Genomic DNA, 53278 nt, shown 5'->3' with positions numbered 1-53278 from the left:
AAAAAAGCCCCGAAAACCTTATAATCACTGTGAAACGTAGTGTTTATAAGGCTTTCAGGGCCTTTAAATACTTAAATTCAGACTTATTAAAATAATAGAAAGAAAACTTAAGTTAATGGATTATTTACCCATCTGCTTTGCGAAGTATTTGTGAACAGGCTTTATTTATATGGATTTGCGCGGTTCTGCCCATAAAGCTTACGCAAATTTGACGCAACTTACTGAATAAACTGGGGGTTCTGAACTTATTCTAATTCGGAATGGATCCGGCTCTTTTTTTCATGCCTACCAGCCAAACGCATCACGAATCAGTGCCCCCGTTTCCCCGTCTATGTAAAACAGTTCCTGTTCGTCCGGGGAATCTTTCCACTGGTAAGGGCAGCGAAAGCTCCAGACAGGTCTGTATGTGATTCCGTCTGCGGTTTCATCAATATAGTATTCCAAACATATTTTTGTAACTGGAATCGTGGTGGATTCTGTTTCCTCCGCAGTGTCCTGTTCCGTGAAGAGACCAATTTGGCCTTCTTTTACATATTGTTCCACTGACTTCATAATTTCTTCCATTGGAAGCATAGTAACTGTTTCTTCCACTTTCAACTGAAGCGGAATCGGTATGTTGAAATAACAGTCTTCAGGCGCAGGGCCAAAGCCTGCAGTTTCCAGATAACCATGCTGAGAAAGCCCGCCCACCGGGATCCCATTCAACAGAATCTCTGTATCGTAATAATCATATCCCTCCGTCATGTTGCTGATTGATTTTCTTACATACTGCTGTTTCCGGATCATATTTCTCATTCGCTCCCGTAGCATCTGAAGGATTTTCTGAGTCTGTTGTTTCCTGTGTACTCTCTTCCGTAGAATCCGAAATGGGTTCTACACCAGTATCTTCCGCCTGCATCTTTCCTTCTTTTCTGTATTTTTCTATAATATCCCGTACTTCATCATTTAACGGAAGGGTTACTGTAAGGGTCTGCGGCGTATATCCTCTGTAAGCATCCTCCGCAGGCAGTGCATAAGCCAGCATTCCTTCTGAATCTGTAAAAGAACCAGTTTTAAAAATCTTTCTGAAAGCTTCATCATCTTTCCAGGTGTAATAGATCCTGCCGTTATAATCCGGATATGCCTGAATGGTCATGGAAACCTCTACCTGGGAATCTTCATTTAATATTTTCTCTGTCAAAGCATCATCATACAGGGTAATATGTCCATAATAGAGATCTTCCCCGTCTATCTTATTCAAAGTTGCAAGTGCATCTTCTCCATTCACTGTCGCATGGTCACGGCAGCTGAGCGTATAATTCTCCACCGCCCCGGAAGGATCTCCAAGAAAGCTGAAACCGCTGCCATCAAAATACGCTTCTGTAACAGACAGCATAGACTGGTTCCAATCCCTCTCCTTTGGCGTTATATGATAAGAAGTCACATCTTCCACATTTTCTGCAGTTGAATCAGGTTCTGTGACAACCATTTGAACAGCTTCCTGTTCTGTAACCCCCTGCTGCTCCAGTTCTTTGTGAAGCCATCCAAGTTTTGTTGCAAGTACGCCGGTGCTGACGCCTAATACAGCAGCCACAGGAAGAAGAATCCGGATTATTTTTTTCTTATTCCCTGAATTTTTTGATCTTCCTTTATCTGATTTTACAATTAGATTCTTCGTGCTGCTCATTCTCTCATCTGGAGAATCCAAAATTCCCTTCAGAACATCTTCCATAGCTTTATCAATATTGTCCGGTATCACAGTTTCTTCTTTTAAAATTTTTCTGATTTCTTTTTCATCCATAGTCTTCACCTCCTGATCACCTTTTTTAATTTTGCTCTTGCCCGGGAAAGTTTGGTTGATACGGTGTTGTTGTTCATTTCAAGAAGATTACCAATTTCCTTTACGGAAAATTCATCAAAATAATAGAGTTCCACGATTTTCCGGCTTTCTTCATCCAGACATAAAAGCAATTGTTTCCATTCGCAGAGATCCAGATCTTCACACTGTACACCTTCTGAGAAATTATCCAGTTCCGCGTCATGGTTCTTTTGACGGAGAATGTCTTTGCATTCATTTATCAGAATCCGCATCAGCCAGGTTTTAAAATATTTCACTTCCCTTAATCCCTGTATCTTTTCATAACAGGACAGGATCGTATTTTGCAGTGCATCTGCAATGTCCTGTTCGTTCCGAAGATAAACCCAGGCAGCTTTATACATGCTCTGCTTATTTATCCGGATCAGCTGAACGAACGCTTCTTTATCTCCATTTTTAGCAGCTGTTACCAAAGCCTCCATTTTATTCCCCCTTTTTGTTTTTATAACTATTAGACTTAAAATATGGGAATTTGCTTTCAAAAATTTTTTATTTTTACAAAACAAGACACAGGCAATCGAAACTTGACTGTCTGTGTCCTTTTTATATCTGACTATCATTCTTAAATGTTATTTTGTACAGCAGTTCAACCCTTTCGTTTACATCTGCCTTCCCTGATATTGCACTGTCAATACAAATACTTTTTTCTTGTTTTCATCAACTTTAAAAATAGCAATATAATTGTCAATGATCAGCTGTTTATATTCTTTTCCGGCATAGCGGCCTACCAGACGGTCCTGGTGCGATTTTGGAAACAGTTCCAGCTTTTTTATTGCCTGCCAAATCCGATCCGTCTGTTCTTTTGCAGTTTCAGGTGACAATCTTTCAAGTGCAATATAAGCATAAATATCATGAATATCCCGGTACGCTCTTGGATACAGCATTACCTCATATTTATCCATAATATTTCTTGTTGAGCTGTTCCATTGCACTTTCTAATGAAATCGGCTCTGCTCCTTCTGTGACTTCCTGTTCTGCTTCATAAATTGCCTGATCGATCTTGTTTGTCTGGGCAAAACGTTCATACAGCTCTGAACTCATTACAACTAAGTCACTATATCCATTTTTCGTAATAAATATTGGTTCCTGCTTTTTATGTGCCAGTTCCGATATTTCACTGGTTTTTCTTAAATCTCTAATCGGCATAATTGTTGGCATAATGAACACCTCTCTTTCTTGTGCTATAATTGTATCATAATTATGAGTCGGTGTAAATTCTTATTCTAGAATTTTTGAAAATTATGTATGAACTTCCAGAAATTTTCCGCCTAAAACTCGCACCACAGCCGCAGCTGTGGTGCATTCTTGTCTATTATTTTTTATAACCTTACGACAACTAAAATCTATTCTTAGATCTCGAAATTTTAATTTTTCCGTTTTAGTATTCTGAATCTGAAAAGACTTTACACCTATGCCTAAACATGACACAATCCAGTCAATCATGTTCTCTTCATAATCCTCAAATGTCAAAATCAACATTTTCCCAATATGCTTCACCTCGCAAACGTTTATATCTAATTTCTAATTCAAATGCGCTATACGTGCCATAACTTCTTCCATTGTAATCTGTCTCACAGTTTTAATCCTGCCATCATCTTCCCGTTTCACTATCAGATATATCTTATTATCTTTTGCCTCCTTGCTTCCATTCTGGTAAAAACTTCCATCCTCGTCCATTAGTAAATGAACTTCTTTTCCATGCCACATCCAGCTACCTGTCGCAGAATCGAGGTCTATGCCATTCTGCTTATATTCCTGAATCTTTATTTCTGAATTAAGATTATCTCCTACTACACAGGTACCCTCTGCTGTTTCCACTGCATTTTCAACTGTATCCTTCTGTTCCGCATAATTTGACACCACATCTTCTGTCACTACTGCTGTTTCCGTCGCTGACCCATCATTGGCTTCCGTTACTGTTTCCTCATCGTAAGCAAACATATGAATACTACTTCCCGTTTCTGTATCCACAGCTTCTTGTACATAAGATGATTCTTTTCCAGCCGCTGCTTCCATTTCCTTTGTCCGCTGGTCATATTCTTCCTGTGTAGCAATCCGAACGCCCGTTAATCTGTAATCGTCTTCCCTTACCGTATAGACATCAATTTCACCTTCCGGCATCTGGATCGACTTATAAGTATCCTCAAGCTGTCGGTCAATCAGCCATCTTACGGTTTTCCCCTGATAATACAGTGTATCACTGTCTGCATCATAAGTAACACCGTAGCATTCAAGATAAGCAAGTTCATTACGCATTTCTTCCTTATGCCAGTCGGATAATTTTTCCTTTTCTTCCTCTGTCAGATTGGAAGATGAAGAATCTTCGGAGATAAATACCTTTCCTCCCATATCATATCCGTAAGTCATTGCCTGCACACTGTAGCCGCATACTGCCACAGATAAGGTAGTTCCCATTAATAAAGCTGCAATTTTTCTTTTCATTGTACATCCAACTCCTTTACATTTTTTATTATGTCCATACCATACCATTGAATTTTGTAATGTAATTGGAGTTTATATGTGATTCGTGTGTGATTTATAGAGAAAAGGAAAAACAAACCCCATCACATGTATTACCCATACGATAGCTTGCTCCATGCTGGTCCAAGATCATTTTTACAATATAAAGACCCAATCCGCTTCCACCGGTCTGGCGGTTACGGGACTGTTCCATACGATAAAATGCTTCAAACAAATGGACTAATGCTTCTTCCGGAATAAACACCCCGGTATTTTCAATCTGGCAATATACCGTCTCGGTATCTGTTCCCGGTTTCAGCAAAACTCTGATATGATTTCCTTTTTCTTCCGGCGTATAACGGATGGCATTAAGCAGAAGGTTAGAAAAAACTTTGTCCATCATCACCGGATTCACATCTGCATACAAATGTTCTGGGATCTCCACTTGCAGTTCCAGTTTTTTATTTTCTATCAGTTCAGCCATATCAGCAATCTGCAAGCGGAGCTGTTCTGCTATATCGGTCTTTTGTGTAATAAATTTGTTATTCTCGATCCGTGAAACAGTCAGAAGTTCCTTTACCATGTCTTCCATTTTTTCTGTGGTTTCCAGTGACCGCTGCAAATAGTAATTTCTGTCCCTGTATTCCCCTACTCCCTGCAGCATTCCGGACAAGTGCCCTTTCAATATTGTAATCGGTGTTTTCAGTTCATGGGACACTGCTGAAAAAAATGCAATTCTCTTTTTCTCTATCTTGCGTTCCATTTCGATATCTGACTTAAGCTTTTCATTTGCACTCTTCAGTTCTTCCAATGCTCGTGAGAGGTTTTTGGAAAGCTCATTCAAGCTTTCCCCTAATACTCCTACTTCATCTGTTCTTTTCCCCTGATAGGAACTGTCAAAATCAAGCGCAGCCATATTTTGAGCCAGTTGACTTAACCTAACGATCGGAAATGTCAAATAAAGGGATGCCCCCAGTGCAAACAATATGGAAACTACAATAGCGATTCCAAGGATATACGGCAGTATCTGATATAATATTTCAAGAGCCTGATTGACTGGCTGCATTCCCCCAGAAACAATCATTGTATATGTTTCTCCACCCACTGTAACGCTGTACCGTTTCACTGCTGAATTATCTCCGACTTCTGCAATTCCATCAGCCTGTTGGACGACATCCTCTGTTACGACGTCCGCCTGGCCGATTACTCCCTCTTCATAGGCCGCATTTTCTTCCTGTACGATAGTGGTTTGCTCTGCGCTATTTTCGTGTGTCAATATCATATCACCCATATAACCCTGCTCTACCACACCATTATCCAATACATCTTCTGTCACGGCTGTACTCTCAGCCGGCCATATCCTATTTCCCTGTTCATCCAAAATCACGACTGAAACTTTCGAACCTGCTTCAAACAATTCAATGGCATAAGAAGCTTCATTAATCGTTTCATAAGAATGAATGGTTTCAATCATTTCCTGTGAAACCGAATCAATATCCTTCTGTAGCTGTTTACTATAATAGGTTGGAAGGAATCCTACAATTACCGCATATGTAATTCCACTGGATACTGCCAGTAAGACAGCAATCAGTGTGCAAATTTTTATGGTCAGACTGTTTTTAATTCTCTTTATCAATCCGGTATCCCACCCCTCTTATTGTACTAATCAGATTTACTCCCAGCTTTTTGCGGATATTCTTAATATGTGTATCCACAATTCGCTCTTCCCCATAATAATCTTCTCCCCATACCATATTTAGAAGTTTCTGGCGTGTCAAAACGATTCCTTTGTTAATCAGCAGAACATATAGCATTTCAAATTCTTTCTGTGTTAATTCAACCTCTATCTGTTCTCCCTTTTCTGCTTTACTAATATAAACATGATGCCCCTTCACATCCACGCTTAACGTTTTATAAGAAATCACCTGCAATTCATCTTCTCTTTGTGTCCTTCTCAAGATTGCTGCAATTTTTCTCAATAAAATGGGTATAGAAAACGGCTTGGTGACATAATCATCTGCATTCATATCAAAGCCTTTGATCTGATACGCTTCTTCATCTAATGCCGTAAGCATGATAATTGGTACATTCGATTCTCTACGGATTAATTCACATACTCCAAAACCGTCTATCTTTGGCATCATAACATCCAACAGCACAAGATCAAACTCGCCATTGTGAAATTTTGCAATCCCATCCACACCATCATACGCCAGTGTAACTGCATATCCTTGATCTATCAAATAGTTTTCTAATATTTTCTGAATGTCATCCTCATCTTCAACAACCAATATTCGATACATAAAATCACTCCCCACAATTTCTTTTTAATATTTCCTGTAATTATACATTAGATATATGGAGTTACGATGGAGTTAATAAAAAATATAGAATTATTTTCACACATAAAATCTATATCATTATAATAAAACCATTTTCTTTTCATGGCAATGCGTTTTAATCATTCCGATGTTACAACATAATTGGCTAAGTAATCGGAACACTACTCCAAGATTGATAGTGGTAGTGGTCTTTCCTCCACCTTCCTGCAGACATTCTGGCTTCACACTGCCATTTTTAAAATCATAAATTTTGTTAACGTGTTTTCGTGTATCTCTGTCAATTCCAAGACAATATACCAATGCTTCATGATATACGTCTTTCCATCTGCATTTAGGCAGATATTCCAAATAGAATTCCTTATGTTCTTTGCTCATAAAAGTTATTGTGCGAGCATCCTCGCCAGCTGCGCCTATCGCTGTACTTGCCATATTGATTTCCTCCTTATGCAATTAGTTTTTAAGTTTATAATTTGATTTTTGAAAATTATGGCGATCTGATGAAACCGCTGATAATTTGAGTAACTTCGCTGAAGATTGCAAGCCTTTGCTTTTACTCAGTTTTTCCTTACTCAATACTCAATTTTTGGAGATTCTTGGTGATTTCCAGCGATGCTTGGCGGTATTTAGGACTTTTTTAGAAAAATATAGAAAAAAGCCCCGAAAACCTTATAATCACTGTGAAACGTAGTGTTTATAAGGCTTTCAGGGCCTTTAAATACTTAAATTCAGACTTATTAAAATAATAGAAAGAAAACTTAAGTTAATGGATTATTTACCCATCTGCTTTGCAACTTCCTCAGCAAAGTTCTCTTCTTTCTTCTCGATTCCGTCTCCGGTCTCGTAACGAACGAAGCCTTTGATTGTGATCTTAGCGCCGTTTTCTTTAGCAACCTGTGCTACGTAGTTTCCAACGGACTGTTTTCCGTCTTCTGCTTTTACGTAAATCTGGTCAAGAAGGCAGATCTCTTTAAGCTCTTTCTTGATACGTCCTGTGATCATTCCCTGAATAACCTTCTCCGGTTTCTGGGATTCCTTAGGATCGTTCTGGATCTGAGCCATAAGGATTTCTTTCTCATGCTCGATATACTCAGCACTTACTTCGCTGTCGCTTGTGTAAAGAGGTTTCAGAGCTGCAACCTGCATTGCAACGTTCTTAGCCATCTCTTTAACAGCGTCGTTTACAACATCTGTCTCAACGTCAACAAGAACGCCGATCTTTCCGCCCATATGTGTGTAGGAAGCAACGAAACCGTTCTCCTCTTTCATCTGAGCGAATCTACGGATGTTCATGTTCTCACCGATAACTGCGATCTGAGCTGCAAGAGCTTCTTTAACAGTCTTAGTGGTATCAAGTGCCCATGCCTCTGCAAGGAAAGCATCGATATCAGCTGCTGTAGTTGTCAGAGCCTGAGCTGCAACATCTGCAACATACTGCTGGAATTTCTCGTTCTTAGCAACGAAGTCTGTCTCGGAGTTAACCTCAACAACAACTGCGTTCTTAGCATCGTCAGCAACAAGTGTCTTGCAAAGACCCTCTGCTGCAACACGGTTTGCTTTCTTCTGAGCGGTAGCAAGACCTTTCTCGCGAAGGAACTCTACTGCTTTATCCATATCGCCTTCTGTAGCTGTAAGAGCTTTCTTACAGTCCATCATACCAGCGCCGGTCATCTCTCTTAACTCTTTTACCTGTGCTGCTGTAATAGCCATTTTCATTTCCTCCTGATTGATAGTGTGTTGTAAGGACCTGTCCGTCAGCTGTGGATATGCCTATGCAGGCATAGCTCATTCACAGCTGACGTCCAGAATTTTCACAAATTATTCCTCTGTAGCGAACTCTTCAGACTCAGCCTGGATTTCTCCCTCAGCGTCTGTCTGTCCCTGGTTTGCTTCGATAACTGCGTCAGCCATCTTGGAAACGATCAGTTTTACAGCACGGATAGCGTCATCGTTACCCGGGATTACGTAATCCAGTTCTTCTGGGTCACAGTTAGTATCGCAGATTCCGATAAGCGGAATTCCCAGTGTATGAGCTTCCTGAATGCAGATTTTTTCCTTCTTAGGATCTACTACGAAGATAGCATCTGGAAGTCTCTTCATTTCTTTGATACCGCCAAGGTTCTTCTGAAGTTTATCTAATTCTTTTCTTAAAGCGATAACTTCTTTCTTAGGCAGAACATCGAATGTTCCATCAGACTCCATGGTCTCGATCTCTTTCAGTTTCGCAATACGGCTCTGGATAGTCTTGAAGTTGGTAAGCATACCGCCTAACCATCTCTCATTTACATAGAACTGTCCGCAACGCTCAGCCTCTGTCTTGATAGCGTCCTGAGCCTGTTTCTTAGTACCAACGAAAAGGATATTTCCGCCGTTAGCTACGATATCAGCGATTGCATTATAAGCATCGTCAACCATTCCTACAGACTGCTGTAAGTCGATGATGTAGATACCATTTCTCTCTGTGTAGATGTATGGAGCCATTTTAGGGTTCCATCTTCTTGTCTGATGTCCGAAATGAACACCTGCCTCTAAAAGCTGTTTCATTGAAATAACGCTCATGTCTTTTTCTCCTTTTGGTTAAATTCTTCCGCATGGATCCTTTTCCTCTCGGACCCAGCCTCACACCGCAGGGCACCATCCTGGGAATCTCCATGCGTGTTTGATGGTTTACAACTTTTGCATTATAACATGACAAAACCCTCCGTGTAAAGAGGGTTTTTGCAAATTTTTCCGCTAATTTTTCCGCTATTTTACAGTGAAAGTCCCAGACGACAGCCATGAATGAGCCGGGCTTGCATGAGCGAATTCATGGATATCGGGCGGACTATACCGTATGAGTAAGTAGGACGATAGCCCGAATTACGAATACGGTCGGCAGCTGCAAAGCAGCTGACTTTCATATTCAACAATATCTGCGTAAACAGACATATCCTTTTAGGAGTTTTAGCATTTCAGAGCCGACAGTTCATCAGGCGTCAGTTCCCTGGCCTGGCCTTTCAGCAGGTCATCTGGCAAAGTCAGCGACCCCATAGAAATCCGTTTCAGATAAATTACTTTCTTTCCAACAGCTTCCATCATTCGCTTCACCTGATGAAAACGACCCTCGTGGATTGTCAGAAGAATTTCAGAACACCAGATGCTGCCCTCCGGATCTGCCTTATGTCCTGCAGCATTTGAATTGGCTATCACTGCTCCTGATTCACCTTCGATATTTTTACGGTCAACATTCTCTTCCCATGTTCTGAGAATCTCCAACTTCCCCGGCAAGGTCGGCTCCTCATCTCCAATATCCACACCTAACCGTATCTTCTCTATATCCTCCGGCACCACTTTTCCTTCTGTCACCGCGAAATACGTCTTATCCACATGTTTCTTCGGAGAAAGCAGCTGGTGGGCCAGCTGGCCGTCATCTGTAATAAGAAGCAGGCCTTCCGTATCCTTATCCAGACGTCCTACAGGAAAAAGATTCCGCCTGCCATCCTTTGGCACCAGTTCCAGAACTGTCTTTTCCCTGGTATCTTCTGTGGCACTTACATATCCGGCAGGCTTGTGCAAAAGATAGTACACAAACTCTGCCCTTGCTCCAATATGCTCTCCGCCAAATTCTACCACGTCCGTCTCCGGATCTATTTTCAGTTCCGGTTTTTTCGCTTTCTCACCATTTACCTGAACCATTCCTTTCTGGATCAGCTTCTTCACTTCCGTTCTCGTACCTGCTCCTGAATCCGCCAGAAATCTGTCCAGTCTCACTGCTTTTCCCATTCTTTATAGTAGCTCTCCTTCTTTATTCCTTTTCAAAAACCTCAAAGGATAATGCCCGCTGTGAATCCTCTTTCATAAATTCCGGAACATCCTTCGCCATTATGGACCACGCTGCCTCTGATTCCACTCCGTCAATCACAACCTTCAGGCTGGCCCATTTATCAGCTTCCCTTTTTTCCCAGAATGGCACCATCTGGTAACATCTCAGAACCTTTTTCAGTTCTTCCAGCTGTTCCGGTTGATCGTAAACTACAGGAGAAGAATATTCATTGTGCTCCTCATTCATATAATATTCCACTTCCACAGCGCTCAGCTTCACATCCTCCATAGAGACAGGATACCCTGTTTCCTTCAAAATTCCAACTGTCCTTTTGAACTGCGGGAATACATAAAAGCATGCGGAAAAATAATAGTCTCCGGTTCTGCCAGGCACCATGGCATCAACTGATTCTGCAGATGGTACTCCGGAATACTCAATGTTCAGGCTTGCACATGGCTCTCCGGTCAGCACTTCCGGATCCGCCTCCTCTACATCCTGACGAAATGCATCCACCAACAGCTGTCTCTTTGCCTTATTGTCCTGGAAAAGGGAAATAGATTCTCCTGTAATAAAATCACAGCGCACCTCATCCACATATTTATCATCCAGCTTTAAAATGGAATAGCGCTCAGACTTTAAGGTTCCCTCCGCATATCCCTCTTTATACAAGTTCTTCTGATTCTCTGTGCTGACCATATAAGAGCGATAAACAGTTTTTCCGGATTTCAGGTCATAACGCATCTGAAGTCTTGATGTATCGTTAGAAGAATCCCATATATCGCCGTTCCACAGCGCTCTGTTGTCACTATCTTCTGAAAGGGATCGGCATATAACCTTGTTTTCCTTCACAATCTGCTCCACACATGCATAAATATCAGGACTAATGCCCAGATTATTGCCCAGAAGATCTCCATTCCTATAATATCCGGAATCCTGTGTGGAAATCTTGCCATCTTCATTTATTTCAACGCTATAAGTATTCTCCCATCCACCGCCATCCGTAAATTCAGCTGCAATATTTTCGATTTTATCATAAGAAGGGATATAGTTGTCGTATCCAGTCAGGTCAAATAAGAACATACAGGCCACAAATGCTACACAGGCCCCGCTTACCACAAACTGTATTTTATTGGAGAAAAATTTCCGGAAATCCCTGTAATAAATAATTCCCATTATCCCACCTGAAAAAAGGGTTCCAAAAATCAATCCGAAAATCCACCATACAATTCTGGAATTGTCACTTGGAAGCATATAGAAAATAAGTCCGATTCCAAGTCCTCCGGGAACCACAATCATAAATCTTATGATTGTGCCAACCCATGGAAAAACAAAGGCCATACCGGTTCTTTCGGATTTTCTGTTTACAAATGCATAATATCCAAGAACGCCAAAAGCGATTGTCACCAGAAGCACAATTCCCAGAATGCCACCATAATTTCCTTCTGCATATTTTCCCACAAAGGTGTAGGCAAGGATGACTGGTGACGCCATTTCTCTCAAGCCTTTTATAAAGCCATAGACACCTACACTGCTGGTATAATAAAAGACTTTTTCGTAAAACTGCAGAGTAACAGAAAGCACCGGTCCATAAGCAGCCACTGCAATAAGCAGAAGAGCTCCCATAAGCAGATGGCCGGTAATGCAGATTACAAACACAACCGAAAAATACAAAAGCAGATATAAAAGCAAATGAAATACCATCATCAAAAATGCCAGTTTCATAAGATGAAGGCTGAAAAATCCCCTCATTGCCCCGATGCAGACGGAGAAAAATTCCATTGCCAGATATGGAAGCAAATAATACAAAAGGGACTGCAAAGTCTTATGCCAGAACATTCTGCTTCGTTTCACCGGAAGACTGTGATAGAAATCAATTTTCCGCGGTGAATAAAGATACCAGAACTGGCTGATTCCGTTAAACAATGCTGCAGTTGCCGCAACTGCAAGTCCGGTGAGCATAAATCCATCCTGCCACAGATTTGCATAAAGTGCATTGATCTCACTGGTGGTGTATCCCATTCCAAACCAGTTTCCCAGCATGATCAGCTCTGCCACCGGAAATGCCAGAAGAAATCCGATGGTCACAAAAGCCGGAATCCACATCATGCCTTTTGATGACACCTTCATATATCTGCTAGAATAAATTTTTGATTTCATAGCCTGCCACCTCCGTTTCACTGATAAAAATTTCCTCCAGGGTCAGAGGAAGCACCTCCATAAAGAGAGGATTTTTGGCCTGGATCTTCTCTATGATCTCACTTCTGGTTCCCCGGGCTGTTATCATAAGAAGAGACCCCTGATGCTGCACCTTCAAAACCTGAAGTTCCTTTTCCAGTTCTTTTTCCTGCTGTCTTCCGCTAAGCACACACTGTATCTTGTGAATGTGAAATTTCATGTCTTCCAGATCTTTGGAAAGAAGAATCCCCCCTTTATGCAAAAGCCCGACATGGTCGCAGATATCCTCCAGTTCGCGCAGATTGTGAGACGCGATCACAGGAGTAAATTCCCGGTTCATAATCTCCGACGCAAACAGGCTCTTTACTGCCTGACGCATTACCGGATCAAGTCCATCAAAGGTCTCATCGCAAAACAGATATTTCGTTGCCGCGCACACACCGATGATTACCAGAACCTGTTTTTTCATACCTTTGGAAAAAGTTGCAATTCTGCGATTTTCTTCCAGATGGAATTGTTCCATCAGTTCATGAAAAAACCTGGTTCGAAACTGAGGATAGAAGTTCCGGTAAAAGCGCACCAGATCCATTGCTGTATAATTTGCCGGAAAATAACTGTCATCTGAGATATAGAAAAACAGTTTCTTTGCTTCTTCATTTTCATACACTGGCATACCGTCAATCTGGATTTCCCCTTCATCTGGCCTTATAATTCCAGCCATCATCCGAAGCAGGGTGCTTTTCCCGGCGCCGTTACTGCCCACAAGACCAAACACTTCCCGCACCCCAACATCCAGAGTTGCTTTATTGACCGCTTTGACAGTGCCAAACGCCTTACTGCATTCTTTGACTTCTATCATGGCTTCTCCTCCTTGTAACACTCCCCGATAATATAGATCAGCTCTTCCTCATTCATTCCCATAGCCTTTCCCTTCTGAATCATGGCTTTTAGTTCTTTTGTATAGGAAGCTTTGCTAAGCTTACGCACTTCTTCACTGTCTGCGATAAAATTTCCTGTTCCTTTAACCGGGTAGATCAGTCCCTCCTGTTCAAGCTGCATGTAGGCTCGCTGGATGGTGTTGGGGTTGATCGATAATTCCATGGCCAGCTGCCGCACAGAGGGCATTCTGGAGCCTGGCTCCAGTACTCCCTTCAGGATCAGGTTCCGGAATTTCTCCTCCACCTGCTCGTACAGTGGCCTTCTGTCCTGATAATCTAAAACGATCATAGACAGGCCTCCTCCTTTCTAAGTGTATTAATACGTTTAATACACTTAAGATAGCATATGTGTACTTTAAATTCAAGACGGGAAATTCTTAAATATTTATAAAGTGGAATGCGCCAACAAAAAACCTTCTCACAATCTCCCCTGTTTTTCCAGGATTTTGTAAGAAGGTCTTCTATTTTTCTTAATATATTTGCGATTATATTTTATATCAGCCTCGTACACCCTCGTTTCTGGTAATTCTTATAGCATCTCCAGATACCATAAGTTCCTGCAAAAACAAGAAACAGATTCAGTGCAATTACGGATGTGGCTCCTGTATGATCCAGCATGTACAGCATCACATCACTGACCAGCAGGCTCCAGATATTTGCCCCCATATGAAGAAATACACTGGCAAACAGATTTCCTCTCCATTCCAGGATCAATGCGAAAAGCAATCCCATAATAGTTGCATACACTCCCTGGAGCAGATTCATATGGTAAATTCCAAATGTCAGTCCTGAAAACAGTGCAGCTGTGATCACGCGCATATTATCTCTCATACGAAGAAATACCAGCCAGCGGAAAATAACCTCTTCTGCAAAAGGTGCTGCAATCCCCATCCAGAAAATCAGGCTCCAGATACTTTTCCCCTCGGAAATCAGGGACTGGGTTTCCTGATAAGCTTCCGGATTCAAATATTGCTGAAAAAGACCTACCAGAATGTTTCCATATTGACCAAGAAATGCGCCAATTACAAGAAACCCCAGGATTTCAGGAACAGGAAGGTGACGATCAGCTGCAGGATATAATATCCCGGTTTCTTTTCTTCTTGAAAAATCGCCCCGATACAACAATATGCAGGGAACTGCAGCCAGAATCCCTGTCAGACCAGTCAGCATAAGCACATGCTGGTAATATGCACTCATATCTTCGCCAGTCCGCTGCACTAGAAAATATAGTCCCAGATAGGAGACAAGCTGGGAAAGCACAAAATGGATTCCCACCGGATACAGACACTTCCATGCCAAAACCGGCATTTTCTGTTTTCTTCTGGGGCTCAGGCGAAAAAATCCAGTATTTCCTCTGCCGAATTCACAATTTTAAAAGGATGGGCATTTTTCAGTTCTTCTTCGGTTCCGTACCCATAGGAAACTGCAATGCATTCCAATCCGGCGCGTCTTGCCCCAAATACATCATGCTCTTTATCACCCACCATGATCACCTGGTCACGGTGTTCAGAAAGTCCCAGCCGCTTCAGAGTTTCCTCGATCACCTCTGTCTTATTGGTTCGTCTACCCTCAGGCTCACTTCCAACCATCTCGTCAAAATAAGAATCAATATGGAAATATTCCGCAACAAGCTTCACAAAATTCTCTGGTTTGGAAGATGCAATGGCAAGTTTGTATCCTCTTTGTTTCAGTCCGGATAACATTTCCGGAATGCCGGGATACAGTTCATTCTCATAAATTCCCACCGGCGCATATCGTTCTCTGTAAATCTCAACTGCCTTTCTTGCCGTTTCTTCGTCAATTCCCGCATATTCCTGAAACTGCTCCAAAAGGGGCGGTCCCACAAAAACGCGCAGCTTCTGAAGATCTGGTTCTGGTTTTCCTACCTTCTCCAGAGCATATTGTACGGATTTGGTAATTCCCTCCCCGGAATCGGTGAGAGTTCCGTCCAGATCAAATAAAATAGCTTTGTACATCTGTGTTTTGCCTCCTGTACCGTCATGTAATTTTTGTCATTGATTTTTCAAGTCTTTCGCTATATGGGTGTTAATTATAACATCATTTCTTTATAACGTCCAGATGGCAAAATCTTAGTTAATGGTTACCATTCACTCCATGACCAGTAACAATTGATGCACACTTTCAAAACTCCCATATAGGCATATGCACAATTCTTCTCCCATCTATTACAGCAATCACCTTCACAGTATTTTCCTTCGCTGTAATCGGCTGGTCAAATATAAGGGTATCCCCCTTCTGGTGCCAGAAAATCTCATCACCATTTAGGTTCAAAGACAGAATTGTAACATCCTGCTCACCGGTAGTTCTTATAACTTGTATTTCAGGATATTCATTTACAGGGACTGTTTCTTCGTGTACAAAACGTATTGTGCCATTTTCATTATCATTTATGTTATTGTTTTTATTTATGTTTTCATTTTTTTCTCTATTTTCATCATTTCTGTTATAGAATCCAAGTCCATGAGATGTCTTTGCCATTCCGACTGCTGTAAAAACCGTGCCGGCCCCCGTGAGCTTCAAGTACTCACTGGTATTTTCTTTTTTGGAACTTTCCGTAATTTTTGCTTTGGCCCTATTCTCTTTTTTCCGATCAGTATTCTTTGTTTCTCTGGCAGTAATCCTGCTTTCACTTATATTTTCATCTGCTGCGGTATCTTCTGACTTTTCTTCTTTGCTTTTTGCTCTATTCTTCTCTACACGGGGAGTCTTTTTTGTAGTATTGCTTTTAGACTCAGTTCCATTGTCAATGTTGTCTGCATTTATATTCGTTTTCTTATTCTCTGCGTTTTTGTTTGCCGGTGAGGCTGCCGTGACACTGTTTTCTTTCTTTATTTCTTTCTTGTTTTCTTTTGGTCTTCTCTCAGCACCCGCAGCTTGAGGTTTTTCCCAGCCCTCCTCATCACCTGTGTTGTCACCGTTCTCTGTTTTCGACAAGCCAGCTCCTGCGTTGCTATTATTATTGTTATTATTCCCGCTGTTGTTATCGTTACTGCTGCCGCTATTATGACTGTTATTATTACCGTCATTTTCTATGTCATTACTGCTAGTACCGCCATTCGCGCTGTCACTATTGCGGTTGTTATTACTCTCATTACCATTACTGCCCCCATTTTCTTTCTGCTCTGGCTCCGTAGTTTCCTGATTTCCTTCAGCCTCCTCCCAATTATCAAATATACCTTCATCAGCACCAATATCGATATCAAATCCTCCAAATTCCCCACCATAAGTGTAAAGTATACCAACTTTGGTAATAAGTAAAATCACTGTCACCATCAGATAAATTCCAGGTTTCCGAAAGTTATTCCAGATGCTGTGCGAATATATACCTCTTCGATTTGAATTTTTCGCAATTTTTCTCCTTATGCTTCTCCATCTTTTCATTTTCCCTCACCTGTTTCACTTTCCATCTGTTTTTCCCAGATTTCAACGCTCTTACAATCCGTCCCATCTGCCTTACTGCTTCTGTATAAAACATAAAGTCTCCTGCTGGAATTCTTCTGACCTCTTCGCAAAAGGAACAGTCCATATTTCCCATACCCTTCTGCAAATTCCGGCGCATACAAAAGCAGCTGCTCATAATACACGGCGGCCCGTTCCCACTCTTTCTGAAGTTCCGCATTTACCGCCAATAATAAAAGCAATTTTCTCTGCTCTTCATCTTTCGTATATTCTTTTTGCAGTTTTTGCAAAGCACTTTCTGCATGCTCGCATTTTTTAAGAAGAAATTTATCTGCTTCTTTGTCTGTACTTTTTTTATCCGCTTCTGCTGCAAATTTCTTTGACAACGAAGAAGACTCATTTTCCTCTATCTCGTAATATCCTTTCGTTACTTCTGCCAATGCACTTTCGAAAGCTGCCTGCTGCTCTGATCCTGCAAGAAATACACCTGCAGCCAGCAAAATCCCCGTAGTTCCAATCACCACCGCTGCATTTTTTCTGGCAAGCCCTTTTCTTTTTCCTATACCAGAAAGCATTTTTCTTGCCTGTGCCGCATTATCAAATCGTCTTTTCCCCTGAGGCCGGGTACATTTATAGAGAAACAAAGCAAATCCCGGAACTTTCCACAAAACAGATAACCAGTTTTTTCCTGCCAGCGCCTGTAATGTTTTTCCCAAAGCATAAAGATCACTGGAGCTGTTTACTTTTCCCTCATATTGTTCTGGAGCTGCAAAGCCTTCTGTTCCCATACAGATCCGCTGATTTTCTCCAAATCCAAACACCGCGCTCCCAAAATCCACCAGATACAATTTGCCCGAATCTGAAAGCATAAGATTATCCGGTTTCAAGTCCCCATAATATACCGGCGGCTTTTGCCCATGAAGATATTCCAGAACTGCAAGCACAGTGTCTCCGTAGGAAAGAAGCTCATCCGCTGCAAAAACATGTCCCTCCTTTAACATCTGTCCAAGGGACTTTCCACGAATATATTCCATGATCAGATAACAGTGATTTCCATTTTCCACATAATCTACCATCCGTGGAATGGATGGATGTTCCAGAAGCCGCAGCAGTCTGGCTTCACGCTTTTTCTCAAGGGGAAGTTCTTTTACTGCCCAGTAATTTCCAAGCTCCATATCCCTGGCAAGGTACAAATGCCCCTCCCCGCCTGCGCCCACCTGCTCCAGGATACAGTAACGCATTTTCAAGATCATACCTGTAAGATTGATGATAATCACCTCTTTTTCATAAAAACATGTAACTATTTTCAATAACAAAAATGAGACAAAACACGCTTCAAGGTCTGACGCAAGCACAGGCTTTAGAGCGTGTTTGAAAAAGGCTTTCTGCAAGATGTGCGTCACAATTTGTGGGAGATTTCGCCCGGATGAGGGCGCCGTAGTGGGCTACGGCAACTGAATTCGGGTGAAATCTCCCGCAAAGTGGGGCGTGCAGATTGCGGGAATGATTTTTCAAACAGGCTCTAGCTCGTTGTCTGCATAAATTAAGTGAATACTGTCGGCGATCTCCGGCAAATGATAAATATAAATAAGATAAAAAATTAGTGATTATGAAATGTCCGCTATTCCGAAACGCGATTGAAAAAGCTTCGAATCAGACATTTAAGAATGTAATTAGAATTATAACATTTAAAGTCCACTGTGAAAAGCACTTTATAAAAATTTTATAAGTGCTTTTCACAATCTCAGATTAAATCTGAATCGTCCTTCCCAGTTCTGCGGACGTTCTGTGTGAAATGGAAATAACGGTACGATCCTTTGCCACACGTTTCAATGCGGCCAGAACAGCTTTCTCTGTCTCCGCATCCAGGTTTGCAGTGATTTCATCCAGAAGAAGCATTTGGGGCTCTGCCACTGCAGCCCTGGCGATGGATAACAACTGCCACTGTCCCTGGGAAAAAATCTCCGGGGTGCAATAAGTATCGTAACCATTTTCCAGACTCTCAATCGCCTCTTTTAAACCTGTAAGCTCTGCAACAGCCTTTACCTGACGATCCGAGATCCGGTCATCATATAATGTAATCTGGTCGCGCACCGTTCCAGGTACCATGTGAAAGGTCTGCTCTACATAACCGAAAAGTTTACGTCTGTCTCCTGCTTTCACAGCGGTTGCCAGAATGCCGTGGATCAGCACATGTCCCTGATCAGGTTCATAAAGCCCAAGAAGGAGTTTTAATATAGTACTTTTTCCTGCACCAGTTCGTCCAAGAAGAGTTACCTGGTCGGTATCCATCACCTTGAAATTCAGATTTTCCAGCACCACATGCTCATCATAGCCGAAGGTTACATTCTGGAATTCTACAAACGGCAAACTATTACTGTCAGAAGCTCCCAGTCTGTGCCTTTCTTCCATATCAGCCATCGCTTCCTTTCGGCTAATCTTTTCATTTCTGTTTTCTTCTATTTTTGTTGCCGGATTATTCCAGGTTTTCTCGGTATCTCCATTCTCCTGTGCGCCATTTTCTTTCTCCTCCAGCCCAAAGAATTCATTAATCCTATGGATTCCAGCTACCGCGGACTGGATGGTCTGAATCTCCATTCCAAGACTTTCCACCGGCGAAAAAATCTGTGAAATATAGTTGATCACAGCCACTGCAGTTCCCGCAGACATTCCAAAAAACGTGAGCACCATCTTATTTCCAGATGCTGAAAGCAGCATCACAGCTGCAACCACGACTGCATTTAAAATCAAGATCACCGGTGAATATACTGCATCATAAAAATTGGTTCTCTCCATTGCCTGGTAACTTTCACCGATGTAAGTGTCGTAACGCTCTTCCATATATTTTTCCCTGCCAAGGCAATGGATGGTACGGATATTATGAAGGGTTTCCGGCACATGTCCAGAGGCTCTTCCCACAGCCTTACGGTTTTCGATCTGGGCTGCCAGCATGTTTTTCTGCACATGTCTGGTAAACCAGAAAAGAAATGGCAGTATTACAAGAAGCACCACAGCGAGACCCTTATTTTCAAACCAGATCACCACCAGAATACTGATAATCTTGCAGGCGTCAGCAAACATACTGATGATCCCTGAGGTAAAAAGATTTTCCACAGTATCTACATCACCAACAAAGCGTGAAGCCAGAGTTCCAGGTTCCAGCCCTGTCAGTTTGTCAGAAGTAAGGCATATGAATTTTTCCATAAGGCTGCTTCTAAGTGCATGTGTGATTTTCTGCCCAAATACGGTAAGCAGACCTTCCCTGGCAGATTCCATGAATCCGGTAAGTGCAAGCATTGCAAAATAAAGGAAAATCACCCAGAATGTCACGGCTTTTCCCGTTGTGACTGTATCTACGATTTTTGCCAGGATCAGCGGCGGGATAAGAGCCGTTACCACTGCGCCTGCTACAGCAAAGACAATACCCATAGACAGCCATTTCTGCTGCAGAACTGTTTTCCAGATCACACCTTTTACCTGTCTTTTTTTCGCTTTTGCAATTTTCCCTTTTCCCTTGTTTTCTACCGGAAAAACATTTGCATCTGACCTTCTGCTCTTTTCCAAAATCATATTTTCTTCTGATTTCACGTTGTTCTTATTTCTGTCTGTCTTCACTCTCTGCACCTCCTTCCTCAGTAAATAATTTCTTATACTCCGGTACCTTCACAAGTAATTCTTCATGCGTACCCACCACTGTTTTTCCATCTTCCATCCAGATGATCTGATTCATCTGCGGAAACAGATACAGACGGTGGGAAATCAGCAGCACAATATTCTCTTTCGCCTGTGCTTTCAAATTGGCAAAAATCTGTCTCTCGGTGCTCTTATCCAAAGCCGAAAAAGGATCATCCAGAACCAGAACTGGCTTTTTGTGGCAAAGAGTTCTTGCAAGAGCCAGACGTTTTCCCTGTCCGCCCGAAAGACGTACGCCACCATTTCCTACCAGAGTCTGTAAACCATCATCCATCTCATTTACTTCTTCTGCCATGCAAACCATTTTCAGGAAATCCTCTGTCTTTTTCTGTTCACCCATAAGCACATTGTTTTCCACGCTGTCGTTAAACAGCTCCGGATCATGACCAAGATAGCCTATGATATTCGTCTGCCAGGATTGGGGCATATTCTGAAGCTCTTTGCCATCCACAAGAATCTGACCTTCATATGGATACTCGCACAAAAATACTTTTCCCAAAGTAGACTTTCCGCAGGCCACTGGTCCGGTAATTCCGATTATCTGCCCTTTTTCAGCCTTGAAGGAAATATCCTTCAGAATCTGTTTCCCATCCGGATAAGCAAAATTCAGATGACGGACCTGCAATTGTTTTACGTTCCTGTAACGAATTTCTGACTGGGCTATCTCTAGCTGAGATAGTTCCTTCTGCGACAATGTTTCTTCTGCATGTTTAGCAGACACATTTTCGATCTTTTCCACTTTCCCATTTTCCAGAATTCCAGACACATTTTTCTCACTCTTTGGAATTTCTTCCTGCTTTGTCAAAAGCGGCTTAATACGCTTCCAGGAAACCTGCGCCTTGTGCACCGCATTAAACAGCTTCGCTGCACTGGAAGATTTTACTGACAGCTTCACAAAGCATGCCAGGAAAGTGGTAAAAGATGCAATGTTCCATGTGCTCCAGCCAGTTCCCAGAACATTTTTCTGCCCAAAATACAGGATAAACAGCACACCAGCCATGGAGATGATCCGGTACAGCGGAGGCATGATGGAATTCCAGATATTCGCCTTTATGGCTGACTTTTCGTAGGAAGTAAGATTCTCTTCATATACCTTTCGGCGCTCCTCTTCACATCCAAAAACACGGTATGTAATAGCATTTTCTGCCCGTTCCAGAATAGCTGTACTTAAATATCCTGACTGCTCTTTGTATGCAGCACCAGTTCTCTGGATCATCTTTTTCATCTTCTCCGCCGTCATATAGGAAATCGGCGGAAAGATCATGCAAAGCAGGGCAAGCCTGAAATCATACCACAAAAGCATTCCGGCATAAGCAGCCAGGGCAACCCCTGTATCAAAAATCTCCGTAGTGAATTTGCGCATTCCCTCTACGCAGTCATCCACATCCAGGATTGCCTTGGTCATAATGCTTCCCTCGCCCTCTTCCCGAAGGCTTGCACGACTTTTCCGCACCAGACTGGCGTACAGGATTTCTTTCATTCTTCGATTTACATTGTTGGCAAAACGCCGCACATAAAACCGCTTGATATATCTGGCAGTCTGGACAATTGCAATGGCGGTCACATAGCCCAGTACCAGAACCAGCATATCCGAAAACTGGTCAGCCCCTTTCAGGATATCCACCAGGCAGCCGGTCATTTTCCCCTCAAACCAGGGACCTGCCAGAAGGCCGATATTATAAATCAAACCGGAGATAGTCACTGCCAGAAGCACTTTCCATTCTTTCAGAAAATAGGAAAACACCCTGTCCGGCTGAAAATTTGTATGATGTTTCGCTTTCATCTGACATTTCCTTTCTGCCTTAGAGCGTGTTTGAAAAAGCATAACGATACAAAAAAGGAGCCGCTCACTTCCAGCTTTTCCAGAAAGTGCCGCAGCTCCATACCACAGACTATAGCATATTTCAAACACGCTCTAGCCCCTCATAATCTGCTTATTATTTTATTACATCTTATCCGGTGCCTCGAATCCAAGCAGATCAATACTTGTCTCAAGCACTCTCTTGGTCAGCTGCAGAAGACGGATATAGGATTCCTTCTGCGCCTGATTCTCTTCGCTGAGGATCTTGGTCTCATGATAAAAGCTGTTGAATGCATTGGAAACCTCATAAATATATGCACAGATTTTATGCGGAGCTTTTTCCTCAAATGCACTCTCGATCATGCTTCCAAATCCACTGAGCTGAAGCATCAGGTTTTTCTCACTGCTGTTAGATGCCGGAAGTATCTCACCTGCTTCAAGGTTTCCGCCTGCTTCCACATAACGGTTCAGGATGGATTTGATACGAACGATTGTATAAAGGATGTACGGACCTGTATTTCCCTCGAAAGAGGTGAAGCGGTCTACATCAAAAATATAATCCTTGGTAGCCTGATTGGAAAGATCGCCATATTTAATCGCTGCCAGACCTACAATCTTAGCAGTATCTCTTGCATCTTTATCACGGACACTTCTGTTCTCTACGATCTTTGTGAACATTTCCTCATCAATATCGGCAATCAGGTTCTCAAGGCGCATAACACCGCCCTCTCTTGTTTTGAACGGTTTGCCATCTTTTCCATTCATAGTACCGAAGCCAAGGAAGGAAAGCCTTGTGTCTTCTTTCACAAGACCGGTCTTTCTTGCGCAGCGGAAGACCTGAATAAAATGAAGCTCCTGACGTTTGTCAACAACGTAAAGGATCTCATCTGGCTGGAACAGCTTCATACGCTCTACAATTGTGGCAAGGTCTGTAGTAGTATAAAGAGATGCTCCATCTGATTTCAGAAGCATACATGGCGGGATTTCCTTGGTATCGGTCTCTTCTTTAACGTCTACAACAAGCGCTCCCTGATCCTCATATGCAAAGCCTTTTTCCTTCATCATCTCTACCATGTCCGGAATGTAAGGCTGCGCATCAGACTCTTTTTTCCACAGATCAAAGGATACGTTCAGATTCGCATAGTTTCTCTTAAGGTCTGTAACAGAAACACTCATAATGTGGTTCCAGAGAGCCATGTACCCCGGCTTACCCTGCTGAAGAAGATGAGTTGCCTCCAGTGCTTCCTGACGGTATGCCTCATCCTCCTTGGATTTGCCGCTTGCACATGGATAAATCTCCTCAAGCTCACTGATAGTAAAAGGTGCCTCTGCAGGATATTCACCTGTATAGCTGTCATCAAAATATACAAGCTCCGGCTGTCTGTGCTTCAGCTCTGTAATGATCAGTCCCATCTGAAGTCCCCAGTCACCAAGATGAACATCACCAATCACCTTATGGCCTACGAAACGACCGATTCTCTTAATACTTTCACCAATAATTGCAGAACGGAGATGACCTACATGAAGCGGTTTGGCAACATTCGGTCCGCCGTAATCGATTACGATGGTCTTCGGCTCTTGGGCTGTGTCTGCACCAAGCTTCTCATCCTTCTCCATCTCTTTCAGATAATCTGCAAGAAACTCTTCGCTGACTTTCAGGTTGATAAATCCGGGCTTTACCATTTCTTTCATGGAAAATACTTTGGAATCTGCCAGATTGCCCACTACGTCATCTGCGATCATAAATGGTGCTTTCTTATAAGCCTTAGCTCCCGCCATGGCACCATTGCACTGGTATTCGCAAAGATCAGGACGGTTGGAAACGCCTACTTTACCGTAGGATGAATCGTATCCTGCTTTTTCAAATGCTGCAGAAAGCTCTTCTGCCATGTAGTCTGTAAGTTTTTTCATAAATCCTCCTAAATTTTCTTCTCAGAGAGAATACTTCTGTTTTCTTCTGAATTCGTTCCGAAAATATATATTCTATTTCGGAATCTTTTCTAAAAAAATCAATTCTTTTCAATTACTATCTATATGTGACATCCAAAACTAATGTTTATAAACTATAGCCATTTCTTAGCTTCTATGCAGTCACTTTCTTAGAACATGCGATTGCAAGAGAACCATATCCAATATGGCATGCCACACTAAGTGACAGCGGATCCATATGGATTTCCATACCAGGAAAGGTTTCCTGCATCTCCTGCTTCCACTCTTCTGCCTCTTCCGGATTACCTGTGTAAGCAGCCTGAAGACACATTTCTCCATTCTGGACAAACGGTGCAAAGCGTCCCTCAAAATCTGCCTTCATAGCCTTCAGCATAGTACGTCTGGCCTGCTTCTTGCCTCTTACCTTGGCAAAAGCATCCAGCTTCTCACCCTGGAGCTGCAGCACCGGCTTCAGATTCAAAACGGTACCGATTGCAGCTGCAGCAGGTGTGATCCTGCCGCCCTTTTTCAGATATTTCAGGGTTTCCAAGGTAATATAAATACTGGAATTAAATTTCTCTTCTTCCAGGATCTTCTTAATTTCAGCTCCGCTTTTACCTGCATCCCGAAGGGCAATCGCGTCCACCACAGATTGACGCTGGGTTACGGAAATTCTCTGATTATCTACCACGTACACTCTGCCCTCATACTCCTGGGCAAGTCCCATTGCAGTAGCACAGGTAGCGCTGAGACCACTTGACATGGGGATCTGTACAATCTCATCATACTCTTTCAGAAGGTTGTCCCATAATCCCATAGTCTCTCCCGGGCTTGGCTGGGAAGTGGAAATAGAAGCATCCGACTTCAGCCACTGATAAAATTCATCCTGGCTCAGGGTAATTCCCTCCAGGTACATTTTCTCATTAATAAAAAAAGGCATAGGAATAACAGACACTCCAAGTCTGCGTCCTTCCTCCTGTGTAATGCCGCTGTTACTGTCCGTTACAATGGCAATCTTACTCATTCAATCTCTCCTTATCTCATAAAAACTCATGTTCCTGTTCACTTCGTTCACAGCAACAGGCTTCGCGAACCTTACCAATGAACAGTAACAAACTTGCCGCCGTCCTGCCTTTTCTTCTGGCAGCTGGTTCTTTTTTTCCCAGTAAACAGCGACTGTAAATCTTCTTTCCCTATTCAGGGTCTTAAAGTCTATTATAATACCTGCGCTCCAGTCTGGCAAACACTTTAAAGAAAAGTCTCGAAAAAAATGTACCAAAATATTTCTTCATCTATAAAATTCTTTTGGCAAAAAAGAAAAAAAGACAGCCTACACCGCCCCTATAAGCAGTGCTGCTGCCCCACATTTTATAATACAGCCAATTCCGCTCATCAGCCGCTCCGCCTGCGCCATAGTTTTCGGGAACATGATGTACCAGCGGAAAGCTTCCATTGTTTTCCGGATCTTCGCAGGCCAGAAAGAAAAATCTGACCATTTGTCCGGCAGCCAGCTCTGGGGAATATGGGATAAAAGCCTTACGCAAAAAAAAAGGCCGATTCCCCACAGTAAAATTCTAATAACAAAGCAACTGCATTTTCTAAAATCAATTTTCTTTTCTCTATTTCTTTGAATTCCATTTTCCCAGATTTCGTGCTCCATCTCATACAGCCACCTGGAAACAGTTATTATAAGCATTACAAGAAAAGCCACTGGAAACCAGGGCAAAATCACTTCCAGCCAGCTGTCATCCACTAATATTCCGGATAGTCCGTTTCCCACGAGAAAATCAGATGCAGCACCCTCCAGATTCTGACCTTTTTTCCCTCTGATCAGAACCTGAGTACAAACCTGATTTTTTTGTGACGGACGGATAAGCATCGTATGCTGATTCCAGGATACCACACCCCGCACTTCGTAAATCTGCTCTCCCACAGTCAACTGACTTCCCGCACAATTTTCACTGCCGAAAAGCTCCAGGGCTGTATCTTTATCGATCACGCATCCGGTTTCATCATTCTCTTCTAATAAAGCAGCCTGTCGGTCATACAAAGCAGCCATTCCCACAATGCCTGTCACCCGGGCATTTGTCTGTCTGAAATCCTCTGGATTCGTAACCACCTGAACGCCTCCATTCCACACAAAACAAAAATCTGTAATCTCATCACTACTTTGATAATTTTCCCAGATCTGCTTCGCCAGGTTTACTGCAGGATAATCTCCATACAGTTCAACCACCGCTGTGTCTGTTTTTCCCACCTTCACATAATCTTTCATTCCAGAATAAAATAAAAAGGAGGCCAGCAATGCTGTCATAATTATTCTCATATATTTTAAAAAATAATTCTTCTTTTTACTTTCCATGCTAATTTTCAGAAATCCTCACCCTGCTTCCATCCTTCAGTTCCCTGTCTGCCTGGACGATCACAGCCTGATCCGTAGAAAGGCTTCCCTCACCCAATGCAGCAGTTGTCTGGTTTTTATCCTGCACAGTAACTTCCACTTTTCTTGCAACCATTACCGTTCCAAGCACTGTATTTTCTGTGTCTGTAACATACACATAGACCTTCCCATTCTCCTGGTACAGCGCTGAAAGCGGAACGCAGCAGGAATAAGGCCCAGCATCTTTTGATATGGAAAAATCTCCGCTCTGACCGATGGACAGACTGTCCGCCGGTATTATGATGGACAGGTCGCGAATATCATTATCCTCCTTATTTTCTGTTATATTTTCCACTGTTGCACCAGAAATATCATTATTGTTATTGTCTGTGATTTTCACGTCTGCACCGGCAGACACATATTTTATATCTTCTTTTGAGATGGTACCAGTCATTCGAAGAGCACCATCGGCTGAATATAAAACTACTGCTGCAGTCTGTCCTGTAAGGTCTCCGGTTTGCACGGACAGACTTTTGATCACACCGTCAGAAGGAGACGAAATCACTCCCTCTGTACTTTGAAGCACTGTAACCTTTTCCATATCTGCTCTGGCATTTTCCAATTCTCTTTGTACGTTCTCCAAAGTACTGTCTGAAGCCTCCGGCGTACTGGCATCGGACACCGCTTTTCCGGCACTTGCCAGAGTCTGGTTTCTTCCCGCGATCACTTCATTTAATGCTTCCTGTCTGGCTCGCAGATCATCCTGAAGGGCAGTTTCTGTGGCGGAATCATCCTCCTGTGTTACAGTGATCTCACCATCATTAAACCCTTCCTCTCCATCTGTGAAGCCACTTAAATCATCCCCGGAAGTCTTTGCTTCCTTTTCCCTGTAAAATTCGTCAAGCCGCTGTTGGGCTATCTGAACTTCCGCCCTTGCATTATCCACGGAAACATTTCCGCTTTGCACAGCCAGATCATAAGAATTTCCAGCCCATGCCTGTTCCGCTGCACGCTTCTGGCTGTTCACCTTTTTCTGGCTTTCCAGATCCTTTGCCTGCCCTTCCAGAGTTTTTATTTTATCGTCCAGATTCTTCAAAGCCGCCTGAATGCTGTTCTGGAATAGCTTCAATAAAATATCCCCTTTTTTCACAGTCTGCCCTGCATGTACCATCACCTGCTCCACCTGCAGATTTTCCAGTACAAACACCGCCACTTCCTGACTGCCCTCCACTTTTCCAGAACCTTTCACCTCATGAGTGATCATCTGATTTGCCGGGTTCTTAGTCTGGATCTGTATCACATTTACAGAATCCGAAACTCTTGACAATATGGTAAAAATCAGCATCATTACAAAAAACAGGCAAGTTGCCTGAATTAATTTTTTCTTCATGTCAAACTCCCATTCTGTTCCTGAACATATTTGTAAAACACTCTACATTCTAACTATTTCTTTTAAATTCCATTGACAATATATTTTATCAAACTGTCGTTTTTTATCGTCACTTTCCAGTTGTTTCTCTTTTTATTCCTTTACCGCCGTAGAGACAATTCCCTGCTCCAGGTAGTCCTGTCCGGACAAAAATACCAGAACTGCCGGGGCCAGCGCCACCACAGAGGCCGCAAATGCAAACCCTGCCTGCTCCAACTCAATATTAGGCAGGTACAAAGACAACGGCCACAATTCTTTTGTTTTCAAAAATGCCATCGGCTGTTCGATCAGATTCCAGTATTCCAGAAAGCCCAGAACAATGGCAGAAATGACGCCAGGTGAGCCCAAGGGGATGGCAACTATAAAAAACAGTTTAAGCTCACCTGCACCGTCAAGTCTTGCCGCTTCCAGAAACGCCAGAGGAATCCCTTTGAAAAAGCGGTACATAATAAATATGGGGAATGTAGAAAAAAACGCCGGGAAAATAATCCCCAAAAGCGAGTCAAGAAGCCCAATTTTATCCAACACCAGATAATTGCCAAGAAGCATAACCTGAAACGGCATCATCATCAGTGCAATATACAAAGTAAACAATATATTTTTCCCTGGAAAATCAAATTTGGCAAATCCCCATGCAGCAGGCATTCCAACCAGAAGCCCGCCAGCGAGGGCACCAGCCGTAATCTTCACCGAGTTCCAGAACATTACGAAAAATTCCGGTGAATCCAGCAGTACTTCCACATAATGTTTCAGAGTCGGATATTCCGGAAACAGCTTCCAGGAAGCATATCCTTTCGCCCCCTCCTGCAGCACTGGAAACAGCAGATCTGTAAGCTCATTTTTTCCCATAAGAGAACCAACTACCAGAAATAAAACAGGAAATATAAAGACCAAAGCTAAAAGTACAAGAAAAAAACAAGTTATCTTTTTCACATCTTAATCCTCTCTTTCCCATGCTTTTTGCAGTAAAAGTACCAGAACCATGATCGCAATTCCAGTAACAACTGCCGCAGCCGCCATCTTATCCATGGCCAGGTCTCTGTACCAGTTATTGAACAGATGCTGCAGAAGATACATGTTCTCCTGTGGATAATCTCCTGCGACCAGATAAGCCTCCCGGAATACTTTAAAGCCGTTCAGCAGCGACAGAACTACAATGGTAAAAAGAGAGGGTAAAAGATTGGGACAGGTAATCCTGGTAAAGCATTTCCAGGCACCTGCTCCATCCACCTTTGCTGCCTCATAAAGAGATTCCGGAATTGTGGAAAGGCCTGCCAGCCACAGTACAATGTCATACCCTAAATTTCGCCAAATATAACTGATCACCAGCACCCAGAAGGTAGCCTTTGTATTCAACCAGTCTATACTTTTCAACGACAACATTTCCAGAAAATGGTTCAAAAGCCCCTGTCCATTAAAGAGTACTTTCCATAAAATTGCCACAGAAGCAACTGGAATGGCCATTGGAAGCAGAAATGCGGTTTTCATCAGCTGCTTCTGATTTTTCCCAAGTCCATTTAGCAGGACAGCAGCTGCCAGTGACAAAACCACCAGTAACGGAATACAGATTCCGAAAAACCGCAAGGTATTTTTCCCGGCAAGAAGAAATGCCTGATTGGAAAATATCATCTGATAATTCATAAATCCAGTAAACACTCCATTTACAGCTCCCAAAAAAGATCTGCGGATCACATCCACATAAGGAAGCAGCCAGAATACACAGACTCCTGCAAAGCTAGGGAGAATAAATAAAATCCCTTTCAGGGCATGTTTTCTTTTCAAAAAATTTCCTCTTTTCTATCTTTCATTCAGCATTATAAAAATAGCAAAGAAATCTCTATTCTTTCTCTAAAGCGTGTTTGAAAAAGGCTTTCTGCAAGATGTGCGCCACAATTTGTGGGAGATTTTGTCCGGTTTTCAAACAGGCTTTAAAATTAATTAGAGAAATTTTAGAGATTTGCGTATATAATGGATAACAGATTATAAGAAGAGGAGTTTCTTATGAGAATCTTAATAATAGAAGATGACAAAGATCTGGCGCAGCTTACAAAGCTTGCACTTGAAAAAGAAAATTTCACGGTAGATATATGTCTGGATGGTGCGGAAGGTCTTTACTATATGCAGGAAAATATGTATGATCTGGTACTTCTGGACCGCATGCTTCCTTCCATGGATGGAACCCAGGTTTTGAAAGAAGCCAGACAGTCCAACATCTCAACCCCTGTTATTTTCCTTACGGCACTTGGCGAATTACAGGACAAAGTCAACGGATTGAACTGCGGAGCAGATGATTACATGGTAAAGCCCTTCGCCTTTGAAGAGCTTCTTACAAGAATCCACAGCATTATGCGCCGTCCCGGAAAATGGGGTGACTTAAATCTTCTGAAGCTGGGAGATATTGCTTTTGATCCTGAATGCGGGCGCCTTACCAAGGGTGCAAAAGAATGCACTCTTTCCGGCCGCGAAAGTGCTCTTCTGGAAGTATTTCTCCGAAATCCCGGTCAGGTTCTTCCCAGAAACCTTCTTCTCTCCCGCGTATGGGGCATGGAATCCGACGTAGAAGAAGGAAATCTTGACAACTACATACATTTTCTCCGTCGCCGCCTGAAATCTGTGGAAAGCACACTGGTTCTCAAAACCATACGCGGGATAGGTTATCAGTTGGAGGTCTGCCAGTAAACAGAAATCTCATTTTATTTCGGTAATCTTATCACAAATGTACTTCCGCCACCCGGAGTATCCAGAATACGGATACTCCCTTTATGTAACGTCACAATTTCCCTGGCAATGCAAAGTCCAAGTCCAAAATGCTGTTTCTCCTTTCTGTCCGGATCAGCCCTGTAAAATCTTCGGAATACAGCCTCCTTATTCTCATCCGAAATTCCCGGACCATTATCCTGTACATAAAGCTGAAAATATTTTTCATTTTCTTTTACTCCCATTTCCATCCTGCCACCGACCGACACATAGCTTGCCCCGTTATCCAAAAGGATTTCCAGTACCTGACTGATTCTGGCACTGTCACACTTACAGATAGAAAGAGGCTCCTCTGGCAGAACTACTTTCAGGGAAATCTTTTTCCCATGCAGAATAGGCTGGTATTTCTCATATGTATCCAGAAGCAAGGTATCAAGCTCACAATCTGTCTTCATAATACTCCAGGATTTATTGTCAGCATTTGCAAGAGAAAGCATATCCCCGATAAGCCGGGACATCCTGTCTCCCTCACTTTTTATGGTTTTCAAAAATCTGCCGGCATTTTCCCAGTCAGATTCCATTGCCTGTACACTTGACAATATCACAGCCAGCGGAGATCTCAGTTCATGGGATGCCGAAGCAATAAACTGGGTTTGTTTCCTTTGATTCTCTTCCAGAGGGCGAAGCATTTTTCCTGTAAAAAACCAGGAAAATGTAACCAAAGCCAGAACTGCAAGCAGCACCATACCTCCAAACCAGACTCTTTGATGAAAGATCTGTGTTTTCAACCCATCAAGAGGATATACCAACACCAGGCTTAACACGCCGCTTCCCTTAGGAATCAAGGCTGTACAGGCATAAAAATCTGAAGTTTCAAAATAAACCGTTTTGGAAAGAGAGAGGCTTCCCATATAGTCCACATCAAGCCCCTGCTCTTCCCGGGAAATTCTGGCAGCCTCTGTCAGCATATTTTCTACAGAGCTCAGATCCTCTTCCTTTTTATCCTGATTTTGGCTTTCTGTATCCAGCTTATCAAAATACAGCTTTTTTCCGTTATTCCGAATGCGAAATTCCACTTTGTATTCCTGCTTTGCTTCCAGTATCCACTTGTGAGAAAGCACAGTCTGATTTTCCAGATAAGCCACACAGGAATTTCCATTATTTAAAAATCTCTCGTAAGTATTATGGGTAAGCCCCCTCTCGGAGATCACAAGACAGGAAACTGCCATCAAGATCAGTATTCCGCTTGTGATCAGTGATGCAAATATGGTCATTTGCCTGTGAAGCTTTTTAAACATCTCTTACTCCTTCTATTCTGCCAGATACAGGTTCACCTGCTGCATGACTGCATTTACCGCCTCATCAAGGCTGATTTCCCCATTCAGGTAACGCACTCCGTTTTCACAGACAGCACTGGTAATGATTGTATTATCCAAAACCGGAGTTGTAAGCATTTTTCCAAGCTGTTTTAATTCATTCACCTTATCAGCGGACGGAACTTTTATACTGTATACTAATTCCTGACCGTTCTCGCTGTTACTGCTTCCGCCAGTAACTAACACGTTTCCAGCCTCTCCCTGATTCCAGTAGTCCTCTCCATTGTAAACAGCTTCCACTACAGGGAAACCATCTTCTCTGGAAAGCATCTGTCCTTCCTCAGAAAATAAATATTCCACGAATTTCTCAGCAGCAGCTTTCTGGGAAGCTCTGGAACTGATTCCGATTCGGCTGACCGGAATGAAACAATTTGCCATCTGCCCATTCCAAAGTGCATAGGACAAGGAAGTATCTATCTCTTCCATAGAATTTACAAATGCAAAATCCAAAGGCGAAAAAATATCACCCAACGCAAATATACAGTTATGGGAAAGCAGCACAGCAGTTTCTCCAGAAATACTGCCTGCTCTTTCATATACTGGCTGTCCACTGTCATCAAAAGCCTGTGGATACGCAGCCTTTAATTCATCCATAGCATCCTTTCCAGCCTGATAAATCCTTTCGGACTGTTCCAGAAATACCTTTATCTTTTCTTCATCCAGAGTTCCATCCTTTTTCATCCATGCTGCGGAACTGTTGTCTGCCAGTTTTTCCAGAAGTGCCTGTGGATACATGGAATAAAGTAAGGGCAGCTTATAGATGCTTTCCGAGGTCAGTCCATATTCATCCTTGTGCTTCGTGAGCACATCAGCAAGAGAAGCCAGGTCTGTCACTTCCTGCACATCCTCCTTGTTTCCCTCTATCATGGGAATTCCAAATTTCACTGGCATCTCATAGATACTTCCATCCTCTTTTGTATAAGCACTTTCTATGTTGTCCAGTAATCCTGCCTCTTTCAGAATTCCACTTAAATCCTCCAGCATTCCCTGTTCTGCATAGGTTTCGGAAGAAATTCCGTCCAGAATCAGAATATCCGGTCCTTTTCCTGCCATAATCTCCGTATTCAGTGTTTTTAACGCATCCGTGCGTGTTACACCATCGTTTCCGGACATTCCGGTTTCCAGTGTGAGATAAATATCCGGATATTTCTTCTGAAACATAACAACTGCCTGTCGAATACCGGAATTCTCTTCCAGGGAATATATGGTGAGCTCTGTATCCGGTACAGTTGGAGTATCTGCAGAATACTTATAAGAAACCAGCCTTCCGCAATTTAAACCGGAATTGTAATCAATTTCCCCAATGTAAAACACTCCTTCCGAATCCATTGCCATACAGTTAAATGCCTTATTTGAAGAGCTTATGGAATTCAGGCTTCCATCAATTACCTGCTCAATTACATTGCCGCCAAATGCATAGCGGTATAAACCAGTCTGATCCACATAGAATACGGTGTTTTTCTCATCGCCATCCAAAAACAGCAAAGCAGTACCGGAGGAATTTCCAAATTCCAGATTTGCAGGAGTCTTTTTCAGCTGGGCAGTCAGTGCATCACCTCCATCGGCAGGCTTACCTGAAGCCACATCATAATAATGCACATCTCCATCTGTAATCACGATCAGATACTCAGAAGTCACACACATATAATCTGTGGTTTTTCCCTTCTCATACTCATGAACCACTGCCCCGTCAACAGGATTGATTTCCCTGATTCCATTTCCTGAAATCTGCAAAAACAGATTGCCATTTTCCCCGATATCTATACTCCAGGCCATGGTTTCATCCAAAGCTTCTCCAATTTCAATCTTCTTTCCTTTACCGTCAGCTGGACAATAATAATAGTCCATACTTCCCACGCTGTTCTCATCTTCAGATTCTATATACACGCCAATCAGAATACTTCCGTCTCTCCCAAGCGCTGCTTTATAAATGGATTCCCCTTCCACCTCGAAAAAATCGGCAACCTCCTTCCCATCCTCCCAGGTCTTGCCCTTGTCAGAGGACTGGTAGAGCATCAATTCGTAATCACTGTTTCTTGCAAGCATTTTCAGGCTTCCCTCTTTCATAACCTGCAAATCCACAATCTCCATACAGCCTTCCGGCACGGCCAGTTCATTCTCCAGATACCGTCCCATTGCTTTGGATTCCACAGAATCTGCCTTGTCCTTCCCTCTGTCAGTACTGCCGCAGCCCATCAGGCTTCCTGTTCCCGCAATGCTCAGACATACTGCTGTAGAAACAGACAGAACTTGTTTCCATTTTTTATATTTTTGCATATTAAAAATCTCCTTCCAGTGGTATGCAATAATCCTACCAAAGGAATCTCTATGTAATCTCTAAACAAGTATATCATGTTTCCCCTTATATTTTGCAAAATTATAACCGACGAAACATAACATTGTCTATAGCCTGTCCTAAAAGCATTTCCACAATCTGCACACTCCACTTTACCCAAATAACAAAAAACATACTTGGACACATGAATTGACTCATAAAAAGAACGGCCGTTAGCACAAATCATCTAATTTATGCTTTCAGCCGTTCGTTTTTATAACAATATTAACATTTATTGCAAAATATTAACCATTACTCACTTCTAAGTGCATCAATCGGATTCAGGTTGGCCGCCTTAACAGAAGGAAGCAGACCAAAGATGATACCGATCAGCATAGAGAATACTACAGAGCCTATAATCGCCGGAACGCTGATGGCTGTAGGTGAGCCTGCCACCTTGGATACTACTTTTGAAAGTCCGATTCCAAGAACAACTCCGATAATACCTCCAACACTGGTAAGTACTGCTGCCTCCGTCAGGAACTGTCCCAGAATCACCTTCTTTCTGGCACCAATTGCCTTCTTCAGACCAATCTCCTTGGTACGCTCGGTTACAGATACCAGCATGATATTCATAACACCAATACCTCCAACCAGAAGAGAAATACTTGCGATCCAGATCAGCTGGGAGTTGGTGCTCTCACTTAAATCCTGAAGATCCTTTACCCGCTGCATAACATCATCAGCTTTGTACTTGAAGCCGCTGCTTCCACTGCCAGTGCTGCTGATAGATTTATTCAGGATTTTCGCCACAGCTGAACCTGTTTCACTCATGTTGTCCGTGCTGTCTACTTTGACGATCGCATTCTCAGGCTCATCAAATTTGTAAGAAATCGGCCAGCATTTATTTGGAATCATTACGGTTCCAATTACATTTTCATAATAGCTGTCGAAATCACTCGGTGTATCCATGTTGGGCAGGCTGTCAGCCGACTGGCGTACAACTCCTACAACTGTATAGGGTTCAGAACCGATCTCAATGATTTTTCCCACCGGATTCGCTCCCGGAAACATGGTATCAGCAGCATAGCTGTCCACCAGTGCCACCTTGCGGAAATTATCATAGTCAGCCTGTACAAATCCCCTTCCGGAACGAACCTGATAACCGCAGGTATTCAGATAATTGGTATCAATACCATAGACCTTGCCGCCGGAAAAACTGCTGTTCTCATAGTAAACACTGCTGTTGTAATCTGTTCTGCTGTAGAAAAATGTTGCATTCTCCACATGATCTGTTTTTAATACTTCATCCTTCAGGCTCTGACTTAGGATCGGTGTAGAGCCGGAAGAACTGCCATCATAATAATCCACACTGTAAGCACTGTCTCCCTGTGACAAAGTTACATTTACCGTGTTATTTCCAGAACCGATCAGGTTATCCTTAATCTGCTCACTCGTTCCCTTAATCGTGGAAACAATGGCAATAATAGATGCAATACCGATAATAATACCCAGCATTGTGAGGAAAGATCTCATCTTGTGTGACCAGATTCCCTGGAATGCCAGACGTATATTTTCAAACATGAAATCCCTCCTTAACCAAGACCGCCATATGATGTGGAGTCATATCCCATAAACGTATCCAGCGATCCTTCCTTTGTCTTCATACCTTCTTTGATGGATTTCGAATAAGGGAATGCAATCTTGTCATCCATGGATAAGCCGCCGCTTACCAATACATAAGCACCACCGTTTACATTCTCTTTTACCTTAACGATCTGTTTCTTCAGCACGCCATTGTCATCCTTATACACATAGCTTACGCCGTCTTCCGTACGGACAAAAGCCTTGGAAAGAACAATGCCGTCAGTACTCTGCGCCTGCTGTTCCAGCTGGATATCCACCCAGTCTCCAACACTTACCTGCACGGTGTCATCTGTGATCTTGGCAGTAAAATTATAAGAAGAAACATTTGGATTGCTGTCTCCATAGTAATAATAGGAGCTGTCTCCATCAACTGCATAATCGGAAACCTGGATCACCTCAGCCTCAAAATTCATATATCCATTCTCACCATAAGAATTGCAGTTCAAAATTGTGCCTTCCTTCACCTGGTCAAGCATAAGTTCCCCTACAGTTCCCTGTACGTAATAGCCGTCTTTGCTCTTAACAATCATAAAGGAATCAGATTCTGAATTGGTACCTGTAGCTGCATCTCCCACAGTGGTTACAATACCATCCAGCTTACTGGTGATCATCTGTCTGTCAGCTTTCTTCTGAAGCTTACTGATACTGATCTCACTCTCCTGCACATCCAGTTCCAGACTGGCAATCCGGTTCTTCTGGATCTTAATGGCCTCTGAACGGGACAGGGAAGAGCTTCCGCCACCACTGCCTCCATCACCAGGAATATCCGGCTCGTCATCTCCATTATCATACTGCATAGCCCCGTCAAGGGTAAAATCCATTTCCGCAAAACGGTCAACCGGATTGCTGAGCATATTTCCATCGACCAGATAGTATCCGGTACAGGATCCTTTTCTGTTGGTATAATCAGCAATGGTATCCTTCTGATGGAATTCCAGCAGATACCAGTATCCGCCCGAATGAAGAAGAATGGTTCCGTCAGCATTATAGCCAGCCATCTTGTTCAGAAAAGCCCCGGTTACATTTACCTTGCCTTTTGCACTGGAACAAAGATACAGATAAGGATCTTCTTCGGTTCCTGTTCCTTGGTAAGGTTCTGTATCATAATCCAGAGTCAGGTAAAAAGGTTCCTCTCCATCTACAAATCCGTCATTTCCAATGGTAGCATTATTCTGTGAGGAACCAGAATTGCTTCCATCTGAAAATCCTCCCTGATTCGTGTCTGAAATATCACTGCTAAACCCATCACTGGAAGGTTCATCATAAAATCCGGAAGCAGTACCCGGATCGCCGGTGCTATCCTCTGAATCATCTCCGGAATCAGCTTCTGTATCAACAGAAATATCTCCTGTGTCACCGCTTGTCATTTCATCTGCAGAACCAATATCTCCGCTTCCCGTTTCCTGGGTATCTGCAGAAGTAATTTCCCCATTTCCAACTGCCTGAGCGTCTGCAAATCCATCTGTCACAGCAGCCAGAAGCATTGGCTGCAAAACAGCTGCCAGATAATGATCAGAAGCAGTTACTGCGGAAGACAGTTCATCATCTCCCATAGAATCTGAGCTGTCATCTTCTGTAGAATCCTTTCCTGAATCAATCAGATTGTCTGCGGAGGAAGAATCGGAATCAAGAATCGGTCCGCCATTTTGCAGGCTGGCAAGTCTTTTCTTTGCAGCAGCAAGATCCTGCTGCTGCTTCTGAAGCTTCAGCTTGGCAATATTCAGTTCCATTTCCACAAGAGTCATATCAAAGGATATCAGCTTGTCTCCCGGCTTTACCTCATCCCCTTTGCTCACATAAACTTCCTGGATTATCATGTCTTTCTCTACGGAAATCCTCTGTGTTGCATTGGCATATACAGTTCCACTCAATGTAGCATCGGAATCATATCTCTCACCTGCCAGATCACTGACGCTTGCCACCAGCACTTCCTTCTGGCTTCCTTTCCGTACATACAGCAGTCCGCCGCCAATACCGGTTCCTACAAGGGCTGTGACTACCACACCTATTATAATTTTCTTCGCTTTTCCCATAGGATCACCTCTTTTCTTGAAGCTCACCGTCACGGATCATAACTACCCGCTTGGCATGTGCTGCAATATCCGGATCATGAGTGATCATAAGAACAGAAACACCTTCATCATTCAGCTTCTGGAAAAGCTCCATAACCTGTCTGCCAGACTTACTGTCCAGTGCACCGGTAGGCTCATCAGCCAGAAGAAGTCTTGGATTATTTACAATGGCACGGGCGATGGCAACTCGCTGCATCTGTCCACCTGAGAGCTGATTGGGTCTGAAATCCACACGGTCTGCAAGCCCCACCCTGTCAAGTGCTGCAAAAGCGCGCTCGCGTCGCTCCTTCTTCGGCACATGAGCATAGTTCAGCGGCATTTCCACATTGGAAATAGCAGACTGCCTCGGAAGAAGATGAAAACTCTGAAATACAAATCCAATCTTGTTCAGACGGATATCTGACATCTCATTCTCAGAACATTTGCTGATGTCCTGCCCATCCAGGAAAAAAGTTCCCTTGGTTGCCTGATCCAGACAACCGATTATATTCATCAATGTAGATTTACCAGAACCGGAAGGTCCCATAATGGCTACATATTCGCCCTCTTCCATGGAAAAGTTTACGTCCTTCAATACGGGGACAATCATTTTTCCCTGCTGGTAATCTTTATAAATCCCCTTCAGTTCAAGTATCATCCTGCGGCCTCCGTATCATCAGAACCATACTGTCCAGGCTCATCAATGCTCTCATCAGTAAAATCTTCGTAATCGTCCCCTTCTGAATCATCCTCTATAAAATCTTCATCTGAGAAATCTTCTGAAAAGTCTGTATAATCACCATCAATGGCTGCATCCATGCTCTCATCAGAAACACCTGTCTCAAAGTCCGCACTGGAATAGTCTCCATCCATAGGCTCCATGGTATCCCCGTCTGAGTACTCACTGCCATCCAGATTACTTTCCATATCAACAGCCTCCAGATCCTCATCTGTCATCTCAGATACGTCCTTTGTCCGCATTCCCTCTGCCAGGCTGTCTGACGGGAACGCAATACTGTCATCCTCAGTAAGACCATCTGCGATCTCATATTCTGAAAGATCATCATCATGCTGCCCAAGAACAACAGAGCGCTTCTCCAGCCTTCCCTTGGAATCTACAGCCCACACATATGGGTTTTCTGTATCTGCATCCACAATATAATAATCTCCCAGCCAGATACCTTTCTTCTGCTCTTCCTGTCCCTCATCCATTTCTATGTATACATGCTGTCCTAACATAAGTCCCTCTGATGAATCCAGAGTTACATAGAAAGGATAGCTACTGGAACTTGTAGTATCATCGCCGCTGGACATTCCAAAATAGGAATTACTGCTACTGCTGTTCGTAGAATTCTGCTCGTCCACAGCCCCCATAGTTCCATGCCAGATCTGATTCTCATCAACTCTGGAACGCACAATAACTGCAGAGCCTGGAACAACCGTATTACGATTCTGCTCATTTACCTGACCCTTAATACGGTAAGCACCTGTACTGAGAATGGTGATAAAAGAATTATCAGAAGATTCACTTCCGTAATCAGCTCCCATGCTGTCATCCAGAGTATCTCCATCATCGCTTCCCAGCTTACTGGTATCAATTTTCTGGATGACTCCGTCGATTTCGCTTCGTACTTCTGTATTGGTGGTAGCTGCCTGCAGCTTATCAATCTCTGCCTGCTTGCTCACCTGGTCATATTCGTTCTTCTTCAGATTCATCTTATTCGTCTCAATCTCAATGGTATAAGAAAGCTGGCTGTTCTTATTGGCTTTCTTTTTCTCTTTCTCAAGAGTGGAAATCTGTTCATTAAGGCTGAGCGCTTCATTCTTCAACCGGTCAAGAGCCAGCTGCGCTTCCTTCAGGCTGTCCTGGATACTGCTCAGGTCGTATTCAAAAAGCAGCTGTCCCTTCTTTACCTCATCTCCAACCTTCACCTTTACTTCGGTAACAGTCCGATTGTTCTCAATATTTACCTTTACCGTCTCCTGAGGTTCTACCACGCCTGCGAACCGGTTCAGCACTCCGGAATCTTCTCCAAGAAGAGTGCTGATCTTAGTCACATATGCAACTTCACCAGAAGCCGCTGCAGAATCCCCATAATTTTCTTTATAGTAATACCAGCCACCGGCACCAGCTGCTCCAGCAAGAATGATCAGCCCTCCGATGACAAAACCTTTTTTCTTCATGGTTACCTCCTATACGATAACTCAATGGTTTTTCAATATCTTTTGCAATTATAACAGATATATCTCCACATCTGTCATCTGCATTTACCCTGTTTATAATAACAGATTCAGCCTCAAAAGAAAAGCATTCTAAGCTGATAATGCATTTTTCACAATTTATTCACTCTTTTTTTAGAAATATCGTCTAAATTTTAGGCATTTTTGACTTTTATGAAAAAAAATGGTATAATAAAAAAGTTTTATAAACATTTTACGTAATAATTTGAAAGGAAAGAACTCTGTATGAAGTCAGTCAGATTTCTGCTTCCTCTTCTTTTGCTTCTCTGCACTTTTTCACTGTGCGGCTGTACCAGCAAGGAGGAGAAAAAAATCGAGGACGCAGTAAAACAGGAACTGGATCAGCTAAAGGATCTGGATTCCATTACCACACAGAAATACATCTCCTACCAGGAGCTTTTCCCCGGTGAACCCGAAGATATCACTATTTCTTCTGATATTGAAGAAGTCTTTTCTCTCTTTTTCCAGGATTTTGATTATAAAATTCTGGATGTTAACGTAGACAAGGACAAACAATCCGCACAGGCGAATCTCAGGCTGGTCACTCTGGATGCCCATGCGCTTGCTGAAGATTTTTCCAAGGCGCAGCTGAAGCATGAAATTTCCCAGTCCGCTTCCTCTGAAGAAGCCACGGAACAGACCATTTCCCTTGAAGAGCGCTACACGCTTCTGAATGAACTGCTTAAGAGTAATGACTACCAGACTGTGGAGCGTAACTGCACCATCTCCTTAGACGCCTCAGATAAAGACGGCGAAACCAGTTGGGAGATCCGGCGCACCAATACACTGGAAAATGACCTTGTCGGCGGTCTTATGAACGATCTCACAGACCCGGATATTTTATCACCGGAAGACACAATCTTAGTTTATCTGAATACCCTGAAAAATATGTCTGCAGAGGAACTGGGCAATTATTTAAATGCAGATTCCATTATCAGCACAGAAGATCCTGCAAAGATCAGTCTGGCAGAAGCACTGGTAAAACAGGTTCACTCCACCTTTGATTATTCTATTGGGGAAACCACTGTTTCCGGCTATACAGCCACAGTTACAGCCAATATTACCACCTTTGACAGCGATGCTATTCTGGAAAATTATCAGAAGGAGCTGGATACCTATCTTGCCTCTGTGGATGCTGTTATCGACGGTGCTCAAAAACGATATGAAAAGTCCTACAGTCTGCTTCTTGAATATATTGAAGAAAATACAGCTACTAAAACAGTGGAAACGACTTTCACACTGATCAACGACGGTGCTTCCTGGAAACTGGAAGACGCAGGAACGGTGTTTGGACAGGCATTGTTTGGAACTTTAAGTTCCAGCCCGGTAGAAGACAAGCAGGAAACCAACGGATGATATAGTTAAAATTTACGCCTCTGCAAACTTGTGCGGGGGCGTTTTTATGTTATTGTTTACTGGTAACGTTCCGCGTGGTGTTTTTTGTGAACAAAGTTCACAGAAAACCCGAGAATTAAGTTTGCGCAGCAAGCGCTACTTCTTATGCTTGTCACAAGAAGGTTCGTCTTTCTGTGCATCGCGACCAAAAGAAAAATCCCACCCATTTTTCAGGCAGGATTTTTCAGTCAGCTTATTCTAAATCATACTAAGTTATTTCTTGTTGTATTCCTTTTCTTATTCCTCAGTCTCCGGAGCAGCTTCTTTCTCAACTTCAAGTCCCAGCTCGTCCAGCTGTGCTTCGCTTACGCGCTGCGGTGCCTGAGTCATCAGACAAGATGCATCTTTTACCTTCGGGAATGCAATTACGTCACGAATGCTGTCAACCTTGGCAATGAGCATAACCAGACGGTCAAGACCGTAAGCTAGTCCGGCGTGAGGCGGAACTCCGTATTTGAATGCATCCAGAAGGAATCCGAACTGCTCATGGGCAGCTTCCGGGGTAAATCCAAGCTCTTTAAACATTCTCTCCTGAATATCATCCTGATGGATACGAACACTGCCGCCGCCGATCTCGTTACCATTCAGTACAATATCGTAAGCCTTCGCACGAACAGCGCCCGGATCTGTGTCGAGAAGCGGGATATCCTCATCCATCGGCATTGTAAATGGATGGTGCATAGCTGTGAAACGGTTTTCTTCCTCGCTCCACTCAAGAAGCGGGAACTCCGTTACCCATACGAAGCGGTATTCGTTCTTGTCAAGAAGATCCATCTGTTTTGCAAGCTCCAGACGAAGTGCGCCAAGAACATCATAAACCAGTTTCTTCTTATCCGCTGCAAACAGAAGCAGGTCACCTGCTTTACCGTCCATAGCAGCTACAAGAGCATCCATCTCCTCATCTGTCATAAACTTGGCAAAGGAAGACTTTCTGGTGCCATCTTCTGCGATTGCAATGTATGCAAGACCTTTTGCACCATATCCCTTGGCAAACTCTACTAACTTATCAATTTTCTTACGAGGCATGCTGCCCTGGCCTTCTGCGTTGATACCACGAACGCTTCCACCAGCTTCAAGAGCACCTGTAAATACGGAGAATCCACAGTTCTTCACAATATCGCTTACATCATGAAGCTCCATGCCAAATCTCATATCCGGTTTATCAGAACCGAAACGATCCATTGCTTCCTGCCATGTGATTCTCTCGATTGGAAGTTTCACATCGATACCAAGAACCTCTTTGAACAGGTAGGAAAGATATCTCTCATTTACATCGATTACATCATCTACATCTACGAAAGAAAGCTCCATATCGATCTGTGTGAACTCCGGCTGACGGTCAGCACGAAGATCCTCGTCACGGAAGCATCTTGCAATCTGGATGTATCTGTCATATCCGGAACACATCAGAAGCTGTTTGTACAGCTGCGGTGACTGCGGCAGACCATAGAAGCAGCCAGGATGTACACGGGATGGCACCAGATAATCTCTTGCACCTTCAGGAGTACTCTTTCCAAGCATAGGAGTCTCAATCTCCAGGAATCCCTCGTTTGTAAAGAAGGATCTTGTCAGCTGCATTACACGGCTCTTCAGGATCAGGTTTCTCTGGAGATCCGGACGTCTTAAGTCAAGGTAACGGTATTTCAGACGTACATCCTCTTTTGTTTTGCTGTTCTCCTCAACCGGGAATGGCGGAACTTCTGCCTCGGAAAGAACACGGAGAGATTTTGCTCTCACTTCGATCTCACCTGTTGCAAGATTCTCATTTACTGCACCACCACGTTTCTCAACGGTTCCGGTAACTGCGATCACAAACTCACTTCTCAGCTTGCCGGCTTTGGCAAAGCCTTCCTCATCAATGGAACCATTTTCAAAGATCAGCTGCATAATACCACTGCGGTCACGTAAATCTACGAAAATGATTCCTCCTTTATCTCTTGCTTTCTGAACCCATCCCATAAGTGTTACTTCGCTGCCTACCATCTGTGTGGTCACTTCTGCACATCGACAGGTTCTGTGCAGTCCCTGCATACTCTCAGCCATTTTAAGGCGCCTCCTTATTCTATGGGGTTTCCCCCAGCTTTCTCTGATTATAAACCATTCAGCTGTATTGCTTTAAATGATCCATAAAATATCATTGACGGCTGTTTTTCAAAAACAACACGTTAAATCTCTTTATCAGCGTTTAAAGAATTCCACAAATTCCGTATAGCCTTCAGCTGTCATCTGGTCTTTTTGGAATTTCTTATTCTTCTTCATAATAGAGATATTGACTTGAACCCCGGTCTTTCTCTCTTCTTCTGCCTGACGGAAAATCTCAATCAGCTTGTCTGACGGCATATTTTTCTCAATAAGATATGCCTTCTTAGTCTTTGCTGTAGGAATCTGATATCCTCTTTCAAGAAGGAGCATAACAATACGCTCAAATCCAATAGAGAATCCGCATGCACTTGTATTGTTTCCTGTAAATTTACCAATCATCTCATCATAACGTCCGCCGCCGCCAACGCTGCCGCCAAACTCATCCATGGAAATTTCGAAGATCGGACCGGTGTAATAAGACATGCCGCGAACCAGTGTAGGATCAAATGCCATCTTAAAGTCAGCAGTCTTCACAGCTTCCACAGTGGAAATGATCGTCTCAAGATCTGTTGCGATCTGTTCGTCCAGAACATCTGCCAGCTTCTCCTTGCAATATCTTACGCCCTGGATATCTGAGCTGATTTCTTTAAACATCGCAAGATAAGTATCAATGCTTTCTTTTGCAAAGCCTTCCTCTTCCAGTTCTTTCGCTACGCCCTCAAGACCAATCTTATCCATTTTGTCAAGAATGATAAATACAGTATCAAAGCTTTCCTTCGGAAATCCGCTATACTCAGCCATAGCCTTCAGAATACGGCGGTCATTGATACGGATAGTGAAATTATGGAAGTCAAGCTTGCCAAGAAGTGTAGTAGTCGCAAGTACCAGCTCGATTTCTGCCATATAAGTAGGCTCACCTAAAATGTCAATGTCACACTGCATAAACTGACGGAAACGTCCTCTCTGCGGACGATCAGCTCTCCATACATATCCCATCTGAAGTGCCTTAAATGGTCCAGGCAGTTCATTAGAGTTATTTGAATAATATCTGGAAAGAGGTACTGTCAGATCATAGCGAAGACCTGAATCCACAAGATCAGCTTCTTCTTTTGCCTGGTCAAGTTTCAGCTTCTCACCTCTTTTTAAGATTTTGAAAATCAGCTTCTCGTTATCACCGCCCTGTTTGCTGCACAGGTTCTCAATGTGCTCCACTCCCGGAGTCTCAATTGAAGTAAATCCAAAGGAACCATATGTCTCACGGATCAGTCCTGTAACGTAGTTACGGACTTCCATCTCCTTTGGTAAAATATCTTTCATGCCGGTAACCGGCTTCTTCTTTAATGCCATGTGTCCTCCTTATTTACCAGCCTGGCTGGCGTGTACTACTCTTTGAAATGCAAGAAATACTTCCAGATCAAAGTTTTTTATTTCATCTATCATCAATTCCATCACAGTATGCTTATCAAAAGCCTTGCGGTAAGACCGCTCCTGACTCAATGCACAGAATACATCGCATACACGAAGAATCCGGGCACCAATGGGAATCTCCTTCCCTGCCAGATTGGACGGATAACCGCTTCCATCGTAATTTTCATGATGATAAAGAATACTCTCAAGAACAAAATCCGAATAGCCCTGGTCTTTCAGTTCCTCATAGCCAAGTGTAGAATGCATGCGGACATATTTCAATTCCTCAATTACCATGGGATTACTTTCCTGCCCGTTGATATAGCTTCTCAGTTTCAGCTTTCCTATGTCGTGAAGCATTCCTGCAATTGCAAGATCGTAACACTGCTCATGAGGAAGTCCAAGCTCCTTACTTAACGCGTACGCCAGATTACTCACTGCGATTCCATGCCTTAACTCTGCTGATAAATCAAATTCCAGAACTCTGTCGGATGTTTCTGACTGTTCACTGGAAAGCTTTTCCAAGAATTTTCCCTCCCTCCTACAACCAGGTTCCAATTCCTGTTCGCTTTCTTTCAATCATCTCATCAATACGGGCAATATAGCTTGTGACATCTTTCACATTCTCCACCCGCTCAATACGTTTGCCATGGTCAAAGACCAGTTTGGAAGAACCGCCTGCTCCAAGAGCAATGATCGGTTGTTTTTCTTCCATAATCAGTATATTGTAAATCCCGGCTTTGTCAACCTTTGCATAGCCTACATTTTCAAAATTTCCTTTCATATTCTTCTGACGGTACAGATAGTAAGGTCCCATTTCCATGGAATATGCAGTCTGCTGTGTCAGATCCATGATCTCCTGGTTATTTTCAAATGTCATCTCCTGATATTTGTCCTTAAACATATTCAGGCGTGCTGCACGCTTCACAGCCAGAGAATGTACGGTAAGGCTGTCCGGGGAAAGCTCTTTTACTTTCTCCAATGTGTATTTCACCTTGGAAATATCCTCTCCAGGCAGTCCTACAATGAGATCCATGTTAATATTGTTATAATTCAGTTCTCTGGCAAGATGGAAAGTTTCTATGGTCTGTGCCACAGTATGACGTCTTCCAATGATTTCCAGAGTATCCTGATTCATGGTCTGGGGATTAACAGAAATTCTGGTCACAGGAAATTCTTTAATTGTCTCAAGCTTCTCCCTTGTAATACTGTCTGGTCTGCCAGCTTCAATGGTAAATTCTACAAGTCCATCAAAGCCAAAGGACTCTCCCAGCTGTTCAAGAAGCCTTTTCAGCTGATACGGCTCTAACGTGGTAGGTGTGCCTCCGCCGATATAAATCGTATCCAGCTTGTAGTTCTTCATCATCCTGGCCGTTTCGCGAATTTCCAGACATAAAGCATCCAGATATTCATCTACTCTTTTTGCCCAGAGCTTCAAAGGGTAGGAGCTGAAGGAACAATACAAACAGATACTTGGACAAAAGGGAATACCTACATATAAGCTGTAACCATGCTCATAATCAATATCCTGAAGAAGTGCCCGCTCCCTGTTTGCTATGGTGATGGCAAGAGCAGTTTTCTTTGCGCTTACCAGGTAACGCTCCCGCATTTCCTGTGCAATCTCGGTATTTTTCATACCACTCTCGATCATCCCCATGGCAAGCTTGGCCGGACGGATTCCCGTAAGATTCCCCCATGGAAGGGTTCTGCCGGTAAGCTTCACCAGAACATTGTACAGTGCATATTTCAGACTGTCCTTGTTGGCTTTACGAAGCTCATGGGCATCCATGAGTTTCTCATGAGTTTCCTGGCTGAAATCCCCGTCTGCCCCCCGGATCACCTCTGCACTGGCAACACCTTTTTGATCCTTCGTCTCATATTTTATAACAAAATTGTCATTATCTTTTTTCACAGTAAAGAAGATATCGTATACCTCTTCGTCTTTTTCGTAGAGGCTGTGGGTATCTCCTTCCGGATAAAATGCTTTTATTAATTCATATATATCATGCTCGAAATCCCTGTCAAGCAGCAGGATTCCTATTTTACACAAATGGATTGTACCTCTTTTCGTAACCGATAGTTGTAGATGTATCATGCCCCGGATAAACATTTGTTTCATCTGGAAGGGCATTTAACAGCTTATGAAGGCTCTCCCGGATTTCACGGGAACTGCCGCCTGGAAAATCCGTTCTTCCAACAGAACCGCAGAATAATGTATCCCCGCTGAACAGAACCCTTTCGTCTTTCAGATAGTAGCAACAGCTTCCTTTCGTGTGTCCTGGAGTGTGGAGCATCTGAATAGAAAATCCAGCAGCTTCAAATACTTGCAGGTCCTCCAGAAAAACATCAGGACGCACAGAACATGGTTTATGCATCCGGTCAGTCATATTCACAGAAGGCTCCCGAAGCATTTCTTCTTCCTGGCGGCAGGCATAAACCGGAATCTGATACTCAGCTTTCACAGCCTGTACTGCCATAATGTGGTCAAAATGGCCATGAGTCAGAAGGATTCCTACCGGCTTTGCACCCATATCTTCCACCTTCTGAAAAATTCTGTTCGGTGAATCTGCCGGATCAACGATCAGCGCTTCACCGGTTTCTTTATTTTTTAAAAAGTAGCAATTGGTATATACAGGGCCAAGAACCATCTGCTGTAATTCAAGTTTTCCCATAGATTATCCTTTCATGGCAGCTGATATGCCATTTATGTTATTATTCCGTTATTGTCCGTGTCCTGACCGGTAACATACCATCCAATGCTCAACGTACTGTATATCTCCAGCCAGTTCACATTTCCATTGTTTCTCAGCCTGTAGTTCTTTCTACATCCAAAACACTTTCCAGCTGACGTATCTTCTCGATAAGGGAATTCAGTTCATCCTTACAGCTGACGTTAAAGCTTACAGAAATAGTGGCCTTCTCCTGCTTGTTTGTTCGGCAGTTAATATTTCGGATGTCAATCTTACGCTCTGTAAAGATCTTGGAAATATCAACCAGAAGACCGGTACGATTATTAGCATATACATTGATCTCAGCCATGTAATGCTCATCCGGCTTGATCTCCGGATCCTGCCACTCTGCTTCCAGAAGACGTCTTCTGTCCATTTCAGACATATTCATCACATTTACACAGTCAGTTCGATGAATGGTAACACCACGGCCTCTTGTAACATATCCAACAATCTCATCACCGGGAATCGGATTACAGCATTTGGAGAAGCGTACTGCAACGTCATGAATGCCCCGTACTACAATGCCGCTCTTGCTCTTGATATGATGCTTCTTATCCTGATTCTCTGCGGCTGCTGCCTCCAGAACTTCTTCATCTGTGAGATTCTTTTTATTCTCTTTATCATAAGCTTCTACAAGCTTATTAAATACCTGTCCCTCTTTCAGTCCGCCATGTCCGATGGCGGCAAGTACAGAATCCCAGTCACGGAAACCATATTTACGAAGGACTGCGTCCAGATACTGAGTCTTGGTGTAATTAGCGAATTTAAAGCCCTTGCTCTTGGCATATTGGGCAAGCATTTCCTTGCCCTTCAGAATATTATCTTCCTTCAGTTCTTTCTTGAACCACTGATTGATTTTATTTCTGGCCTGTGTGCTCTTGACCACCTTCAGCCAGTCACGGCTTGGTCCCTGAGAATTCTGGGAAGTAATGATTTCAATACGGTCACCATTCTGGATCCGGTATTCAATGGGCACCAGTTTGCCATTTACCCTGGCACCTACCATTTTGTTTCCTACAGCACTGTGCACGCTGTATGCAAAATCAATGGGGGTGGAGCCGTTAGGAAGGGTTTTCACATCTCCCTGTGGAGTAAAGCAGTATACACTGTCTGCAAACAGATCCAGATCATTTTTCAGAAGACTCATGAACTCTTTATTATCGGACATGTCTCTCTGCCATTCCAGGATCTGGCGCAGCCAGTTCAGCTTCTCCTCCTCACGATTGCCTGAGGAAGCCTTACCGTCAGAAGCCTCTTTATACTTCCAATGTGCAGCAATACCGTACTCGGCAGTCTTATGCATCTCAAAGGTTCTGATCTGAATTTCAAAAGGCTGTCCATTCGGTCCGATCAGCGTGGTATGCAAAGACTGGTACATATTTGGTTTGGGCATTGCAATATAGTCCTTGAAACGTCCTGGAATTGGCTTATACATCTCATGGATCACACCAAGTGCCGCATAACAGTCCTTCACTGTATCTACCAGGATACGCACTGCAAACAGATCGTAAATCTGATCAATCGTCTTATTCTGATTTACCATCTTTTTATAGATACTGAAAAAGTGTTTTACACGACCGTCAACCTGTGCTTTAATTCCAGCTTCTACCATATGCTGATGCACAGTTTTGACAATATTCCCTACAAATTCCTCGCGGACGCTTTTACGAAGTGCTACTTTCTCAACCAGATCATAATAAACATCCGGCTTCAGATATTTCAGCGAAAGGTCATCCAGCTCTACTTTGATCTTGGAAATACCAAGACGCTGTGCAATAGGCGCATAGATGTCCATCGTCTCTCTTGCCTTCTCCTTCTGTTTCTCCGGAGTCATGTACTGAAGAGTACGCATATTATGAAGACGGTCTGCAAGCTTGATCAGAATAACACGGATATCCTTTGCCATGGCAAGGAACATCTTGCGAAGACTCTCTGCCTGCAGCTCTACTTTATCCTTGGAATAGGATAGCTGACCGATCTTAGTTACCCCATCTACCAGAAGCGCAACCTCAGGTCCAAATTCTCTGGTGATCTCATCGCAGGTCATCCAGGTATCTTCAACAGCATCGTGAAGAAGGCCTGCTACAATGGTTTCCTTATCCAGTTCCAGATCCGCCAGAATAATGGCAACACATAAAGGATGAATAATGTAGGGTTCCCCGGACTTTCTCTTCTGATCCTTGTGGGCTTCCCTTGCAGTCTCGTATGCCTTCTGGATCATGGTTATGTCCGTAGAAGGATGATATTTCTTTATGCTGGCAATCAGCTCATTATATAATACTTCAGGGCTTGTAAAGTCGTGCATGGATTTTACAGCTGCATCTGCTTTCTTCACAGACTCCAACTTCTCCATATCCTCTTTTGATACTTCAGGCTCCTTGCCCTGCTCGTTAACAATATCAGCCATATTTCACACCTGCCTGTTTAAATACTATCTGCGTCAGCATCCGCCCACCTGTTTCCCCGGGGGAATCTGGCGAAACAGACACATCCTTTATTTACCTTCATAACGGATTACAGAAGCAACGTCATATTTCTCCAGTTTCTTACGCCCCTCAAGACCTGCAAGTTCCATCAGAAATACGATCTTCACTACCACTCCACCAAGCTGCTCTACCAGTTTCGCTGCAGCTTCAACTGTACCGCCTGTTGCGATCAGATCATCAATGATAACTACCTTCTGTCCTGGCTTAATGGCATCCTTGTGAATCTCAATCTCAGCTTTGCCATATTCCAGATCATAGCTTGCAGAAACGGTCTCACATGGGAGTTTTCCTTTCTTACGTACTGGTACAAAAGACTTATGAAGATTATAAGCAATTGGCATTCCAAAAATGAATCCACGGGATTCTGTTCCCACTATTACATCCACATCCACATCCTTCAGACAATCCTGCATGGAATCAATTGCAAGCTTCAGTCCGTCTGCGTCCTGAAGGATACTGGTAACATCTCTGAAAATAATGCCTGGTTCTGGAAAATCAGGTATACTTCTTATATATTCTTCTATTTTTTTCATAATAGCCTCCTCAGATTAATGGATGTTGTGGGGAAAGCCTCAGCCACCCCAGAGCGTGTTTAAAAAAAGAAAGCCTTTTTCACACATGCTCTAGCATCATAAATATTTTTTAGTATAACACTTTTTAAATCGGGAATCAACGCAAAACCGACAGGCTCACTGGAAATACTGCATTTTTCGTGGTTTTACATGATTATCCCCTTTTTAGCAATAATTTTGTATGACAATTTGCAAAGAGTCTCTTCCCATATAGGAGTTGATCTTCGGATAATAGGTTACAGAAATAGTTCCATGAGACCTTGCAAACTCTGCAAACTCCTTTGCCTCGCCCCAGTAAACCCCATCCATCACCGTGCCGGATTCGTCCATCAGCTGCAATTTCACTGTATTCTGAGTCTTTCCATATATTCCGGTTTTTAAAACGCGGAGATTTTTCTGGGCAAAAACAGGCTTCGCATTTCCTTTTCCAAAGGGTTCCAGAACAGAGAGCTGACGGATCAGATTCTCGTTTATGTAAGAAATGGGCATTGGTACATCGATCACGATTTTGGGGATCATATCTTCCTCTGTCAAGGTGCAGTTTTCATTGAGCTGACGGCGAAATGCTTCCACATTTGCTTCTTCTATAGAAAGACCTGCTGCCATAGGATGGCCACCATACTGGAGCAACAGACTGTCACATTTTACAAGCTCCTCATACATGGAATAATTTTCTGTAGATCTGCCGCTGCCTTTCACCGATTTTTCCCCTCTTGTAAGAACAAAAGCAGGCTTGTGATATTTTTCACGGATTCTTCCTGCTATGATTCCTGCAAGACTCTCATGACAATCCGGCAAAAATACAACCATTACTCTGTCATTTTTCAGATTACTGCCATTAATCAGCTTGTAAGCAGCTTCTGTGCCCTGTTCCGTCAGTGCCTTACGGCTGTCATTCAATGCTTTCAGATCGTTTGCAAGCTTTGCAGCCTCTTCTTCATCTTCACACTGCAAAAGAGACAGGGAGCGCATGGCTGTATCCAGTCTTCCGCTGGCATTAATGCACGGACCAAGGCGGAAACCAATATCGTAGGAACTGATTTTCTGATTTTCCAGGCCAATTGCTCTTATCAAAGCTTTCAATCCCTTATTTTTTGTATGAGGCAGACGTAAAAGTCCCTCTTTTACAAGAATACGGTTTTCTCCCTGAAGATCCATAATATCTCCAACTGTGGCAATAGCCGCTGGTTCCAGATAATCTTCTTTCTCACTCTCTGGGATTCCGTATTTCTCATACAATGCAAAAACCAGTTTCATTGCAACCACTGCGCCACAGATATTTTTATTTGGATATATACAGTCAGGCTGTTTTGGATTGATAATTGCATCTGCCAGAGGAAGCTTGTATTTTCGCCCTTCTTCTGTATCTTCAAAAGGAACCTCGTGATGATCCGTCACTACCACTGTCATACCCATTTCTTTTGCAAATGCGATCTGATCTGCAGCCGAAATTCCATTGTCACAGGTCACGATCGTATCTACTCCATCCTCTTTTGCTTTCTCTATAAGATGATTATGAATTCCATATCCATCTGCAATGCGGTCCGGAATATAGGTATCTACATTCGCCCCCAGGCGTTTAAATCCTTTTAACAGAATATAAGTTGCAGTTACACCGTCAATATCATAATCTCCTATAATTCTCATCCTGGTTCCCAGATCTATTTTTTGCGAAATAATTTCCACAGCTTTGTCAATATCCTTCAGACTTTTCCAGGATGGAATGTCATCCAGGGTTCCGTTCAGATACTGATTAATTTCTGCATCTTCTGTAATATCCCTGTTCCGAATAATCCTGGCGATCACCGGATCTATTCCATACTTCCGGCCAATCTCCTGAAAATCAGCTCTTTTCGCCGCTAATACCCATTTTTCCATGCTCTGTCTCCTGTTGTAAATTGTATTGCTATTTAATTGGTTGGTCGTTATCCCGGACGCGATTTCACAATGTATATTCACCGCCGCGCGTCGCAACGTTCCGGCAAGCTAATGACTAACTGCGACTAAGACGCTCAGGAGAGCCTTCGCGCCTAAGTCTCCGTAAGTCATGGATCTCGCCTCCACTAAAACCGCTCCTGAAATGCGCGGCTTGCGAA

Annotated in this window: 44 protein-coding genes and 2 pseudogenes; 3 read left to right on the top strand and 43 right to left on the bottom strand. The window is 43.0% G+C overall.

Going from position 1 to position 53278, the window contains the following annotated elements; all coding sequences use genetic code 11:
• Positions 1-285: 285 nt before the first annotated feature.
• The 21 genes and pseudogenes from I2D69_RS20205 to I2D69_RS21130 all read right to left on the bottom strand — a co-directional run.
• Positions 286-786 (bottom strand): hypothetical protein, encoded by a 501-nt coding sequence (locus I2D69_RS20205; RefSeq protein ID WP_227199047.1) that lies wholly within the window; start codon positions 784-786, stop codon positions 286-288.
• Complete coding sequence (locus I2D69_RS20200; RefSeq protein WP_227199046.1) at positions 728-1780, bottom strand: hypothetical protein; 1053 nt, start codon at positions 1778-1780, stop codon at positions 728-730. The genes I2D69_RS20205 and I2D69_RS20200 overlap by 59 nt, the downstream gene beginning before the upstream one ends.
• A gap of 5 nt (positions 1781-1785) precedes the next feature.
• Positions 1786-2277: a sigma-70 family RNA polymerase sigma factor gene (locus I2D69_RS12945; RefSeq protein ID WP_173772047.1), complete on the bottom strand. Its 492-nt coding sequence runs from the start codon at positions 2275-2277 to the stop codon at positions 1786-1788.
• Between the two features lie 177 nt (positions 2278-2454).
• Positions 2455-2757: a type II toxin-antitoxin system RelE/ParE family toxin gene (locus tag I2D69_RS12940; protein ID WP_118579489.1), complete on the bottom strand. Its 303-nt coding sequence runs from the start codon at positions 2755-2757 to the stop codon at positions 2455-2457.
• Entirely contained in the window at positions 2750-3013 is a 264-nt protein-coding gene (locus tag I2D69_RS12935; protein ID WP_118579486.1) for a type II toxin-antitoxin system prevent-host-death family antitoxin, read from the bottom strand. Before I2D69_RS12935 ends, I2D69_RS12940 begins: the two co-directional genes overlap by 8 nt.
• Before the next feature lie 81 nt (positions 3014-3094).
• Positions 3095-3325, bottom strand: coding sequence for a hypothetical protein (locus I2D69_RS12930; protein WP_195380009.1), 231 nt, complete (start codon positions 3323-3325; stop codon positions 3095-3097).
• A gap of 51 nt (positions 3326-3376) precedes the next feature.
• Positions 3377-4297 (bottom strand): hypothetical protein, encoded by a 921-nt coding sequence (locus I2D69_RS12925; protein ID WP_195380008.1) that lies wholly within the window; start codon positions 4295-4297, stop codon positions 3377-3379.
• Between the two features lie 94 nt (positions 4298-4391).
• Positions 4392-5951, bottom strand: coding sequence for a HAMP domain-containing sensor histidine kinase (locus I2D69_RS12920; protein WP_195380007.1), 1560 nt, complete (start codon positions 5949-5951; stop codon positions 4392-4394).
• Positions 5935-6618, bottom strand: a complete 684-nt coding sequence (locus I2D69_RS12915) for a response regulator transcription factor (RefSeq protein WP_195380006.1) — start codon at positions 6616-6618, stop codon at positions 5935-5937. Before I2D69_RS12915 ends, I2D69_RS12920 begins: the two co-directional genes overlap by 17 nt.
• Before the next feature lie 117 nt (positions 6619-6735).
• Positions 6736-7086, bottom strand: coding sequence for a DUF6075 family protein (locus I2D69_RS12910; protein WP_118579471.1), 351 nt, complete (start codon positions 7084-7086; stop codon positions 6736-6738).
• Between the two features lie 339 nt (positions 7087-7425).
• Positions 7426-8364 carry a translation elongation factor Ts gene (gene tsf, locus I2D69_RS12905; protein WP_148461897.1) on the bottom strand — a complete coding sequence of 313 codons (939 nt, stop codon included), beginning with the start codon at positions 8362-8364 and terminating at the stop codon, positions 7426-7428.
• Between the two features lie 108 nt (positions 8365-8472).
• Complete coding sequence (rpsB, locus tag I2D69_RS12900; protein WP_118579468.1) at positions 8473-9213, bottom strand: 30S ribosomal protein S2; 741 nt, start codon at positions 9211-9213, stop codon at positions 8473-8475.
• Between the two features lie 384 nt (positions 9214-9597).
• The gene (locus tag I2D69_RS12895) at positions 9598-10416 is read right to left on the bottom strand and encodes a pseudouridine synthase (RefSeq protein ID WP_195380005.1); all 819 of its coding nucleotides are present in this window, start codon (positions 10414-10416) and stop codon (positions 9598-9600) included.
• Positions 10417-10438: 22 nt separating this feature from the next.
• Complete coding sequence (locus I2D69_RS12890; RefSeq protein WP_195380004.1) at positions 10439-12613, bottom strand: DUF6449 domain-containing protein; 2175 nt, start codon at positions 12611-12613, stop codon at positions 10439-10441.
• Positions 12591-13490: an ABC transporter ATP-binding protein gene (locus I2D69_RS12885; protein WP_173715908.1), complete on the bottom strand. Its 900-nt coding sequence runs from the start codon at positions 13488-13490 to the stop codon at positions 12591-12593. The genes I2D69_RS12890 and I2D69_RS12885 overlap by 23 nt, the downstream gene beginning before the upstream one ends.
• A complete protein-coding gene (locus I2D69_RS12880) occupies positions 13487-13858 on the bottom strand; it encodes a GntR family transcriptional regulator (RefSeq protein ID WP_118579456.1) in 372 nt (123 codons plus the stop codon). The genes I2D69_RS12885 and I2D69_RS12880 overlap by 4 nt, the downstream gene beginning before the upstream one ends.
• A gap of 203 nt (positions 13859-14061) precedes the next feature.
• The gene (locus tag I2D69_RS12875) at positions 14062-14877 is read right to left on the bottom strand and encodes a CPBP family intramembrane glutamic endopeptidase (protein ID WP_195380003.1); all 816 of its coding nucleotides are present in this window, start codon (positions 14875-14877) and stop codon (positions 14062-14064) included.
• A gap of 20 nt (positions 14878-14897) precedes the next feature.
• Complete coding sequence (locus tag I2D69_RS12870) at positions 14898-15545, bottom strand: HAD-IA family hydrolase (protein WP_195380002.1); 648 nt, start codon at positions 15543-15545, stop codon at positions 14898-14900.
• A gap of 166 nt (positions 15546-15711) precedes the next feature.
• Positions 15712-16971, bottom strand: a complete 1260-nt coding sequence (locus I2D69_RS12865; protein ID WP_195380001.1) for a hypothetical protein — start codon at positions 16969-16971, stop codon at positions 15712-15714.
• Positions 16968-18266 carry a serine/threonine-protein kinase gene (locus I2D69_RS12860; RefSeq protein WP_195380000.1) on the bottom strand — a complete coding sequence of 433 codons (1299 nt, stop codon included), beginning with the start codon at positions 18264-18266 and terminating at the stop codon, positions 16968-16970. The genes I2D69_RS12865 and I2D69_RS12860 overlap by 4 nt, the downstream gene beginning before the upstream one ends.
• A 58-nt stretch (positions 18267-18324) precedes the next feature.
• Positions 18325-18444 (bottom strand): annotated as a pseudogene (locus I2D69_RS21130) (DUF6783 domain-containing protein); the annotation flags it as partial.
• On the opposite strand from I2D69_RS21130, the pseudogene I2D69_RS21125 reads away from it, so the two are divergent.
• Positions 18394-18531 (top strand): annotated as a pseudogene (locus tag I2D69_RS21125) (DUF6783 domain-containing protein). The pseudogenes I2D69_RS21130 and I2D69_RS21125 sit on opposite strands and share 51 nt — an antisense overlap.
• A 207-nt stretch (positions 18532-18738) precedes the next feature.
• Here I2D69_RS21125 and I2D69_RS12855 read toward each other — a convergent pair.
• From I2D69_RS12855 to I2D69_RS12820, 8 genes are all read right to left on the bottom strand, one after another.
• Entirely contained in the window at positions 18739-20604 is a 1866-nt protein-coding gene (locus I2D69_RS12855) for an ABC transporter ATP-binding protein (protein WP_331464873.1), read from the bottom strand.
• The gene (locus tag I2D69_RS12850; RefSeq protein ID WP_195379999.1) at positions 20585-22465 is read right to left on the bottom strand and encodes an ABC transporter ATP-binding protein; all 1881 of its coding nucleotides are present in this window, start codon (positions 22463-22465) and stop codon (positions 20585-20587) included. The genes I2D69_RS12855 and I2D69_RS12850 overlap by 20 nt, the downstream gene beginning before the upstream one ends.
• A 162-nt stretch (positions 22466-22627) precedes the next feature.
• Positions 22628-24394, bottom strand: coding sequence for an arginine--tRNA ligase (gene argS, locus I2D69_RS12845; RefSeq protein ID WP_195379998.1), 1767 nt, complete (start codon positions 24392-24394; stop codon positions 22628-22630).
• Between the two features lie 172 nt (positions 24395-24566).
• A complete protein-coding gene (locus I2D69_RS12840; protein WP_173718314.1) occupies positions 24567-25436 on the bottom strand; it encodes a DegV family protein in 870 nt (289 codons plus the stop codon).
• Between the two features lie 306 nt (positions 25437-25742).
• Positions 25743-26726, bottom strand: a complete 984-nt coding sequence (locus I2D69_RS12835) for an ABC transporter permease (protein ID WP_173718313.1) — start codon at positions 26724-26726, stop codon at positions 25743-25745.
• A 49-nt stretch (positions 26727-26775) separates the two neighbouring features.
• On the bottom strand, positions 26776-28182 hold the full coding sequence (locus tag I2D69_RS12830) for an HlyD family efflux transporter periplasmic adaptor subunit (protein WP_173718312.1): 1407 nt from the start codon (positions 28180-28182) through the stop codon (positions 26776-26778).
• A 132-nt stretch (positions 28183-28314) separates the two neighbouring features.
• Positions 28315-29154, bottom strand: coding sequence for a carbohydrate ABC transporter permease (locus tag I2D69_RS12825; RefSeq protein ID WP_226837636.1), 840 nt, complete (start codon positions 29152-29154; stop codon positions 28315-28317).
• A gap of 3 nt (positions 29155-29157) precedes the next feature.
• Entirely contained in the window at positions 29158-30003 is an 846-nt protein-coding gene (locus I2D69_RS12820; RefSeq protein ID WP_173718311.1) for a sugar ABC transporter permease, read from the bottom strand.
• A 219-nt stretch (positions 30004-30222) separates the two neighbouring features.
• Here I2D69_RS12820 and I2D69_RS12815 point away from each other — a divergent pair, with 219 nt between their 5' ends.
• Positions 30223-30900, top strand: a complete 678-nt coding sequence (locus I2D69_RS12815; protein WP_195379997.1) for a response regulator transcription factor — start codon at positions 30223-30225, stop codon at positions 30898-30900.
• Between the two features lie 14 nt (positions 30901-30914).
• On the opposite strand, the gene I2D69_RS12810 is transcribed toward I2D69_RS12815, so the two are convergent.
• The 6 genes from I2D69_RS12810 to I2D69_RS12785 form a co-directional block, all read right to left on the bottom strand.
• On the bottom strand, positions 30915-32216 hold the full coding sequence (locus I2D69_RS12810; RefSeq protein ID WP_195379996.1) for a HAMP domain-containing sensor histidine kinase: 1302 nt from the start codon (positions 32214-32216) through the stop codon (positions 30915-30917).
• 12 nt (positions 32217-32228) lie between these two features.
• Positions 32229-34571, bottom strand: a complete 2343-nt coding sequence (locus I2D69_RS12805; protein WP_173770076.1) for an ABC transporter substrate-binding protein — start codon at positions 34569-34571, stop codon at positions 32229-32231.
• Between the two features lie 310 nt (positions 34572-34881).
• Complete coding sequence (locus tag I2D69_RS12800; protein WP_173718308.1) at positions 34882-36153, bottom strand: ABC transporter permease; 1272 nt, start codon at positions 36151-36153, stop codon at positions 34882-34884.
• An 11-nt stretch (positions 36154-36164) separates the two neighbouring features.
• A complete protein-coding gene (locus tag I2D69_RS12795) occupies positions 36165-38249 on the bottom strand; it encodes an efflux RND transporter periplasmic adaptor subunit (RefSeq protein WP_195379995.1) in 2085 nt (694 codons plus the stop codon).
• 4 nt (positions 38250-38253) lie between these two features.
• Entirely contained in the window at positions 38254-38925 is a 672-nt protein-coding gene (locus I2D69_RS12790) for an ABC transporter ATP-binding protein (protein WP_148461915.1), read from the bottom strand.
• Positions 38922-40451: an efflux RND transporter periplasmic adaptor subunit gene (locus tag I2D69_RS12785; protein ID WP_173715893.1), complete on the bottom strand. Its 1530-nt coding sequence runs from the start codon at positions 40449-40451 to the stop codon at positions 38922-38924. The genes I2D69_RS12790 and I2D69_RS12785 overlap by 4 nt, the downstream gene beginning before the upstream one ends.
• A gap of 282 nt (positions 40452-40733) precedes the next feature.
• Here I2D69_RS12785 and I2D69_RS12780 point away from each other — a divergent pair, with 282 nt between their 5' ends.
• On the top strand, positions 40734-41864 hold the full coding sequence (locus I2D69_RS12780; RefSeq protein WP_195379994.1) for a hypothetical protein: 1131 nt from the start codon (positions 40734-40736) through the stop codon (positions 41862-41864).
• Positions 41865-42140: 276 nt separating this feature from the next.
• Here the strand turns inward: I2D69_RS12780 and aspS are convergent, their stop codons facing one another.
• The 8 genes from aspS to recJ all read right to left on the bottom strand — a co-directional run bounded on the left by aspS (position 42141) and on the right by recJ (position 53060).
• The gene (gene aspS, locus I2D69_RS12775; RefSeq protein ID WP_148461918.1) at positions 42141-43946 is read right to left on the bottom strand and encodes an aspartate--tRNA ligase; all 1806 of its coding nucleotides are present in this window, start codon (positions 43944-43946) and stop codon (positions 42141-42143) included.
• 135 nt (positions 43947-44081) lie between these two features.
• Positions 44082-45332 carry a histidine--tRNA ligase gene (hisS, locus tag I2D69_RS12770; protein ID WP_195379993.1) on the bottom strand — a complete coding sequence of 417 codons (1251 nt, stop codon included), beginning with the start codon at positions 45330-45332 and terminating at the stop codon, positions 44082-44084.
• A 9-nt stretch (positions 45333-45341) separates the two neighbouring features.
• Positions 45342-45917 (bottom strand): HD domain-containing phosphohydrolase, encoded by a 576-nt coding sequence (locus I2D69_RS12765; protein WP_118579396.1) that lies wholly within the window; start codon positions 45915-45917, stop codon positions 45342-45344.
• A 16-nt stretch (positions 45918-45933) separates the two neighbouring features.
• Entirely contained in the window at positions 45934-47442 is a 1509-nt protein-coding gene (hemZ, locus tag I2D69_RS12760) for a coproporphyrinogen dehydrogenase HemZ (RefSeq protein WP_347708396.1), read from the bottom strand.
• On the bottom strand, positions 47435-48064 hold the full coding sequence (locus I2D69_RS12755; protein ID WP_173715887.1) for an MBL fold metallo-hydrolase: 630 nt from the start codon (positions 48062-48064) through the stop codon (positions 47435-47437). Before I2D69_RS12755 ends, hemZ begins: the two co-directional genes overlap by 8 nt.
• 133 nt (positions 48065-48197) lie before the next feature.
• Positions 48198-50477 carry a bifunctional (p)ppGpp synthetase/guanosine-3',5'-bis(diphosphate) 3'-pyrophosphohydrolase gene (locus I2D69_RS12750; protein ID WP_334285875.1) on the bottom strand — a complete coding sequence of 760 codons (2280 nt, stop codon included), beginning with the start codon at positions 50475-50477 and terminating at the stop codon, positions 48198-48200.
• Between the two features lie 141 nt (positions 50478-50618).
• Positions 50619-51143 (bottom strand): adenine phosphoribosyltransferase, encoded by a 525-nt coding sequence (locus I2D69_RS12745; protein ID WP_118579390.1) that lies wholly within the window; start codon positions 51141-51143, stop codon positions 50619-50621.
• A gap of 204 nt (positions 51144-51347) precedes the next feature.
• Positions 51348-53060 carry a single-stranded-DNA-specific exonuclease RecJ gene (recJ, locus tag I2D69_RS12740; protein ID WP_195379991.1) on the bottom strand — a complete coding sequence of 571 codons (1713 nt, stop codon included), beginning with the start codon at positions 53058-53060 and terminating at the stop codon, positions 51348-51350.
• Between the last annotated feature and the right edge of the window lie 218 nt (positions 53061-53278).

Origin of the sequence: Ruminococcus sp. D54t1_190329_F1 (assembly GCF_015551645.1) — a bacterium.
Taxonomy (GTDB): Bacteria; Bacillota; Clostridia; order Lachnospirales; family Lachnospiraceae; genus Blautia_A; species Blautia_A faecis.
This window is presented reverse-complemented; position numbering and strand designations above follow the sequence as displayed.

What these genes read in the sequence shown, in the direction of transcription:
- I2D69_RS12790 (WP_148461915.1), bottom strand. Translation starts at nt 38,925, where the DNA reads ATGATACTTGAACTGAAGGGGATTTATAAAGATTACCAGCAGGGAAAA.
- recJ (WP_195379991.1), bottom strand. Translation starts at nt 53,060, where the DNA reads ATGGAAAAATGGGTATTAGCGGCGAAAAGAGCTGATTTTCAGGAGATT.
- I2D69_RS12805 (WP_173770076.1), bottom strand. Translation starts at nt 34,571, where the DNA reads ATGCAAAAATATAAAAAATGGAAACAAGTTCTGTCTGTTTCTACAGCA.
- I2D69_RS12895 (WP_195380005.1), bottom strand. Translation starts at nt 10,416, where the DNA reads ATGGGAAAAGCAGTGAGACTGGACAGATTTCTGGCGGATTCAGGAGCA.
- I2D69_RS12780 (WP_195379994.1), top strand. Translation starts at nt 40,734, where the DNA reads ATGAAGTCAGTCAGATTTCTGCTTCCTCTTCTTTTGCTTCTCTGCACT.
- I2D69_RS12945 (WP_173772047.1), bottom strand. Translation starts at nt 2,277, where the DNA reads ATGGAGGCTTTGGTAACAGCTGCTAAAAATGGAGATAAAGAAGCGTTC.
- I2D69_RS12750 (WP_334285875.1), bottom strand. Translation starts at nt 50,477, where the DNA reads ATGGAGAAGTTGGAGTCTGTGAAGAAAGCAGATGCAGCTGTAAAATCC.
- I2D69_RS12910 (WP_118579471.1), bottom strand. Translation starts at nt 7,086, where the DNA reads ATGGCAAGTACAGCGATAGGCGCAGCTGGCGAGGATGCTCGCACAATA.
- I2D69_RS12865 (WP_195380001.1), bottom strand. Translation starts at nt 16,971, where the DNA reads ATGAAAAGATGGAGAAGCATAAGGAGAAAAATTGCGAAAAATTCAAAT.
- I2D69_RS12915 (WP_195380006.1), bottom strand. Translation starts at nt 6,618, where the DNA reads ATGTATCGAATATTGGTTGTTGAAGATGAGGATGACATTCAGAAAATA.
- I2D69_RS12785 (WP_173715893.1), bottom strand. Translation starts at nt 40,451, where the DNA reads ATGAAGAAAAAAGGTTTTGTCATCGGAGGGCTGATCATTCTTGCTGGA.
- I2D69_RS12870 (WP_195380002.1), bottom strand. Translation starts at nt 15,545, where the DNA reads ATGTACAAAGCTATTTTATTTGATCTGGACGGAACTCTCACCGATTCC.
- I2D69_RS20205 (WP_227199047.1), bottom strand. Translation starts at nt 786, where the DNA reads ATGATCCGGAAACAGCAGTATGTAAGAAAATCAATCAGCAACATGACG.
- I2D69_RS12875 (WP_195380003.1), bottom strand. Translation starts at nt 14,877, where the DNA reads ATGCCGGTTTTGGCATGGAAGTGTCTGTATCCGGTGGGAATCCATTTT.
- I2D69_RS12835 (WP_173718313.1), bottom strand. Translation starts at nt 26,726, where the DNA reads ATGACAGCATTGCTGGCCTCCTTTTTATTTTATTCTGGAATGAAAGAT.
- I2D69_RS12810 (WP_195379996.1), bottom strand. Translation starts at nt 32,216, where the DNA reads ATGTTTAAAAAGCTTCACAGGCAAATGACCATATTTGCATCACTGATC.
- argS (WP_195379998.1), bottom strand. Translation starts at nt 24,394, where the DNA reads ATGAAAAAACTTACAGACTACATGGCAGAAGAGCTTTCTGCAGCATTT.
- I2D69_RS12830 (WP_173718312.1), bottom strand. Translation starts at nt 28,182, where the DNA reads ATGAAGAAAAAATTAATTCAGGCAACTTGCCTGTTTTTTGTAATGATG.
- I2D69_RS12940 (WP_118579489.1), bottom strand. Translation starts at nt 2,757, where the DNA reads ATGGATAAATATGAGGTAATGCTGTATCCAAGAGCGTACCGGGATATT.
- I2D69_RS12815 (WP_195379997.1), top strand. Translation starts at nt 30,223, where the DNA reads ATGAGAATCTTAATAATAGAAGATGACAAAGATCTGGCGCAGCTTACA.
- I2D69_RS12935 (WP_118579486.1), bottom strand. Translation starts at nt 3,013, where the DNA reads ATGCCAACAATTATGCCGATTAGAGATTTAAGAAAAACCAGTGAAATA.
- I2D69_RS20200 (WP_227199046.1), bottom strand. Translation starts at nt 1,780, where the DNA reads ATGGATGAAAAAGAAATCAGAAAAATTTTAAAAGAAGAAACTGTGATA.
- I2D69_RS12745 (WP_118579390.1), bottom strand. Translation starts at nt 51,143, where the DNA reads ATGAAAAAAATAGAAGAATATATAAGAAGTATACCTGATTTTCCAGAA.
- I2D69_RS12880 (WP_118579456.1), bottom strand. Translation starts at nt 13,858, where the DNA reads ATGATCGTTTTAGATTATCAGGACAGAAGGCCACTGTACGAGCAGGTG.
- I2D69_RS12890 (WP_195380004.1), bottom strand. Translation starts at nt 12,613, where the DNA reads ATGAAATCAAAAATTTATTCTAGCAGATATATGAAGGTGTCATCAAAA.
- I2D69_RS12885 (WP_173715908.1), bottom strand. Translation starts at nt 13,490, where the DNA reads ATGATAGAAGTCAAAGAATGCAGTAAGGCGTTTGGCACTGTCAAAGCG.
- I2D69_RS12800 (WP_173718308.1), bottom strand. Translation starts at nt 36,153, where the DNA reads ATGTTTGAAAATATACGTCTGGCATTCCAGGGAATCTGGTCACACAAG.
- I2D69_RS12925 (WP_195380008.1), bottom strand. Translation starts at nt 4,297, where the DNA reads ATGAAAAGAAAAATTGCAGCTTTATTAATGGGAACTACCTTATCTGTG.
- aspS (WP_148461918.1), bottom strand. Translation starts at nt 43,946, where the DNA reads ATGGCTGAGAGTATGCAGGGACTGCACAGAACCTGTCGATGTGCAGAA.
- I2D69_RS12840 (WP_173718314.1), bottom strand. Translation starts at nt 25,436, where the DNA reads ATGAGTAAGATTGCCATTGTAACGGACAGTAACAGCGGCATTACACAG.
- tsf (WP_148461897.1), bottom strand. Translation starts at nt 8,364, where the DNA reads ATGGCTATTACAGCAGCACAGGTAAAAGAGTTAAGAGAGATGACCGGC.
- I2D69_RS12755 (WP_173715887.1), bottom strand. Translation starts at nt 48,064, where the DNA reads ATGGGAAAACTTGAATTACAGCAGATGGTTCTTGGCCCTGTATATACC.
- hisS (WP_195379993.1), bottom strand. Translation starts at nt 45,332, where the DNA reads ATGGCATTAAAGAAGAAGCCGGTTACCGGCATGAAAGATATTTTACCA.
- rpsB (WP_118579468.1), bottom strand. Translation starts at nt 9,213, where the DNA reads ATGAGCGTTATTTCAATGAAACAGCTTTTAGAGGCAGGTGTTCATTTC.
- I2D69_RS12850 (WP_195379999.1), bottom strand. Translation starts at nt 22,465, where the DNA reads ATGAAAGCGAAACATCATACAAATTTTCAGCCGGACAGGGTGTTTTCC.
- I2D69_RS12795 (WP_195379995.1), bottom strand. Translation starts at nt 38,249, where the DNA reads ATGGGAAAAGCGAAGAAAATTATAATAGGTGTGGTAGTCACAGCCCTT.